The sequence below is a fragment of the Sphingomonas sp. SphC10 genome (assembly GCF_057004845.1).
On record NZ_CM168044.1, the window covers coordinates 1,005,515 to 1,060,847 of the forward strand.

Genomic DNA, 55,333 nt, shown 5'->3' on the forward strand with positions numbered 1-55,333 from the left:
GGTGGCGGCTCTATCACCCGCCGCACAGCCATCCGCGCATCACGCCCGAGGAACGCGCCTGGATCGAGGCCGAGCCGGTTGTGGCGACAGGCCGCGCGGGCTTCCTGACCGTGCTGCGCCACCGCGAGTCCTGGTCCTATATGACCGGGCGCTTCCTGATCGATCCGGTCTGGTGGACCTTCCTGTTCTGGCTGCCGGACTTCTTCCACAGCCGCTATGGTTATGACCTGAAGAATTTCGGGCCGCCGCTGGTCGCCATCTATATCATGGCCGATGTCGGGGCGATCGTCGGCGGCTGGTATTCGTCACGGCTGCTCAAGCGCGGCGTCGAGACGGGCCGGGCGCGCAAGCAGGCGATGTTCGCCTGTGCGCTGTTCGCGCTGCCCGTGATGTTCGCTGCGCAGGCGAGCAATATCTGGATCGCCGTGGCGATGATCGGCCTCGCCTGCGCCGCGCATCAGGGCTTTTCGACCAATCTCTTCGCGCTGCCCGGCGACCAGTTCCCGCGCTATGCGCAAGGAACGCTGATCGGTCTGGGCGGCTTTGCCGGGGCGACCGGCGGGTTCATCGCGTCCAAGGCGCTGGGCGCGTTGCTCGACCAAGTGGGGAGCTATCAGCCCTTCTTCATCGCATGCGGCGTCGCCTATCTGGTCGCGCTGCTGATCTTCCATATCCTCAATCCGCGCTATCGGGACGTAAGGATCGGCTCCATGTAACATTTCATGTCCTGATCGCAGCGCCGGATATATGGCCGGATCGGGTGGTTTCTCGCTCACACAGCCGGGAGCCAATATGAACAGGATCGCCTTCGCCCATCTTCTTCTCGCTTCGACGATGGTCGCAGGCGGGGCCTCTGCCCAATCGGCGTCGCAGGTCGTCGGACTGCCGCCCCAGCCCGAGCCCTATGCAACGGAGTCGGTGGTCAACCACCCCAAGACCATTGGCTGGCCGGAAGGGCGCAAGCCTGTCGCACCACGTGGCTATGAGGTGGTGAAGTTCGCAGGCGGGCTCGATTACCCGCGTCAGGCACTGTTGCTGCCCAATGGCGATGTGATCGTCGCGGAGGCGCGGACCAAGCCCAAGCTCGACGCCGATCCGGAAGTTCAGCGCGGGCAGGCGCTGTCCAAGACCACCGGCTTTAGCGCCAATCGCCTGACGCTGCTCCGCGATGCGGACCGGGACGGCGTGGCGGAGCAACGCTTCGTATTGCGCGAGGGGCTGAACCAGCCGTTCGGGATGCAATATGTCGGTGGGCGGCTCTATGTCGCGAACACCGACGGCGTGGTAAGCTTTCCCTTCCAGCCCGGCCAGACGACGATCGCCGCCGCGCCCAAGCCGCTGATCGCACTGCCCGCTGGTGGTTATAACAATCACTGGACCCGCAACCTGCTGCTCAGCCCCGATGGCCGCACGCTCTATGTCTCGGTCGGCTCGGCTTCGAATGTCGGCGAGTTCGGTATGGACGAGGAGAAGCGTCGCGCCGCCATCCTCGCGGTTGATCTGGCGAGCGGGCGCGAGCGTCTTTACGCTTCGGGCTTGCGCAACCCGGTCGGCATGGCCTGGGCGCCCGGCGGGGTGTTGTGGACGGCGGTCAACGAACGGGATGAGATCGGCGACGATATCTCGCCCGATTATCTGGTCGGCGTGAAGGAAGGCGGCTTCTATGGCTGGCCGTATAGCTATTACGGAAAGCAGGATCCCCGCCATGCCAATGAACGTCGTGATCTGCTCGCGACGACACTGATGCCCGACGTTGCAGTCGGCGCCCATGCCGCCGCGCTCGGCGTGGCGTTCGACAAGGGAAATGCGCGGCAAACCGCCTATGTCGCACGGCATGGTTCGTGGAACCGGTCCAGCTTCAGCGGCTATGACGTGCTGGCCGTGCCCTTTGCAAGCGGACGCCCGACCGCCGCGCCGCAGCCCTTCCTGACCGGCTTCGTGGCCGATGCCAAGAAGGGTGAGGTCTATGGCCGTCCGGTCAGCATCCAGACCCGTGAGGACGGCGCGATCTTCGTGCTGGATGATGCGGGCGATACGGTCTGGCTGGTCCGTCGGAGTTCGTGAGACGCGGACATGGTGCGGCGATGGCAGCTATCTTGTTCGCCATCGTCGCGGTCGCTGGCCCCGCCCGGGCACAGTCCATCCCGTTCGCCGATACCGAGGATGCCACGCTTTCCGAAATCGACGTGAAGGACCGGGGCAGGAATTGGCATCCGATCGTGACGCTCGACATCCGCAACGGGGATTATGCCCGGGGTGCACTGGATGACGACGATGCCGCGCTCGACCGGGTGCCGGTGCATGTCGCCTTCGGCGGTGCCTTGGTGCTTCGGCGCGGACGGGATGGCAGCGGCGACCTGTTCGTCATCGGGCAAAGCTCGAACGGCCTTCACGCGCCGCGAGCGGACGAGCGCGCCGCGCCGCGCGCCTGGTATGAGAGCAACAATCTGCTCGGACTGGCCTGGCGTCCGGCGGACGGGCTGACGACCGCCGCGACCTATACGATCAAGACCAGCCCCAATGGGGTCGCCTCCACCACGCATGAAGCGAGCTTGAGCATCCTCTATACGGCGGATCGAGGCCTCGGCCGGTTGAAGCCGCGCGCGGCGATCACTCGCCGGACGCAGGGGGAGGGCGGTCTCTATACGATCGCCGGGATCAGTCCGTCCTTTACGCTTTCAGGGCGCGAGGAAGGGCCGTCGCTCAGCGTGCCGGTACTGGTCGGCGTCGGCTGGAACGGCTTCTATGCGGACGGTAGCGGCACGCGCGTTTACGGCCGTGGGGGGCTGTCCATCGCCTATCCTATCAAACTCGGCGGCAGTGCCGCGACCTTGCAGGCCGATATCCTCGCACTGGTCCGAGATGACCGGCTGCGCCGACTCGACGCGCCGGGCGGTACGACGGCGGCGGTGGTCCCGCACGCCACCATCTCGCTGATGCTGGCGTGGTAAGCCATCCCAAACGAAGCGGGAGCCGACTTCATTTCGATGCGTTTACGATCCATAACGAGGGAGCGACGAACAGATATGCGGACGGGATCGGTATTGGCGCTGGGACTGCTGCTATCGGCATGCGGCGGTCAGGTCGCGACGGATCAGAATGCAACGTCTCCAACGAACGAGCAGGCCGGTCCCGCCCAATGGAGCGACCGCACACGTGGACAGCTGCGTCAGGCGATCGAAGGACGGGCGGCGCATGGCCTGGACCATATGACGTTCGACGTGTCGGGCAGCGATGAGGCAACGACCACCGAACAGGCTCTCCGCTTCGCCACGGCCCTGGCGCGGGGTGCGACCGATCCCACCAAGCTCTACGACGTCTATACCGTGCCCCGCCCATCGCCCGACCTGAAGGCCGGACTGGCAGCGGCGCTGCGCAGCGGCGACCTGACCAAATGGCTGAACAGCCTTGCGCCGCAGGACGGCAATTACAAGCGACTGTCCGACGCCTATCTGAAGCTGCGTCAGCAGCCCCAGGACGCCGACGTCAAGATCGCGGGCACCGGCGAGCCGATCAAGCCGGGGGCGACCGACCCGCGCCTGCCGGTCATCATGCGCGAGCTGGTCGTCCTCGACTATCTGGCGCCCGAAGCGGCGCAGGGGACCAGCTATGCCCCGACCGCCGTCGATGCGGTGCGACGGATGCAGGCCGATTACGGCATGAAGCCCGACGGCATCATCGGCAGCGAGGCGCTGGCGATCCTCAACATGTCCAACGCCGACCGGGCGCGGGCCATCGCGGTGGCGATGGAACGGCTGCGCTGGCTAGAACGGACGCCACCCGCCACGCGGATCGACGTCAACATCGCCGCTGCCCGCCTGACCTATTGGCGGGACGGCAAGATCGTCGACAGCCGCAAGGTCGTGGTCGGCGAGCCGGATACCGAGACGCCGCAGCTGGGGTCGCCCATCTATCGTCTCGTCGCCAACCCGACCTGGACCGTGCCGCGTTCGATCCAGCAGAAGGAGCTTGAAAAGAAAGGCGCCGGTTATCTGAAGGCCAACAACATGGTCTGGAAGGACGGCTGGATCGTCCAGCAGCCTGGGCCGAAAAACTCGCTCGGGCTGGTCAAGTTCGACATGCTGAACGACCATGCCATCTATCTGCACGATACGCCTGCCAAGGCGCTGTTCGGCATGGTCCAGCGCCAGCGGAGCCATGGTTGCGTCCGCGTGGACGACGCGCTGGGCTTCGCCGAGATGCTGGCCAAGGACGAGGGCGTGCTGGACGAGTGGCACAAGGCACGCGAGACGGGCGAGGAGAACTTCGTCAAGCTGCCGCGCCAGATCCCCGTCCGACTGCTCTACCAGACGGTGCTGTTCGACGATGGCGGGGAGCCGATCGTGCGCAACGATCCCTATGGCTGGGACGACCGGGTCGGTGCGGCCCTGGGCTTCAAGGCGGGCAAGGCGCTCCGGGTGGTGACGGGCGCAGCGGATGTCGGGCCGTAACGGCCCAGCAGCCTAGCCTCTCAGCTTCCTGAGTTGAGAGAGGAAGTTGGCGATTTCGCGACGGCGCAACCGTTCCTCCGCAAACTCTCCATCCACCCCCAGCCGCCAGCGAAGCGCCCGGTCTTCGGGCTCTTCGTGAAGAGCGTCGAGATCGCTGCTCCATGCTTCGACATCGCCTTCGGTATTCGCCAGCCCCGCCTCGACAAGGTCGCCGGCCTGTGCGGCGATGGCCAGGGCAATCTCGCGCAGCGCCAGTTCGGGGTGATATTGCACACCCCAGAAGACGCCCCCGTCGAAACGAATTTCCGCCGCCTGCACCCGTGTGACGGCATTGCTGGCAAGCAACGTCGCGCCGGGCGGTAGCTCCGCCACTTCGTCACCATGGATGGCGGGAGCATCCCAACTGAGCGGTCGACCTGCGAGCAGCGGATGGTCGCGCCCCGCCTCGGTCGGGGTGATGCGGCGGGCAATGCCTGCCTCCATCCGTTCGGGCATCTTGCGCACCCGTCCGCCCGCCGCCGCGACTGCGATCTGCAAACCGGCGCAGGAGCCGAAGGATGGCAGGCCCGCCGCGAACACGCAGCGCATAAAGTCGAGCTGACGCCGGACTTCGGGGCTGTCGTCATAGACGTGCATCGGCGAGCCCGTCAGGAACACCGCGTCGAACGCGGCCAAGCGGTCGGTGGAAAAGCCGGAGGCCGCGTCGTCGGCCGGGGAGACGATCGTCGTGGCGATGCCCGGCTGCATCTGTTCCAGCGTCGCGGCATAGGTCTCGCCCGAGCTTTTGCCGGCACGGCGGCGGCGGGCTTCGCGTTCCTCGGGCAATTCGCTTTGCGCGATCAGATAATGCGGCACAGAAAACTTTCGATCATGAGCCGCACCAACGCGTGCCCGCTCTGGATGGTCCGTCTCTAAGCCTCGAATTATTGGCCGGATATGCTCCTGGCTGGCGCGGGAAAGAGGGGCCTGTGTGGGGCGACGAACAGGATTGCCGCCATCCAGCTAATGCGACCGATTTGCAATCCCGCAACCTTTTGCCTAAGAGCCGCCCACCACAAAGGGGGTGGCGAATATGAATATCGGTTGGCGGCTTCTGGCGATGACCTCGGTCGCAATCTATCCGGCGATCGGTCACGCGCAGGATATGGCGCAGGTGGAGGAAGCGGGCGATGCGCCGACGCAGGATATCGTCGTCAGCGCGGCGCGCTCGATCCTGCCGCCCAACGCCTTGCCGCTGACCATCGACATCATCGACAAGCAAGCGCTGGATCAACAGATCGCCATTTCCGGCTCGGTGGTCGATGCGGTGGCGACGCTGACCCCATCCTTTTCGCCGACGCGCCAGAAGCTGTCGGGCGCGGGCGAGACCCTGCGCGGACGCTCGCCGCTCTACGCGATCAACGGCATTCCGCAGACGACGCCGCTGCGCGACGGCAGCCGGGACGGCTATACGATCGACGGCTTCTTCATCGACCGGGTCGAGCTGATCTATGGGTCGAACGCGCTGCAGGGCGTCGGCGGAACGGGCGGTATCGTCAACCAGGTCACGGTCGGCGCGCCGCGTCGCGAGGGTCTGAGCGGCCGCGCACTGGTTCAGGGCACCGCCGATACCGATTTTCACGGCGAAGGACTGGGCGGCAAGGTCGGCGGGCTGCTTCAATACAAGTCGGGCCGCTTCGATATCAGCGCAGGCGCTGTCTATGAAAAGCGCGGTGTTTTCTATGACGGAGAGGGGCGCAGGGTCGGCCTGAACCTGACCCAGGGCGAGACGCAGGATTCGCGGACGACCTCTCTGTTCGCGCGCGCGGGCTATGCCGTGACCGACACGATGCGGCTCGACCTGATCGCCAGCCGGTTCGAGCTGAAGGGCGACGGCGATTATGTCGCAGTGGCGGGCAACCGCCTGACCGGCCTGCCGACCAGCGCCCGGCGCGGCAATCCGCCGGGTCGCAGTGCCGCCAGCCGGACGGAGAGCGTTGCGTTGTCACTCACCGATCCCGACCTGGCCCAGGGCAATCTCGTCACCCAGATCTTCTGGAACCGCACCCGCGACACCTTCGGGGCGGAGATCAACCCGATCGCGACCTTCCAGGATCCGCTGATCGCGCCGGTGGGCACGCTGATCGACCAGTCGCAGAACCGCAGCCGCAAGATCGGCGGCAAGATCAGCTATGAGCGCGCGATACCCGGTTTCGAGGCGCTGACCGCGATCGTCGGTTTCGATGCCTTGTAGGACAAGACCGAGCAGCGGCTGATCCTGACGAACCGCGTCTGGGTGCCGCCCAGCGACTTTCGCAGCCTGGCGCCGTTCGGCCAGTTGAACCTCGCGCTGTTCGACAAGGCGGTGCGGCTGGCGGGTGGCGTGCGGTGGGAGAATGTCCGCATCCGCATCGACGACTATACCACCCTTGCCACCTCCAACCGCGTCGCGGTGAAGGGCGGCACGCCGACCTTCCAGGACGCCCTGTTCAACGGTGGCGTCATCGTCGAGCCGATCCGCGGCATCCGCGCCTATGCCAGCTATGCCGAGGGTTTCACCGTGCCCGATATCGGCCGCATCACCCGCGCGGTGAACCGGCCGGGCGTTTCGATCGACACCTTTCTCGACATCGCGCCCATCGTATCGAACAATCGTGAGATCGGCGTCGAGGTGAAACGCGGGCCGTTCGATGCCAGCACCGCCTATTTCTGGTCGTCGAGCGACAAGGGGCAGCTCCTGATCGCCAATCCGGGCGGCATCTTCGACGTGCAGCGGCTGCGGACCGAGATACAGGGGCTGGAGATCAATCTGGGCATGCGCCTGCCCCTGCCGGGGACGCGCCTGTCGATCGGCTATGCGCATCTGTCGGGCCGCTATGACAGCAAAACGCCGCCCGACGGGATCGTCGACACCGATCTGGACGGCGCCAACATCTCGCCCGACCGGCTCAACCTGGCGGCCAGCTATGATCGCGGGCCGTGGTCGGCGAGGTTGCAAAGCCAGTTCTTCCTGTCCCGCACCTTCAAGGGCCGCCTGCGTGACCCGCGCAACGACTTTGGCGGCTATACCGTCGTCGACGGGACCATCGCCTATAATATGGGCAAGGGGACCATCTACCTCGCGGCGCAGAACCTGCTCGATCGCTTCTATATCGACTATTCCAGCGACACCCGGTTGCCGACCGACAATTTCAGCTATTTTGCCGGGCGCGGGCGCACCGTTACGCTGGGCTGGGATGTAAGGTTCTGACAATGAAGTGGCTAGATCTGCTCCATCGCTGGACCGGCGGCGTCATTGGTCTGGTGCTGGGGCTGCTGGGGCTGACCGGATGCCTGCTCGTCTGGAAGACTGCGCTGATCATGGTGCCGGGTAAGGCGATGCCGCTGATCCGGGATCCGGCCTCCGTCGCAGCGGCGGTCCAGCGCCTGCTCCCCCAGCCCAAGGGCGGCGAGAGCGTGGTTTTCGCCGACAACGACTTCGCCCTGCACCAGCTTCGCCTTGCCCATGGGGCAGGGGCCTATGCCGATCAGGGTGGACGGATCGTTGATCGCTGGAGCAGTCAGTGGGAGCGGCCCGAGCTGTGGCTGTTCGATTTCCACCACCATCTGTTCGCCAGCGATATCGGCGAGACGGTGATCGGCATTGCCGGGCTGTGCGGACTGTTCTTCGTCGTGTCGGGCGCGATCCTGTGGTGGAGGACCCGCCGGACGTTCAAGTGGCGGCTGTTGCCAAAGCGGATGAGCCGTCCGGCGATCCTCATGCATCACCGCGATTTGGGGATCATCGTTGCGCCGCTGCTGCTGCTGTCGAGCATCACTGGCGCGGCGATGGTGTTTCGGCCGGTGGCGATGATCGTCGTCGCACCCTTCGGCTCTCCCGCCAAGGCGCTGGCGGCGCTGCGGCCGGGCAAGGTACATGGCGGACCGCTGGCGGCCAGCCCGCCCTGGCGCGCGATGCTGACGACAGCGAGCCAGCGATTCCCCGACGCCGTTCCCCGTATCCTGGCCATGCCGCGCAAGCCGGGGGACCCGATCACGCTGCGGATGCGCCGGGCGGACGAATGGTTGCCCAATGGGCGAACCACTTTGGTCTTCGACGCCGCCACCGGCCGTCTGTTGTCGAGCAACGACGCGATGGCGATGCCGCGAGCCGCCCGCGTCTATAACATGCTCTATCCGCTTCATGCCGGGCGTGTCGGCGGACTGGCCTGGAAGCTGCTGATGACCGTCAGCGGCCTGGCGCTGACCCTGCTGGGGTCGTTGGCAGTATGGACCTTCTGGTTCCGGCGACCACGCCGCCCCGTAAGGACATCCCGCCCATAGCGGGTTACTCGGGCTTTCGCAGGGCAGAGGCGAGGGCGATACCGGCCGCGAGTTGCAACAGGCCATAGGCTCGGCTGCGCCGGGGATGGCCTGCGAAGGGGCGGACGAGCAGATCGACCGCAGGGACGTCCGACCGCCAGAGTTCGACATGCCGTTTCGGCTGCAGCAGGCCGAGCAGCCCATCGCCGATCATGAAGACAGCGGCCATTTCGCCGCTGCGGCGCAGGCCGATCCGAAGGTTGGTCCTGTCGCTCATCACCACTCTCCCAAAACTCCCCAACGCGAAAGCGGGGCTATGGTCGCATGGCGGCGGGCTTGGTGCGCGACTCAGGCGGCGGCGCGTTCTTCTTCGATGATGGCCCGTGCCAGGACCGCGCACTGGCCGCATTTGGGCTGGCGACCGAGTGCCTGATACATTTGACAGGGGGTCATGGAACCGGCGCGAGCGGCGTCGCGGACCTGGGATTCCCGGATGGCATTGCAGACGCAGACGACCAAGGCGCTCTCCATCGATTACTTATCCCGTCTAGCGCTAATGAGAGTGGATCGCAAGCATATTGCGAGGCGTTTGCAGAAAATTATCCCGCTCTGCCAACTGCTCCCCGGCTCGCCAGCCGCCATAGGCGCTCGAGTGGTCCCTGCCCGAAACGGGCGAGCCAAGGCTGCGACCAAAGCATCATTAACCCCCACATCAGGGGTGCCAGCATATAGAGTTCGGCCCGGTTCCAGCGGGCGAACTGCCCCAGGCCGTGACCGTAGAACACCGCCGTCATCAGGAGACTGGTTGCGATATAGTTGGTGAAAGCCATCCGCCCCGCCGCCGCGACCCGGACCGTCCACCAGCCGCCCGGCCGCATCAGCAGCAGGATCAGCGCAGCATAGCCGATCGTCCCGATCAGCCGGAAGGGCACGTTCAAGAGCAGCTCGACCAATGTGACTGCGCGAACGTCGTATCCGCTCGCCATGATACCCAAAGCCATTGCGGCATAGACGGGAATGGTCAGTCCAAGGCCCATTGCCGCCCAGCAGCGATAGGCGGCGCGCGGCCAATCGCCCGTCAGGAAGCCCGACTTGAACGCGGCCATGCCCAGCAGCATGGCACTGAGCGTGTCCGGACCGATCTGGATGAGGTCGATCAACGGATTGCCGTTATTCTCCAGCCGAAAGGCGGTCGCCATGGCCCAGGGCCCGCGCATTGCGGCGATTTCCGGGGCGAGTCTGGCGGCCGGAGGGGTGCCGAACGCCAGTTGATAACTATCCCAAAGGCTCGCCATTTGCGGCGTGTTGCGCGCGGCGGCGACGAACAGCCCCAGACAATCCAGCGCACCGAATGCCATGGACAGTGCGGCAAAGCCAAGGGCGGTCCAGCACAAGGCCCGTGGCGTCAGGCCGACAAAGGCGAGGGCGACGATCCCGACCAGCGCATAATGGGCCAGGATATCGCCGGTCCAGATGAAGGTCAGGTGGACCAGGCCCAGGACAAACAGCACCGCCATCCGCCGCAGGTGGAAGGACGCTCCGTTCCACCCCGCCGCATCCGCCCGCTGAATGACCAGCAGCGTCGATGCCCCGAACAGCAGCGAGAACAGCCCCCGCATCCGCCCGTTGACGAAGCTTTCGGTCAGGAACCACATGGCGATGTCGATCGGCCGCCGACCACCCCAGGCGATCGGGTTGGAATAGGCCGGGTCGGGCAAGGCGAAACCGGGCAGATTGGCGAGCAGGATCGCCATCACCGCCACCCCGCGCAGCACGTCCAGCGACAACAGCCGCTCACCGGGGGCGGCCGACGTCAGGGTGGGGGCAGGGGCAGGACCATCGGCCAAGGAATAGCTCCGTCTCACTTGCCGGGGCTTAGCCTGCGTTGCCGGGGATGCAACCACCGTGCTGGCGAGGCATTGGAATCCCATGGGATTATCGCCTCGCCTGACCGGCCGCGCCACCGCGCGTGCGCATCACTCGCCCGCCGCGTCGGCGTTCCTGCATAAGATAGAGCCGCTTTTCGCAGGACGGGAGGTCACGGGCGGGCCGTTGCTGCTCGCGACGATTCTGGCGCTGGCGATGACCAACAGCCCCTGGGCGGGCGGCTTCGAGCGCTTCTGGGATACGCCCGTCACCATCGGGTTCGGAACGGGCGAGGTATCGCACCGGCTGGCCGAGTGGATCGACCACGCGCTTCTCCCGCTGTTCTTCGTGATCGTGGGGGCGGACGTGAAGCGGGAAATGGCGATAGGGCCATTGGCGCACTGGCGCAGCGCGGCGTTTCCCCTGTCGGGCGCGTTGGGCGGGATGCTGGTGCCGGTGGGGCTCTATCTGGCGGTCGCCGGGGGCACGCCCGCGCAACCCGGCTGGGGGGCGGTCATCACCACCGACACGGCTTTCGGGCTTGCGCTGATCGCGGTGTTTGCGAACCGGCTGCCCGCGGGCTTGCGCGCGACGATGCTGGCCTTTGCGGCGGTCGACGATGTCGGCGGACTGCTGGTCATCGCCTTCGCCTATAGTGGCGCGATCGATCCATGGGGGCTGGTTGTCGCGGCGGCTGGGCTGGCGGGCATCATCGGGCTACGCCGGATCGGCTGGGTGTCGTCGGTGCCCTATGTGCTGCTCGCATTGCTCGTGTGGGGCGGCGTTCTGGAGTCCGGCATCCATGCGACGATCGCCGGGGTTCTGATCGGCCTGACCGTTCCGGTCCAGCCTCGGCTGCAACAGCATGCCTTTGCGCAGCGGGTCCAGCGGCGGGTCGACGAATTCCGCGACGCGCATGATGCGGCCGAGGATGCCGATGATGACGAGGAAGAGCATCGGCATCGCGAGCGGGCCGAGGAACGATTGGGCTATCTGCATGAAATGGCGTCGGCCACGCGGGAGGCAAGCAGCCGGTTGATCGAGGTGCTGACCCCCTGGGTCAATTACGTCGTGCTGCCGCTGTTTGCGTTGTCGAACGTGCGTATCCACATTTCGGGGGATCTGCTGTCGATGATCGGCGGGCCGCTGGTGATGGGCGTGGTGCTGGGCCTCGTGATCGGCAAGCCGCTGGGCTTCCTGACCTTCACATGGGCGGCGAGCGCGCTGGGTCTGGCGCGGCGGCCCGACCAGGTGACATGGCCGATGGTGGCGGGCGTCGGCGCTTTGGCCGGGATCGGCTTTACGATCTCGCTGTTCATCGCGGGGCTGGCCTTCGGCGACGGCGAGATGCGCGAGGCGGCGTCGCTGGGCGTGCTGCTGGCCTCGGTGCTGGCGGCGGCGATCGGCTATGCGATCCTTCGCCACTGCGCGGAGCCCCGGCACGCCGCCGAGGCTCCGTCAGAGGGTTAGGGGCAGAGGGTTAGGCCAGGGCGGCGTCCGCGCCCATCAGCGCGGGGAAGAAGCCCTCATGCGCGCGACGCAGATCGTCCAGCGCCACGACGAAATCGCCGTCCTCGCGCTCGAAGATCAGGCGCGTGCCCGCCGTGCGGCCGATCCGCTCGACCTCGACGCCCGCCTGATGCGCGTTCGCCAGGAAGTCCATCAACGCGGTGTCCTCGACCGTGGCGATGTACAGGCCCTGATCCTCGGCGAAGAGCTGGCGGCAGGCCTCGCCCTGTTCCGGGAACTGGATCAGCGCGCCGATATTGCCCGCCAGCGCCATCTCGGCGACCGTCACCGCGATGCCGCCGTCCGAGACATCGTGCACGGCGGTCAGGTGGCCAGCGATAATTGCCTCGCGGACCAGATCGCCGGTACGACGTTCCGCATCCAGGTCGATCGACGGGGGAGGGCCAGCCTCGCGGCCTTCGATCCCGTGCACTTCGCGCAGCCAAAGCGACTGGCCGATTTCGCCCTTGGGGGTGCCGATCAGGACGATGACGTCGCCCGTGCCCTTGAAAGCCACCGTTGCCGACTTGGACCAGTCGGCCATCAGGCCGACGCCGCCGATCGCCGGGGTCGGCAGGATCGCCGAGCCCCCGCCGGTCGCCTTCGACTCGTTGTAGAGCGAGACGTTGCCCGACACGATCGGATAGTCGAGCGCACGGCACGCTTGGCTCATGCCCTCAAGGCAACCGACGATCTGGCCCATGATCTCGGGGCGCTGCGGATTGGCGAAGTTGAGGCAGTTGGTGATGGCAAGCGGCTTGGCGCCGACCGCCGTGATGTTGCGCCACGTCTCGACCACGGCCTGCATGCCGCCGGTCACCGGATCGGCATAGCAATAGCGTGGCGTGCAGTCGGTGCTCATCGCGAGCCCCTTTTGCGTGCCATGGACGCGGACCACGGCAGCATCGCCACCGGGGCGCTGCACCGTATCGCCGCCGACCATATGGTCATACTGCTCCCAGATCCACCGGCGCGAGGCGATGTCGGGTGAGCCCATCAGCTTCAGCAGATCGGCGGCCGGGTCCTGGCAACCGGGTGACGTGATCGCGGTAGGCACCTCGGTCGGCACATGCGGACGGTCGTAGAGCGGCGCGTCATCGGCCAGCGGGGCGAGCGGGATGTCGCACACCACCTCGCCCTTGTGGCGCAGGACCATGCGGCCGGTCTCGGTGACGTGGCCGATGACCGCGAAGTCCAGTTCCCATTTGCGGAAGATCGCCTCGGCGAAATCCTCGCGGCCGGGCTTCAGCACCATGAGCATCCGCTCCTGGCTCTCCGACAGCATCATCTCATAGGCTGTCATGCCCTCTTCGCGCTGGGGCACGTCGTCCATGATCAGTTCGATGCCGACGCCGCCCTTGGACGCCATCTCGACCGACGACGAAGTCAGGCCCGCCGCGCCCATGTCCTGGATCGCGACGATCGCGTCCGACGCCATGAGCTCGAGGCAAGCCTCTATCAGCAGCTTTTCGGTAAAGGGGTCGCCGACCTGCACGGTCGGGCGCTTCGCCTCCGCATCCTCGCCGAAGTCGGCCGAGGCCATGGTCGCGCCGTGAATACCGTCGCGGCCGGTCTTGGAGCCGACATAGACGATCGGATTGCCGACGCCGCTGGCGGCCGAATAGAAGATCTTGTCCTGATCGGCGACGCCGACGGTCATCGCGTTGACCAGGATGTTGCCGTCATAGGCCGGGTGGAAATTCACCTCGCCACCCACGGTCGGCACGCCGACGCAGTTGCCGTAACCGCCGATGCCATGGACGACGCCCGAGATCAGGTGGCGCATCTTGGGGTGATCGGGACGGCCGAAGCGCAGCGCGTTCAGGTTCGCGACCGGACGCGCGCCCATGGTGAATACGTCGCGCAGGATGCCGCCGACGCCCGTCGCCGCACCCTGATAGGGCTCGATGTACGAGGGATGGTTGTGGCTCTCCATCTTGAAGATGGCGGCCTGGCCGTCGCCGATGTCGATGACGCCCGCATTTTCACCGGGACCGCAAATGACCTGGGGCCCCTCGGTGGGCAGCTTCTTCAGGTGGATGCGGCTCGACTTGTAGCTGCAATGCTCGGACCACATGACCGAGAAGATGCCAAGCTCCACGAGGTTCGGCTCGCGGCCCAGCGCGGTCAGGACGCGCTGATATTCTTCTTCGGACAGGCCGTGGTCGGCGACGATCTGGGGCGTGATCTCGGTCATGGCCCGCGCCTTTAACGTGGTGTCGCGGGTTCGTCACTATCGGTCTTTCGCCAGATGCGTCATGATCGCCACGGGGCAACAGGCAAGGGGCGGGCGCAGTGATTTTGGCGTTGATGATGGGTGCCGCTATGGCGGGGGGCGAACTGCCGCCCAAGCGGGAGCGGGCGATGCTGGCCGATGTACAGCATATCTATCGAGGTGCTGGAAACCGTCTTTGGCCGGGCTTTGCCAAGGTGTCCCTGGACTTGGTGCTGATCGGGCCGAAGCGCGAGACTCTGTTTTGCCACCGGGCGATCAAGGGCTTTGCGTCAGCGGGGCGTGATCCACTGACGAAATGTTCGTTGCAGACCCGCCCTCGTGAACTGGATATTGACCTGTCAGCCGCTGCCGATTTCTTTGCGGGCGGGGAGACGATCGCAATCGGTTATCCCGAGGCTTTGGAAATGAGCGCCGCCTATTGGAAGGCCACGGCGCTCCACGAGGCATTCCATCTCTATCAGTCGCATATGCCCAACTATGCCCGAGCAGTGGAAGCATTGGGCTTAAGTACTGGATCGAGCGATGGCAGTTGGATGCTCAATTATCCATTCCCCTATGCCGACCCTGAAGTAGGGGCGGCCTTTTTGACTATGGGGAATGCGGCCTTGGCCTTTCTGGGCGCCAAGTCACCACAGGAGCGTCGTTCTGCGACCAATGCCTATGTGACGGCGCGTGAGGCGGCGCTGGCGAAGGTCAGTCCAGTGGACCGGCGCTATTATGAATTTCAGGTCGGTCAGGAGGGCGTTGCGCGCTGGACCGAACTGACCATGGCCCGGCAAGGCGATGCCGCCATGCGCAACGACTCGGCGGGACGCTGGAGGGGGCTTGCGACGAGCCTGCGCGCGGTTCGCGAACAAGGCTTGAAGGTCTGGAAACGAAGCGCATTATACGTCTATGGCGCGATCGAAGCAGAGATGCTGGAGCAAGCGGGCGTGAATTGGCGCGAGGAGTATCGCCGCCATCCCTTCGGTCTTGGTGATCAATTGAAGCGACTGAACTAACCCAGCCGCATCGCCACCGCGATGGCCACGCCGGAAAAGGCCAGTGCGGCCGCGATCCAGCCTGCGCCGGTGCGGATCGCCGTTTCGATGCCGCCGGTGGAAAGGCCAGCCTGTTCGCTCTCCAGCTTGCGGGTGGTCGCGCGGATCAGGCGGGGGAGGTCGTCGCCCAGCCGGTCGAGCTCCAGCGCCAGCGCTGCGGCCCGCCTGGTCCAGCGTTCGGGGGCGAGACGCGCCTCGACGATTCGTGCGCTGGCCCGCCGCAGCGCGGCCGACAGGTCGAAGTCGGGCTGGATGCCGCTCAGTACGCCGTCGATGGTGATGAGCGCCTTGAACAGCAGCAGCATGTCGGGCTGCAGGACGATGCGCTCTTCGCGCAGTACCGGGAATATGTCGCCGAGGATCGCCGCCAGCCGCAACGCGCCGCCACCATGCCGGGCCACGAGCCGGTCGGCGACCGCCTGAAAGCGTTCGGGTGCAATGTCATCGGTTTGCGACCATTGCTTCAGTGTCTCTGCCAGCAAGGCCGGTTCGCTGTTCGTGATCGACTGGGTAAAGGCGATCACTTCTTCGCGCCGACGCGGGGAAACATGGCCGATCAGGCCTAGGTCGAGCAAGGCGATCCGGTTGCCGGGCAGACAGAGCAGGTTGCCCGGATGCGGGTCGCCATGGAAACGCCCGTTGATGAGCGTCATGTCGAGCACGATGTCCGCCCCGGCCGAAGCGATGGCCGACGGATCGATCCCCGCCTGTTGCAGGATCGCGGCGTTGCGCGGCGGCACGCCTTCGATGAAGTCCATCACCAACAGCGTTTCGGACGTCTGCGCCCAGTGGATCGTCGGGACGACCACCCGTGTGTCGCCTGCGAAATCCTCACGCATGCGGTCGGCGTTACGGCCTTCGTTGGTGAAGTCGAGTTCTTCCAGGATGTCGCGACCAAGCTCGCGCACCATTCGTACCGCGCCATAGCGCCGGGCTTCGGCATTGGTCGCCTCGACCATCACGGCGAATTGGGTCAGCAGGCGGAGGTCGGCTTCCATCACGGGGCGGATGCCGGGGCGGCGGATCTTGAGAACGACCTCCGTGCCATCCGCCAGCGCCGCGCGGTGAACCTGCGCGATCGAAGCGGCGGCCAGCGGCTCGGGATCGAACCGGGCGAAGGCGGTCTCGGGCGGCTCGCCCAGCGCCGCTTCCACCTGTTCGCGCAAATCGGCGAAGGGCAGGCGCGGAGCGGCGCTATGGAGTTGTTCGAGCTCGGCAATCCATTCGGGCGGCAGCAGGTCGGCGCGGGTGGCCAGGATCTGGCCGAGCTTGACCCAGACCGGGCCGAGGGCCTCCATCGCCTGTCGGGTGCGGGCGGGAAGGTCGAAGGGCAGGGCATCCGGGTCCCGCCGCGCCGGATCGAGCCCGAGCCGCGCCAGCAGCACGTCCAACCCGAAGCGCGAAGTGGTAGCGATCACCTCGGCCAGTCGGGTGCGGTCGCGTGCCGCAACCCGGATCGCACCCAGCATCATGGCCTTAGATATAGGGCGGCTGGGTATAGCCCGCCGGGCTGAGCGTGAAGATTTCGCAGCCCTGTTCGGTGATGCCGATCGAATGCTCGAACTGTGCCGACAGCGAGCGGTCGCGTGTCACCGCCGTCCAGCCGTCATCGAGCAGCTTCACGTCGGGGCGGCCGATATTGATCATCGGTTCGATGGTGAAGATCATGCCGGGCTTCAGCTCGGGGCCGGTGCCGGGGCGGCCGACATGGACGACTTCGGGCGCGTCGTGGAACAACAGGCCCAGACCATGGCCGCAAAAATCGCGGACCACGCCGTAACGATGCTTCTCGGCATGCTGCTGAATGGCATGGGCGACATCGCCCATATGATTGCCGGGCCTGGCCTGCTCGATGCCCAGCATCAGGCACTCATAGGTCACCTCGACCAGCTTGCGCGCCTTGAGCGGCACGTCGCCGATCAGGTACATGCGGCTCGTATCGCCATGCCAGCCATCGACGATCGGGGTGACGTCGACATTGACGATATCGCCCGACTTCAACGTCTTTTCGGACGGAATGCCGTGGCAGACGACATGGTTGATCGAGATGCAGGTAGAATGGGTGTAACCGCGATAGCCCAGGGTCGCGGGCACGCCGCCGCGCTCGAGGATGAACTGGTGGATCAGGCGGTCGATCTCAGCGGTGCTGACCCCCGGCACCATATGCGGGACCAGCATGTCCAGCGTCTCGGCGGCCAAGCGGCCCGCCTTGTGCATCCCGTCGAACGCCTCGCGGCCCCAAAGCTTGATCGCGCCGGTCCGCCCCTGGGGCGCGTCGGCGGAAACGGTCACATAATCGGTCATGACGGCGATATAGCGTGGCGCGACCGTTTTTGCGAGGCTATGTCGGGCGCATGGAAACCGCGACCCTACCTGAGCGTATCTGGACCGCCGCGCTGATCGTCATCGGTGATGAAATCCTCTCGGGCCGGACACAGGATCGCAACATCGCGCAGCTCGCCACCTGGCTGAACGTACAGGGAATAAGGCTGGCCGAGGTGCGGGTCGTCGCCGACCGGCCGGAGGCGATCGGCGAAGCGGTGAACACGCTGCGTGTACGTAACGACTATCTGTTCACCACCGGCGGCATCGGGCCGACGCATGACGACATTACGGTCGACGCGATCGCTGCGGCGCTGGGCGTGCCGGTGATCGAGCATCCCGAAGCCCGTGCGATCCTGGAGGATTATTATACGACACGCGGCGGGGTGACTGCCGCCCGCGCCCGGATGGCGCGCGCGCCGGAAGGGGCGTCGTTGATCCCCAATCGGGTGTCGGGCGCGCCGGGCATCCGCATCGGCAACATCTTCATCATGGCGGGTGTGCCGCACATTACGGCTGGCATGCTCGACGCGTTGACCGGCACGCTGGAGGGCGGCCGCCCGGTCGTGTCGGGAACCATCGGCTGCTGGGTCGGCGAGAGCGAGGTCGCCGAGCTGCTGCGTCAGACCGAAAAGACGCATGAGGGCGTGGCCATCGGCAGCTATCCCTTTTTCCGCGAGGGCCGGACGGGGGCGAATTTCGTCGTGCGAAGCCCCGATGCGGCGCAGGTCGATGCCTGTCTGCGGGATCTGACCCTCGCGCTGGAAGCCGATGGTCGCGACGTCATCGCGGGCGGCATCTGAGCCGCCGATCCTTTTGCATTTTCGTACTTTTTCAAGACTGACGCCCTAAAGGCGGGTCATCGGGCGGCGTGTGCCTGTCCCGGGTGGTCGATGATATGGAGTGGTTACGGATGCGGATTGCGGTGAGTGGAACGGGGCGGATCGTTCGCCCCGATGCGGTTCTGGGACTTTAATCAATGGCCGCCCCCATCCTCGTTACCGGTGTGGCAGGGTTTATCGGTCACGCCACCGCCCATCGCCTGCTCGCACGTGGTGAGACGGTCATCGGGATCGATAATCTCAACGACTATTACGAACCGGCATTGAAGCAGGCGCGGCTTGCCAGTTTGCAGGGCGTTCCCGGATTTTCCTTCCATGCGATGGATGTTGCGGATGCCGAAGCCGTCGCCGCGCTGTTGCGAGAGTATGGCGCCGACCGCGTCGTCCATCTCGCGGCGCAGGCGGGCGTACGCCACAGCATCGACCACCCCTTCGCCTATGAACGCTCCAATATCGGCGGGCAACTCGCGGTGCTGGAGGCCTGTCGCCACCAGCCGGGCTTCGTTCACCTCGTCTATGCCTCGTCCAGCTCGGTCTATGGCGACAAGCCGATGGGCGGGCAGGGGTTCAGCGAGGACGAGCCGTCCGTTTCCCCCGTGTCACTCTATGCCGCTACCAAGCGCTCCTGCGAATTGATGAGCCAGTCTTATGCGGCGCTCTATGGCTTTCCGCAGACGGGGCTGCGCTTCTTCACCGTCTATGGCCCATGGGGTCGGCCAGACATGGCCTATTTCTCGTTCACCCGGAAAATCCTGAACGGCGAGCCGATCGAGATTTTCGGCGAGGGCCGGATGGCGCGCGACTTCACCTATATCGCAGACATTGTCGACGGCATCGTGGGTGCGCTGGACCACCCGCCCGAGCGCGGTGGCCACCGCATCCTGAACATCGGCGACAGCCAGCCTGTCGGATTGATGGACATGATCTCCACGCTCGAGCGGACGCTGGGCCGAGACGCGATCAAGATCATGAAGCCGATGCAGCCGGGCGACGTGACCGCCACCTATGCCGATGTGTCGAAGCTCAACGCGCTGACCGGCTATGCGCCCAAGGTCGCACTGGCCAAGGGGTTGGAGCGTTTTGTCGCCTGGTATCGGGATTATTACCGGGTTTAGGACGACCCGAGACCATTGAGGGGATGGAGCGGGTGAAGGGAATCGAACCCTCGTATTCAGCTTGGGAAGCTGCTGCTCTACCATTGAGCTACACCCGCGTCGTGGTGCTGCCTATTCAAGCCATGGGAATTTGGCAAGCGGGTGGGGCCAAATTTCTTCGGGGTCGTCAGCCCAGGATCGACTGGCCCAGCGCCATGGTCTTGCCGTTGGTTACGATCACCCGGTCGCCCAGTTTCGTCGCGGCGAACAGCTTTTTGGCAAAGCCGGTGGGTACGCCGATACAGCCATGGGTGGCGTTGCCGTAGCGCACATCGCTGGCGTGGATGGCGACGCCGTCATTGGTCAGCCGCAGCATATAAGGCATGGGCGCGTCGTACAGATTGGAGACGTGGTCCGCGTCCTTTTGCAGGATGGGAAACTCGCCGAGCGGCGTCGGCATATTGTCCGCGCCATAGATGATCGCAGCCGTCCCGATCTCATAGCCGTCGCGGAAGATCGAGACGACCTGCGCGGCCAGATCCACCGTGATGACGATGGGACCGCCGGGCGCGCCGCTTTCGTCCCATATGAAGTCGCCGTGCTTCAATGGCCCCTTCAGGTCCAGGATACGGCGCACGACGAAGGGCGCGGACGTCGGAGTAGGCGAGGGGGCCGCGATCGGCGGCCGGGAAAGGATGCGGGGTGCTGTCGTCTTGGCGGGCCGGGGCGCGTCATCGCGAGCGGCATGGCGGGCCAGCATCACGCCGCCGCCCGCTACGCCCAGAAGTATGGCTCCCGCCAGAATTTGCAGCGCTCTCATCCCGCGCCTTCTACCATCCCTTCTTCAACAAGGGATTAGCGGATTTCGACCGTGACATGGCCGAGCGCGGCCATCCCCTCCAGCCGCCGATGGATCGTCGCGCTGGTCAGCGCCGTGTCGATGCCCTCGACCGAAAGGACCACGGCATGGGCGGTGGGTCCGATCCGCCAGATGTGGAAGTCGTGGATGCGCAGGTCGCCGGGTGCCTCCACCCGATCGCGGACCTGACCGGCGAGCTTGGGATCGGCCGCGTCGAGCAATACGGTCGAGGCCTGGCGCATCAGTCCGACCGACCAGTTGGCGATGACCGCCGCACCGAGCAGTCCGACCGCCGGGTCGAGCCAGACCCAGCCCAGATAGCGCCCCGCCACCAAAGCCAAGATGGCCATGACCGAGGTCAGCGCATCCGCCAGGACATGGATATAGGCCGCCCGCATGTTGGTATCGCCGCCATAGCGATCATGCGAACGCCCGTGGTCATGGTCGTGATCGTGGTCATGATGATCATGCGAATGACCATGGCCATGGGAGTGGCCGTGGCTATGCCCATGATCATGTCCGTGACCATGGCCGAGCAGCCAGGCGCTGGCGATGTTGACCAGCAGGCCCAGTACCGCGACGAAGATCGCATCCCCGAACGCAACCGCATGCGGATCGGCCAACCGCATGACCGACTCATAGGCGATGCCCAACGACACCAGCCCCAGCACCATTGCCGATCCGAAGCCCGCCAGTTCGCCGACTTTGCCGGTGCCCCAGCTATAGCGCGGGTTGGCGACGTGGCGCTTGGCATAGGAATAGGCGATCGCCGCGATCCCCAGCGCTCCGACATGGGTCGCCATGTGGAAACCATCCGCCAGCAGCGCCATCGATCCGGTGACATAGCCCGCGACGATCTCGCCGACCATCATCCCCGTCGACAGCCACACCACCAGGCGGGTGCGGCGCGCATTCTCGTCATGGGCATGGCCCAGATAGTCATGGCTATGCGTATTCATAGGGGCGTTCACGGGGCTGTTCACGGCAAGACAATCCTCGATCGGCAATCAGCGGAAATGGCGGCGGAGCAACTTGGCCAGCTCGGTGGCGGCGGCCTTGCGTTCCTCGTCGGACAGGTCGGGGGCTGCGACATGGGCGTGGAGGTGGTCCTCGACCAGTTCGTCCATCAATCCCGCCACCGCGCCGCGAACGGCCGCGACGAGATGCAGCGTCTCGGCGCAATCGGCATCGGCCGTCACCGACCGCTCGATCGCGGCAACCTGTCCCGCGATCCTCCGGACGCGCGCGATGATCTTTTCCTTGCTGGTGGTGACATGCGCCATAATGGATAGGGGTATAGGGTATAGTGGAATTTCGATCAACGGGGTTGCGTACCGGCTTCGGCATCCGTCAGTAGGGTTGCCATGAAAGGGAGAGGTATGGGCATGATGGGAAAAATTCGGCGTGGGGGTTTGATAGCGGTGGCATTGACCGCTTCCGGCCCGGCGACGGCGGAGTCGATCCTGTTCGTCGGCAACAGCTTCACCTTCGGCGCGCATTCGCCGGTCATGCGCTATCGCCCCGATCTGGTCCGCGACCTGAACCGGGAAGGCATTGGCGGCGTGCCCGCGCTGTTCAAGACGTTCGCGAAGGAAGCGGGCCAGGACTGGCAGGTCAGCCTGGAAACCGCGCCCGGTCGCGACCTCGCCTATCATTACGAGCAGAAGCGCAAGGAGATCGACCGGCGCTGGGATGTCGTCGTGCTACAGGGCTATAGCGCCCTCGATGCGCAGCGGCCGGGCGATCCGACGCGTCATGCCGAGGCCGCGGGGCTGTTGACCGCCATGCTGCGCCGGGCCAATCCGCGCGTTCGGGTTGAGCTGGTGTCCACCTGGAGCCGCGCGGACCTGACCTATCGTACCGCCAGTCCCTGGCGTGGCAAGCCGATCACGGCGATGGCGGACGATCTGGCGGTCGGAAATGCCTATGCCGTGCGACGCTATCCCGAAATCTCGGGCACGATCCCGGTCGGGCAGGCATGGAACAGGGCCTGGGCGGAGCGGGTCGCCGATCCGAACCCTTACGACGGCATCGCCTTCGGACAAGTCGATCTGTGGAGTTGGGACCAGTATCACGCCAGCGCGGCGGGTTATTATCTGGAGGCGCTGGTCGTCTTCGGAAAGATCACCGGGTTCGACGTCCGGCGGCTGGGCGAACAGGAGCGGGCGGGGATCGATCTCGGGCTGGAGCCGCGTCTCATCGGCCGGTTGCAGGCGATCGCCCATGCCGAGCTCACGGCCGTCACGCCGTAACGATTGCTCCATCACGCACCGTGACCGGCCAAGGCGTCAGACGCTGCCCCATACAGGGGCCGCCCACACATTGGCCGTCCGCCACGTCGAAGATTGCACCGTGCCAGGAACAGACGATCCGTTCCCCATTCGGGGTCAGATAGGCGTCCAGTTCCTGCGCCAGCGGCAAGCCCATATGCGGGCAGCGGTCGACATAGCCTTGGACCACCTCGCCGCGCCGCACGATGAAGCCGTGAAAACGGCCCGCCCGCATCTGGAGCACGAAATTGCGCGCCGCGCCATCGGCGATGGTATCGAGCGGGCCGAGCGTGATCCCGGCGGGCGTGGCGGTCAGGCGTTCGTCGCTCATGCCGCGTCGCCCTGAACCTCGGGTGATGCCTCGGGCACCCGTTCGCGCAGGCGCTGGGCCGTCGCGACGAGCAGGGGAAAGGGCGACAGGTCGACCGCGAACCGCTGGGCATTATAGACTTGCGGGAGGATATGGCAGTCGGCCAGCGTCGGCATATCGCCATAGGCATAGCCCGCGCCGTGCCGTTCGATCAGCGTTTCCAGTGCGGCGAAACCCTCCGTCACCCAATGGCCGATCCAGCGGGTTATGGCGGCTTCGTCGGCACCCATATCCTGCCGCAGCATCGTCAGGACGCGCAGGTTGTTGATCGGGTGGATATCGCATGCCACGATCGCCGCCATCGCCCGCACCACCGCCCGCCCGGCACTGTCGCCGGGAAGGAGTGGCGGATCGGGATAGCGTTCTTCCACCCATTCTAGAATGGCGGGGCTCTGGATCAGCGGCCCATCCGGGCCCTCCAGCACCGGCACAAGGCCCTGCGGCTGGAGCGCGCGATAATCGGCGGCACGCTGCGCCCCCGTACGCAGATCATGCGCGACGCTGGTATAGGACAAGCCTTTCAGTGCCAGTGCCAGCCGTACCCGATAGGCGGCGCTCGACCGCCAATAGCCGTGGAGCGTCAGGCTCATAGGGGCAGCTTGGCCTTGGGGAAATCCTTCCACACGGCGTCGTAATCGAGTTGCGCATGCGACAGCGCATGGGTCGTCGGGCGATAGGGCCAGCAACTTTCGACCATGAAGGCCATGGTGCCCTCAATCCGATGCGGCTTCAGTTCCGCGTTGCTCGCCCCCTGCCAGCTGGCGAGGTCGGGGCCGTGGCCCGCCATCAGATTGTGGAGTGACAGGCCGCCGGGTTGGAAACCTTCCGCCTTGGCGTCATAGGCGCCGGTGATCAGGCCCATCGCCTCGGACATGACGTTGCGATGGAACCAGGGCGGACGGAACGTGTCCTCCGCCACCATCCAGCGCGGCGGGAACAGGACCAGATCGGCATTGGCGCGGCCAGGCACGTCGCTGGGTGAGGTTAGCAGGGTGAAGATCGAGGGATCGGGATGATCGAAGCTGACCGTGTTGATCGTGTTGAAATGCGACAGGTCGTAGCGCCAGGGCGCGAGATTGCCGTGCCACGCCACCACGTCGAGCGGGCTGTGGTCGAGCGTCATCGTCCAGAGCGAGCCTAGGAATTTCTGGACCACCTGGGTCGGCTCGTCGCGATCCTCGAACCAGGCAATGGGTGTCTCGAAATCGCGCGGATTGCCCAGCCCGTTCGCGCCGATGGGGCCCAGATCGGGCAGGCGGAACAGGCTGCCATGGTTTTCCGCGACATAGCCCGCCGCCTCGCCATCGGGCAGCTCGACGCGGAAGCGGACGCCGCGCGGGACCAGCGCGATCTGGCCCGGAGCGATGTCGATCCGGCCCAGCTCGGTCAGGATGACCAAGCGACCCGATTGCGGCAGGAAGACAAGTTCGCCGTCCGCATCGACGAAGACGCGATCCATGCTGCGGTTGCAGGCATAGATATGGACGGCGACGCCCTCCAGATCCGCCGGATCGCGGTTGGCGAGCATCGTCGTCATCCCGTCAATCCAGTCGGTGCCCGGCGGCGTCATCGGCGCCGGATCCCAGCGCAGGCGATTGGGGGGCAGGGGGCTGTCGCCGGTGCCGGGGGCAAAGCGCGGCGCGCTGTCATAGGGTTCGTAGGGTGGATGCTCGGCGGTCGGACGCAGGCGATAGAGCCAGGAGCGACGATTTTCGTGACGCGGCGCGGTGAAGGCGGTGCCCGACAGTTGCTCGGCATAGAGGCCGTAAGCCGGGCGCTGTGGCGAGTTGCGGCCGATGGGGAGGGCGCCGGGAACCGCCTCGGTCGCGACGTGGTTGCCGAAGCCGGGGATATAGGATGTCGTCATCTCTTTTCCTCTCCACAACACGCCAGCGCGTCAGACGCGGCCGAGCCGCGCCTTATGCGCTGGCTCGGCCGCGCTGGCCGGGCTCGCTCGCGCACCTTCGTGCGCGCATCGGCGGATGCTTATGCATCCACCGTGATGACGCCGCGCCGGATCTGGTCCAGCTCGATGCTCTCGAACAAGGCCTGAAAATTGCCGTTGCCGAAGCCTTCATTGCCCTTGCGCTGGATGATCTCGAAGAAGATCGGCCCGACCATATTCTCGGTAAAAATCTGGAGCAGGATGCCCTCTTCGCCGACATTGCCGTCGATCAGGATACGGTTCTTGCGCAGCCGCTCCAGATCCTCGCCATGGTTGGGCACGCGCTTGTCGACCAGTTCGTAATAGGTCTCGATCGTGTCCTGCAACCGGACGCCGCGCGCCCGCAGCTTTTCCACAGTTTCGTAGATATTGTCGGTCGTCAGCGCGAGATGCTGGATGCCTTCGCCATTATATTCGCGGATGAATTCCTCGATCTGGCTCTTCTCGTCCTGGCTCTCGTTCAGCGGGATGCGGATCGCCTTGTCGGGGGCGATCATCGCCTGGCTGAACAGGCCAGTCGCCTTGCCCTTGATGTCGAAATACTTCTGTTCCTCAAAGCCGAACAGCTTGGAGTAGAAACCCGACCAGGTGCGCATCTCGCCACGGCGTACATTATGGGTCAGGTGGTCGAGCAGGTCGAGCCCGACATTGTTCTCCGCCTCGGCCTGCTGCCAGCCTTCGATCTCGGTCCAGTCGGCGAACAGGTCGCTGCCCGCCTTGACCAGGTAAAGATAGCTGCCGCCGATCCCTTCGATCGCCTTGGCATCCGGGGTCAGGCACCCGCGCGTCGTGTCGACCGGGGTGGCACCGCCCTTGACCGCGTGGTCGAACGTGTCGGCCGGATCGGCGACATAGAAGCCCATGCCGCTGGCCGAGGGGCCGTGTTCAGCGCGGAAGTCCGCCGCCTGGCCCTGCTCCTCTGCGTTGAGCAACAGGGTGATGCGGCCCTGCTTGTAGCGGGTGATCGCCTTTTCGGGATGACGGTGCGTCGGCACGAAGCCCATCGCGTCGAACTGGCGCGCCAGCGTATCGGGCTCGGGCGTCGTGAATTCGCAGAATGCGAAGCCGTCCAGGCCCAGCGGATTGTTCGGGGTGGTTGCCATGACGTCCAACTCCTGATCCAGTATCTTCCGTTACCAGATCGCAGAATGGGGAATTGGTGTCAAATGTTACGATCTCGCGAATTGCGGCTGGATGGCTTCCTTCCCTATCGCCTGTCGATCACGTCCAATCTGGTCAGCGACCATATCGCCAGCGCCTATCAGCAGCTGTTCGGGCTCACGATTCCCGAATGGCGGCTGATCGCGATCGTCGCGGAGGAGGGCGCGGTCGCCCAATCGGCGGTGTGCGAGCGCAGCCGGATGGACAAGGTGACGGTCTCGCGCGCGGCCATCGCTATGGTTGGGCGCGGCCTTCTGGCCCGCAACGCGCATGACGGCGACCGCCGGTCGCACCTGCTGGTCCTGACCGAAGCGGGGCGTGAGCTTTACGCCGATGTCGCACCCAAGGCGCTGGAACTGGAGGCGCAGCTATTCGCCGGGTTCACGCCGGACGAACTGGAGGCGTTCGTGACCATGCTCCACCGGATCGATGCCGTCGCGCTGGCGCAGCGGGATCAGCCCAGGATCGTGCGGTAAAGCTGAAGATAGCGATCGGCCATGCGGTCGACAGAGAAGCGGTCGGCCGCTACCTTTCGGCAGGTCGCCCGGTCGATCTCGCCGATCCGGCCGACCGCTTCGATCGCCTGTTCGACGTTCTCCACGAGAAAGCCGTTCACCCCGTCCTCGACCAGTTCCGGCATCGATCCGCGCCGGATCGCGATGACCGGCGTACCGCAGGCCATCGCCTCGACGACGGACAGGCCGAACGGCTCATCGAAGTTGATGAGATGGAGCAGTGCCTTGGCCTGTCCGAGGGTGGCAGTGCGATCCGCGCCACCGACCGGACCGCGATAGACGATGCGGTCGTCATCGACATGGGGACGGACCTCGCGCTCCCAATAGCCTTGATCCTGCACGATGCCCGCCATAATCAGGCGGCGGCTGGCCGCCTGGGCGACGGCGATCGCTTCGACTGCCCCCTTGTCCGGGTGGATGCGACCGAAGAAGAGAAGATCGTCACTACCCACTGGATCGAAAGGAAAATCGTCCATCGGAATGCCGTGATGGATGGTGTCGGCATAGTGCAGGCGGGGGTCGCGATCCGCGTCCGAGATCGCGACATAGTGCACGCGTTCCTGATACGGCTCGTACATCGGCATGATGCGCTCCGACGAGAAGCCATGGATGGTCGTCACCATCGGCGTGTCGACCAGTCCGGCAAAGGCATGCGCCGGGAAATCGGCCTGATTGTGGATCAGGTCGAATTCGCCCGCCCGCTCGAACACGGCGGCGAGATGGCGCATTTCCCACACCTTGGCATCGACGCTCGGGTCTTCGGAATAGGGGGCGGGGACGGGGCCCGCCAGCGTGGCGGCGGTGATGCTGTCCTGCGTCGCGAACAGGGTGACGTCGACGCCGCGCGCGACCAGTGCTTCGGTCAGCAGGCTCGTCACCAGCTCCCAGGGGCCATAGGCGCGCGGCGGAGTGCGCCACGCGATCGGGGCAATCATCGCGATCTTCATGCGGGCGTGTCGACTTTCAGGATCAGGCCCTCATCGGGGCGCAAATGGGAAGGCGTATCGCTCGGCAGATCACCGAGCGTCGAGAGAATGGGGCGGCCGGTCAGGCTTAGACGCGCCGGCTCCGTACCGAGGTTGAGCGCGACGACGAAGCGTTCACCATCCTGTTCGCGCTCATAGGCGAGCACAGAACCCTCCGCCTCGATCAACCGGATCGCTCCGATGGCCAGCGCCGGGCTGCTCCGCCGGAGCGCCAGCAAGGCGCGGTGAAGGGCCAGCATAGAGTCGGAATCGGCCAGTTCGTTGGCGACGTTGCGCGCTTGCCAACCGGCTCCCAATGGAAGCCATGGCTCACGGGCCGTGAAGCCGCCCTGCGGGCTGTCATCCCATGGCATGGGCGTGCGGACGGGATCGCGACCGAGTCCCAGGCCCGGCTCGCGCAACTCGCGCGGATCGCGGACACGGTCGGGCGGAATGACGCCATTCTCCATGCCCAACTCGTCGCCATAATAGAGCGTCGGCGTTCCGCGCAGCGTCAGCAGCAGCATCGCCGCCACCCGCGCCTGGGCCGCCCCGCGCTTTGTCGCACTGCGCGGGCGGTCATGGTTGCCGAGCACCCAATTGGGCCAGCCTCCGGGGGGCAGGGCGGCTTCATATTCCGCGATCATCCGCGCCAGATGGCGGGCATCCCAGGGGGCGTCGATCAACTGGAAATTGAAGGGCAGGTGCACGCCCTCGCCATGCTGCCCATAATAGCGCATCAGTCGCTCGACCGGCAGATAGATCTCGCCGATCAGCACGCGCTCGTCACCCTCGCGCCCGAATGCATCGGCGATGGCCCGCATGTCGGCGGCGATGTCGTGGACCTCGGGCTGGTCGGTCGAATGGAGCTGGAACACCCGGTGCATCTCGCCCGTCGCCGGGTCCCAGTCCGGATTGAGCGGATTGTCCGGGAAGCCCGCATGTTTGACGATGTGCCACAACACGTCGATCCGAAACCCGTCGACCCCGCGCGCGAACCAGAAGCGCAGCACGTCGAGCATCGCCGCGCGAACCTCCGGGTTGCGCCAGTTGAGGTCGGGCTGTTCCTTCAGAAAGGCGTGGTAATAATATTGACCGGTCGTCTCGTCCCAGGTCCAGGCGGGGCCGCCGAAGTCACTGATCCAATTGTTGGGCGGTCCGCCGTCCGGGGCTGCATCGCGCCAGATATACCAGTCGCGCTTGGGATTGTCGCGGCTCGACCGGCTTTCGACAAACCAGGGATGCTGGTCCGAGCTGTGATTGGGCACGAAGTCGAGCAGCAGCTTCAGCCCGCGCGCATGGGCCGAGGCCAGTAGCGAGTCGAAATCGGCCAGTGTTCCGAACCGGCTGTCGACACCGCAATAGTCCGCCACATCATAACCGAAGTCCGCCATAGGTGACGGAAATATAGGGGAAAGCCATATCGCATCGATGCCCAGATCGACGAGATAATCGAGCCGCTGCTCGATCCCACGGAGGTCGCCGATGCCGTCTCCATTGCTGTCCTGAAACGACCAGGGATAGATTTGATAGAGCACCGCCGACTGCCACCAGGGTCGCACGCTCATACGAACAAGCCCTTGGACAGGCGGGTCATGCGGCAGGCCAGATCGGCTTCGCCGCTCGCCACCAGATAATGGTCGCCCATGTCGATGATGCCGGTGGAAAAGACGACCGGCGTCGGCAGATACATCTGATGCGCGATCGAGGCGGTCAGTTCGGGCGCGGCCTCCATGATCGGCCGATCGTCGGCGAGGCGCAGGATGCGGGTGGGTTCGTCCTTGTCGAGCAATGCCCAGAAGCTGCGATAGATGCCGACCGACTCGCGCCGCTCGACACCGTGATAGAGGGTCAGCCAGCCATGTTCGGTCAGGATCGGCGGCGTACCTCCGCCGACCTTCATCGCCGACACCGAGTCCTTGCGCGCCCGAATGCCAGGCGCCTCCAGCGGTTTCCAGTGCAGCGCATCGGGCGAGGTCGCAAAATTGATCGACGGTCCGCCGACAAAGGGGCTGTCGTCGGGATAGGCGAAATACACATCACCCAGCGGCCGGGTCAGCGCCATGAACCGGCCGTCGACCAGCCCCTCGAAAAACAGCATGTCCTTGTTCTGATGGTCGAGGATGATCCCCGCCAGCCGGTAATCCAGGCCGTTGTCCGAGATATGGAGCGTCGTCGAATGCCGCTCGGCCGACACCGAGCAGGTCGTCATGTACCATCGGTCGCCGACCCGGCTGATCCGGGCGTCTTCCACGCCATAGTCCTGCCAGGTCGCGGCCGGTTCGATCGCCTTGTCATAGTGGACCGCGACAATCGTCGAGCCGTCCGCCGATAGCTCGACCGGCAACAGCCATGACAGGGAGGTCAGGGCGAGTATCCGGTGCGCGCTGCCGCGAATGGCGAACTGGCGGGGATCGGTCATGTCGACCGCCGAGAGCGGGTAGCGGTCGAGGACATAACCCGCGGTCGTCCAGCGGATCGCACGGACATGATCGCCATCGACCGGCTGGCTCAACGCCTCGGCCACGCGAACCATCAGAAGGATGTTGCCATTGGCCAGCCGGGTCATGCCCGGGTTGAACGCCCCCAGCACATAGGTCGGCTCTGATATGCCGCGCCGAAGCGGGGAGCGGGACAGATCGACATCATCGGGGCGGAAGATCAGCAGGTCGTCGGACATGGCCCGCCAACGCCTGCTATACCCTCGCGTTCCCGATGAAGATCGCGCCCCGTCGCTCAACCCGCCGTCGCGACCTTCAGGAACACCGACCAGCGATGCTCGAAAAAGGCGTCCGGCGTCATGCCGTTGAAGGGGTCGGGAAGATCGAACTGCATCCGGCGGCTCGGTCCGTCGAGAATGTCGGCAAGTAAACTGAACAGCGCCAGCGCGCTGTCGTCACGCCGCAACAGCCCGGCATCCTGCGACGCCTGGATGCAGGCGATGATCGGATCGGCCAGCACGCGGTCCCAGGTCGCGAATCGCTGACGCAATTCCTCGGAGAAAATCGCCTCCGATGTCAGAAAAGCCATGAACCGGACCGAGTCCGGCTGGACACAGAAAAAGAAGAAGCGGCGGGCGGAATTCTTCAATCGCTCCAACGGATTGGCTCCGCTGCTGTCGTCCAGCATGGTCTGGTTCAGCCGGTCGAGGTCGCGCGTCACCGCCGCGTCGAGCAGCGCCATTTTGCCTGCGTAGCGGCGATAGATAGTATGCTTGCTAACCCCCACGGATAAGGCGATTTCTTCCATCGAGGTGCCCTCGATTCCGCGGCTGCAGAACGCCTCTCGCGCGCCGGAAAGAATGATATCGTCAATATGCTGCGCCTGCTCGCGGGTCGGGCGTCCGGCGGTCCGTTTCGTGACTGTCATATTCCCCTCTTGCGTCCTCCCACGGCATTGGTCAAATTTAATTGCACCTGGTCGTTGCTTTTTCGCAGGTGCGAAGTACAGGGGAACTTAATGACCGAAACGTCATGTGCTTCAGGGAGTTTCACGGGATGTCCAAATTTACCGTCCTGGGGTCGTCGCTCGCGATGGCATTGGCGCTGGTGGCGTGCGGGCAGGAAGCGTCGCAGCAGCAACAGGCTGCTCCGCCACCGCCCCTCGTCACCGCAATCACCGTTCAGTCTGCTGCCGTTCCCAACATCATCGAGCTGCCCGGCCGGATCGAGGCGATCCGCACCGCCGAGGTCCGGGCCCGGACCGATGGTATCGTCGAGGCGCGGCTGTACCGCGAAGGCACCGACGTTACCGAGGGGCAGCCTCTGTTCCGTATCGACCAGCGCGACTATCGCGCGCAGGTGCAACAGGCCCAGGCTGCGCTCGCACGGGCCGAGGCGGCACGGGTGAACGCCGCATCTATCGTCCGCCGTTACCAGCCGCTGGTGTCGGAACGCGCGGTCAGCGCGCAGGAGTTCGACGCGGCCCAGTCGACGCTGCGCCAGGCGGATGCCAGCGTCGCCGATGCTCGCGCCGCCTTGTCGCGTGCGCAGTTGCAGCTGAGCTACACCATCGTCCGCGCGCCCATCGCCGGTCGCGTCGGTCGCGCGCAGGTGACCGAGGGCGCACTGGTCAGCGCGACCCAGGCGACGCCGCTGACCCAGGTCGACCAGCTCTCGCCGATCTACGCCGTCTTCACCCAGTCGAGCGCGGCGCTGAGCGAGTTGATCCAGCAGGCGCGTTCGGGTGGTCTGGCGCTGCCCGACCTGTCGCACATCACCGTGCGCCTGACGCTGGAGGACGGATCGGAATATGGTCCGACCGGCCAGCTCGACTTTGCCGGGCAGACGGTGGATCCGACGACCGGCAGCCAGCAACTGCGTGCACGCTTCCCCAATCCGACCCGCGCCCTGCTGCCCGGACAATTCGTCCGCGCCCATGTGAATGCAGGCACGATCCGCAACGGCATCTCGGTGCCGCAGCGCGCAGTCCAGCTGAGCAACCAGGCAGCCTCGGTGATGGTGGTCGATGCTTCGGGCACAGTCCAGTCGCGCCCGGTCACGCTGGGCGGTCAGGTCGGCAGCAACTGGGTGATCCTGTCCGGTCTGAAGCCGGGCGAGAAGGTCATCACCGAGGGGTGGCAGAAGGTACAGCCGGGCCAGAAGGTCCGCATTGGGCAACCTGGGCAAGCCGGTGGCGCGCAGGCACAGGGGCAGGCAGGCGGTCAGCCCGCCACAGGCCGCTGATCGCCGGAGTAGAGCATCATGAACCGCTTCTTCGTCTATCACCCGGTATTCGCCTGGGTGATCGCGCTCTTCATCGCGCTGTTCGGTGTGATTTCGCTGCGGCTGCTGCCGATAGAAAGCTATCCCTCGGTCGCGCCGCCCGCGCTGAACCTCGCCGTCAGCTATAACGGTGCCGATGCCGAGGTGATGGACCGTTCGGTGACCGCGGTCATCGAAAAGGAACTGAACGGCGTCGACAATTTCCTCTACATGGCGTCGACCAGCCGTTCCAACGGCACCGCGCAGATCACGGTCACCTTCAAGCCGGGCACCGACCTGGACGTGGCGCGCACCCAGATCCAGGATCGCCTGAGCCGCGCCGAACCGCGCCTGCCGCAGGAGGTCCGCGCGCTGGGCATCCAGGTGACCGAGGGCTCGGCGGGCTTCCTCGAAGTCATCACGCTCAGCTCCAAATCGGGCAAGACCAGCCCGGTGGAGATGGGCAACTTCGCCGAGAATAATATCCGCAACGAGCTTCGCCGTATCGACGGCGTGGGTGACGTGCAGCTGTTCGGCTCGCCCTATGCGATGCGTATCTGGCTCGATCCGCAGAAGCTGGCGGGCTATAGCCTGTCGGCGTCGGAAGCGCTGGCCGCCGTGCAGGAACAGAACAGCCAGACGGCGGGCGGTTCGATCGGTGCGCAGCCGCTGAACCGTACCGCCGAGTTCACCGCGCAGATCATCACCCAGAACCGCTTCGCCACGCCGGAGCAGTTCCGCCAGATCATCATCCGCGCGAACCCCGACGGTTCGGCCGTACGCCTGGGTGATGTGGCGCGCGTCGAGCTGGGCAAGGACAATTACGGTTTCCGCCTGACCCTGAACGGCAAGGAGACCGTGGGTCTGGCGGTCCAGCTGGCCAGCGGCGCGAATGCACTGGCGACGGCGGACGCGGTCACGGCCAAGATGAAGCAGCTTCAGGCAAGCTTTCCGGCCGATGTGACGTGGAGCGTGCCCTTCACCACGACGCCGTTCATCACCGCCTCGGTCGACAGCGTGATCCATACGCTGGTCGAGGCGATGATCCTCGTCTTCCTGGTGATGTTCCTGTTCCTCCAGAACTGGCGCGCCACGCTGATCCCGGCGATCGTCGTGCCGATCGCGCTGGGCGGTGCCTGTATCGGCCTGCTGGCCTTCGGCTTCTCGATCAACACGCTGTCGCTGTTCGGCATGGTGGTGGCGATCGGCATCCTGGTCGACGACGCGATCGTGGTCGTCGAGAATGTCGAGCGTATCATGTCGGAGGAGGGGCTGAGCCCCCGCCGCGCGACCGTGAAGGCGATGGGCCAGATCACGGGTGCGATCATCGGCATCACGCTGGTGCTGGTGGCGGTGTTCATCCCGATGGCGTTCTTCCCGGGCTCGACCGGCGGTATCTATCGCCAGTTCTCGGTGACGCTGGCCGTGTCGATCTTCTTCTCGGCCGTGCTCGCGCTGACGCTGACGCCCGCGCTGTGCGCCACCCTGTTGAAGCATGAGGATGCGCATCAGGAGGACCGACGCGAGCCCAAGCCGGGCGTGCGCGGCCTGCCGCAGCGTTTCTTCAACTGGTTCAACGACAAGTTCGGCCAAGGTACGGAGAAATATACGAGCGGCGTGAAGCGGATGATGTCGCGGCCGGTTCGCTGGCTGGCGGTGTTCGCCGTCGTCGTCGTCATCACCGGCCTGATGTTCACCCGCATCCCCGGCGGCTTCCTGCCGACCGAGGACCAGGGCTATATCTTCGTATCCTATGACGCGGCACCCGGCGCGACGCTGGAGCGGACGGGCGAGGCGATCACCAAGGTCGAGAAGTTCCTGCACGACCAGCCGCAGGTGTCGGACATCGTGTCGGTCGCGGGCTTCAACTTCTTCGGCCAGGGTCAGGCGGCGGGTATCTCGTTCGTCAACCTGAAGCCCTGGCACGACCGCAAGGGGACCGAGAACAACTCGACCACGCTGGTCGGCAAGACGATGGGCTTTGTCCAGTCGATCCCGGAGGCGACCATCTTCGCGCTCGACCCGCCGCCGATCCAGGCGCTGGGCAATGCGACGGGCTTCTCGATGAAGATCGAGGATCGGTCCGGCTTGGGCGCAGCGGCGTTGCAGCAGGCGCAGGGCGCGATCCTGGCCAAGGCGTCGCAGAACAAGGCACTGATGGGCGTCCGCCCAGAAGGCCTGGGACCGGCACCGCAGCTCTACGTCGATATCGACCGTATCCAGGCGCGCGCGCTGGGGCTTCAGATTGCGGATGTGAACCAGACGCTTTCGATCGCCTTCGGCTCGGCCTACGCCAACGATTTCGTTCGCGATGGCAATGTGTTGCGCGTCTATCTTCAGGCCGATGCACCGCAGCGCATGTCGCCCGAGGACGTGCTGGCGCTCCGCGTCCGCAATGCGCAGGGCAATATGGTGCCCTTCTCGGCCTTTACGAAGGTGCGGTGGCAGAACGGGCCGCAGCAGCTGGAACGCTATAACGGCTATCCGTCGCTGACCGTCTCGGGCATGGCCGCGCCGGGCCAGTCGACCGGCACCGCGTTGAAGCAGATGGAGCAGATCGCACGCGAGGTGATGCCGGCCGGCATGAGCTTCGAGTGGACCGGCACGGCCTATGAAGAGCAACAGGCGGGTGGCCAGATCGGCCTTCTGCTCGGCCTGTCGCTGGTCGTGGTCTTCCTTCTGCTCGCCGCGCTCTACGAAAGCTGGGCGATCCCGCTGGCGGTGTTGCTGGTGGTGCCGTTCGGCGTGCTGGGCGCGGTGTTGATGACCATCTTCCGGGGCTTCTCGGCGGACGTGTATTTCAACGTGGGTCTCATCACGATCATCGGTCTGGCCGCCAAGAATGCGATCCTGATCGTCGAATTCGCGATCGAGGACGAAGAGGGCGGCCGTTCACCCTTTGAGGCGACGCTGGAGGCGGCGCGCCAGCGTCTGCGTCCCATTTTGATGACCAGCCTTGCCTTCATCCTGGGCATGGTGCCGCTGTTCATCGCGACGGGGGCGGGTGCGGCCAGCCGTCGCGCGGTGGGCACGGGCGTGATGGGTGGCATGATCGCGGCAACGGCGTTCGGCATCTTCTTCACGCCGGTATTCTACATCGCAGCCAAGAAATGGCTGGCACGCGAGCATGACCATGAGGCGGCGGATGCCGAGGAGGAAGCGCGCGAGCGTGAGGCACGAACCGGCGAAGAGGAGGGCCCGGCCCATGCGTAAAGGGATTTCCCGTGCCGCCGCCATGTTGGCGCTGACCAGCGCGCTGGCGGGCTGCAATCTGGCACCTCAATATCGTCAGCCCATCGCGCCCGTCTCCGCCACCTATCCCGAGGCGGCAAGCGGTACCCGGACGGCGGCCGAGATCGGCTGGCGCGAGTTCTTCGCCGACGAACAGCTCAAGGCCTATATCGCCGCCGCCCTCGCCAATAATCGCGACCTCGCCCAGGCGGTGGCGCGGGTGGCGCAGGCGCGGGCGCAATATCGCATCCAGGATGCGCAGCGTCTGCCCGCGCTGGACGCCACGGCGGGGGCAGCGCGGACGCGGGTGCCGCTCAACTCGCTGGGCTTCGGCAACGCGATCCCCGGCGCGGGGGATGCGCAGAACCCGACCTCGATCACCTATAATCAGTTCTCGCTGGGCGCGCGGGTGTCGAGTTTCGAGCTGGATTTCTGGGGCCGGGTTCGCAACCTGGCCGAGGCGCAGCGGCGGCAATATCTGGCGACCGTCGAGGCGGAGCGCGCTTTCCGCCTGTCGCTGGTCGGACAGGTCGCCGCGACCTATCTTCAGATCCGCGCCGCCGAAGAACAGATTGCGCTTGCAGAGCAGACTGTCACCAGCCGCCGTGAGGGGCTGGGCATCGCCAAGCGACGGATGGATGCGGGCGTGACGTCCAGTGTCGATTACGACCAGGCGGCAGCCCTGCTGACCCAGGCCGAGACGCAGTTAGCCGAGCTTCGCCGTACCGTGGCGCAGTCGCAGAATTTGTTGACCGTGCTCGTCGGCGGCCCGATCACCGCGCCTCTGCCCGCCGGACGGCGGCTGGGTGACCAGAACCAGTTCGCCGCGATCGAGCCGGGCCTGCCCTCCGCACTGCTGGTCAACCGGCCTGACGTTCTTCAGGCCGAGCAGCAACTGCTCGCCGCCAACGCCAATATCGGCGCGGCCCGCGCGGCGTTCCTGCCCAGCATTTCGCTGACCGGGCTGGCAGGCTTCGTCTCGCCCGCGCTCAGCAGCCTGATCGACGGCAATTCGACCCAATATCAGGTGCAGGGTGCAGCCCTGTTGCCGATCTTCGACTGGGGCCGCCGCAACGCGCAGTTGAAGCTCAGCCGGGCGCAGGCGGACGAGCTGACCGCCGCCTATCAGCGCACCGCGCAGGGCGCATTCCGCGAGGTGGCCGACGCGCTGGTCGCCCGCCGCCGCTATGCGGAGCAGATCGAGGCGCAGACTCGCGCCGTCGACGCACAGCGGCGGCTCGCCCGGACGGCGCGGCTTCGCTACACTAACGGCATCGCCATCTATCTCGAAGTGCTGGATGCCGAGCGCAACCTGTTCTCCGCCGAGCAGCAATTGCTGACCCTGCGCAGCGCGGCGCTCCAGAACGACGTCACCCTCTATGTCGCGTTGGGCGGTGGCCTGCGCGAAGGCGGAGTGGCGACCACGGTTCCCGCGTCCGGCTAAATCCCCGAACCCCCGGCCGGCGCGGTCGAGCGAGGGGCGTACGGGTCCTCCCCCCGTGCGCCCCTTTGCTTTGTCTGACGGAGCGCCTAACCGGCGCAGGATGCAACGGGAGAGCACTATGACGGGCTGGACGATCGGGATCATTGGCGGCTCTGGCCTCTACGCGATCGATGCGCTGGAGAATGTCGAGACGCTGGTGCTCGACACGCCCTGGGGCGCACCGTCCGACACGCTGGTGCGCGGGCGCATCGGGGGCGTGCGTTTCGTCTTCCTGCCGCGCCATGGCCGGGGGCATCGCCTGTCGCCGACCGAGGTCAATGCGCGCGCCAATATCCATGCGCTGAAGCTGGCGGGATGCACCGACGTGCTCGCCATCTCCGCCATCGGCTCGCTGCGGGAGGAATTGCCGCCCGGCCATTTCGTCGCGGTTGACCAGTTCATCGACCGGACCGTCCACCGCGATACCAGTTTCTTTGGCGAAGGGTTGGTCGCCCATGTCTCGATGGCCGATCCGGTCTGTCCGCGCCTGTCGACCCTGGCGGCGCAGGCGGGCGAGCGGGTAGGAGCCAGCATGGTCCATGGCGGCACCTATCTCGCAATGGAGGGGCCGCAATTCTCGACCCGCGCGGAAAGCCATCTGTATCGGCAATGGGGCGCGGACGTGATCGGCATGACCGCGATGCCCGAGGCGAAACTGGCTCGCGAGGCGGAGCTTCCCTATGCGCTGATCGGCATGGTCACAGACTATGACTGCTGGCGCGAGGACGAGGCGCATGTCGAGGTCGATACGATCCTCGCACAGCTCAGCCGAAACGCGGCAACCGCGCGGGCGCTGGTCGAGGAACTGGCCGCCATGCTGCCCGAAGAGCGGACCGCCTCGCCGATCGATACCGTGCTCGATCAGGCTCTGATCACCCATATCTCGCATGTGGATCGGGCCAAGGCGGATAGCCTCGGCCCGATCGTGTCGCGTGTCCTCGCCAAGCGAGGCGGTTGAGGATCAGTCCTCGACGATCTGGCTGTTCTTGCGGGTGTCGCGCATCCGCAGGTACACGATCAGCGAGATGCCGATCATCGCGGTGACATACCAGTAGAAGCCCTGTTCGAAGCCCGCCTTCTTGAACAGCAGCGCGACCGATTCCGCCGTGCCGCCGAAAATGGTATTGGCTAGCGCATAGGGCAGGGCGACGCCGAGGGCCCGGATATGCGCCGGGAACAGCTCGGCCTTCACCACGGCGTTGATCGACGTATAGCCGGTGACGATGATCAGCGCGCCCATGACCAGCGCCCCCGCGACGATCGGATCGCGCGTCGTCTCCAGCGTCGAGAAGATCGGATAGGTCAGCAGCACGCCTGCGATGCCGAATGCGACCATCAATGGCTTGCGTCCGATCCGGTCCGACAGGCCGCCCGCCACCGGCTGGAGCAGCATGAAGACGAAGAGGGTGACGGCGTTGATCTGGCTGGCGACCTCACGGCTGAAGCCGCTGGTGTTGACCAGGAACTTCTGCATGTAGATCGAATAGGCATAGAAGGCGAGGGTGCCGCCCGCGGTCAGCAGCATGACCGTCAGCGTTTCCTTGGGATGCTTGGTGAACAGCTGAACCAGGCCCGACTTGGGCGCGCCGTCCTTCTTGGCGTTCTTGAAGCTGTTGGTCTCGGCCAGGCCACGCCGCATATAGAAGACGACGACCGCCAGCACCGCGCCCACGGCGAACGGGATGCGCCAGCCCCATTCGTCCAGCGCCGCCTCGGACATGGTCGATTGCAGGATCAGCAGGACGCAGATGGCGAGCAGCTGGCCCGAGATCAGCGTGACATATTGGAAGGACGAGAAGAAACCGCGCCGGTCCTTGCCCGCCATTTCCGAAAGATAGGTCGCACTGGCGCCATATTCGCCGCCGACCGACAGCCCTTGCATCAGGCGCGCCAGCACCAGCAACGCCGGGGCGGCCAGGCCGATCGTCTGGTAGCCCGGCGTGACGGCAATGATCAGCGAACCCGCACACATCAGCGTGACCGACAGGCTGAGCCCCGCCTTGCGGCCCCGGCTATCGGCATAGATGCCCATGACCCATGCCCCAATCGGCCGCATGATGAAGCCGACCGCGAACACGGCCGCCGCGCTCAGCAACTGCGCTGTGCGATCCTCCGACGGGAAGAAATGCGGGGCGAAATACAGGGTGAAGGCGGAGTAGACATACCAGTCGAACCATTCGACGAGATTGCCGGTCGAGCCACCTATGATGGCCTTCAACCGCTCGCGCCCGGGATCGGCGGTGATACTGGTCATGTCATACTCCCCTTTACAATTTTCGGCGTTGTCGCCTTGTTAGAAGCGGAAGCTCAACCATCCTGCCCAGAAATCCGAGCTTTTCAAGTTGGCGCGTTGCAGCACCGTGTCCGCCTTGAAATGTTCGTAACGGCCAACGAACGAAAGACGCGGCGTTATGGTCCATGTCGCCTGAAGACGGGCGACCTCGGCCACCTTCTTGCCGCGGACATTCTGCGTGCCCGGCAGCGCCGAGCCGTTGGCGCGGTACACTGCGTCGAACTCGTCGGGCCGCCAGGCAAAGCCATATTCGGTCGCCAGACGCACGCCCTTGATCGGCGAGAAGGTGAAGTTCGGTGCGGTGTACAGCAGGTTGGTCGGCGTCAGGAACAGCCCATAGCTATAATAGATGTTGTTGCCGAACAGGCCGTTGGTCGTGTTCAGCTCGCCCGTCCGCTGATAGGCACCGCCGCCCGAGCCATAGTCGAAATGCACGCCGACCCGCGGCGCGTCCGGCTTGTTACCCAGGCGATAGGTCTGGGCGATGAACGCCTGCCACGCCTCGATCGGACGGTTGTTGAAGGTGCCGCGCTGGTTGTTGACGGTCCAGTCGATATTGACCGGCCCGGCATCGCCATAAGCGTGGAGGCCGAGGAAGTAGCGTTCCTCCAGCCCGGTCGTTGGACCCCAGACTGCCCGGCGGTTGCGGAGGCGCCAGATGAACGGGTCGAGGTACAGCTTGGACCCGCCGAACAGCTTGGGCGACAGGCGGAAGCCGAAGGTCGCGCCCGAGAAGCGCACGTCCGGGTTGGTCTTGTCGTCGCTTATGCCCTGAAAGCCATAGGTGACGTAGTTCAGGTCGAAAATATCGACCCGGGCATCCTTGCCGCGCGCATAGGCGCGAACGCCGTCCAGCACGAAGAACAGCGTGTTATTGTCACGACCGACCGTCAGCAACTGCGGCCCGTCGAAGAATTCCTGGCGACCGGCGCGCACGCCGACGTCCAGACCCAGCGCCTTGCCCTTCACCTCGGCGAAGAGCTGCTGCACCGCCAGCTGGTTGCGCAGATTGCCGCCCGGTGCGCCAAGGTTGATGCCCTGGAGTTCGGCGCGGCCGAGCTCCCCGAAGACACGGAAATGATCGCCGAGGTGGACATCCGCGCCGCCGACGATGCGGGCGATATCCTGACGCTGCTGCTGCACTTCGCGGAGGTTGGGATTGGTGGTGATGTTGACGCGGGTGCGAAGCTCGCCCGAGAAGGTGACATAGGACTTGCCGTCCTCGGTCAGCTTCACGCATTTCAGGGCGTCGATAAAGTCGTCGCGCTTGGACGGATCGCAATATTTGCGCCAGTCCTCGGCCCAGCGGGACTGATTATAACCTGCCACGGTGTTGCCATCGCCCGCCGCGCTCGTGGGATAGGCGGTGCTGGCAGGGCTGGCGGGTTCGGCAGCGGCCTTCGGGGTGACGGTCTGTGCCATAGCCGGGGAAACGGCAACCCCAATCGCCGACACCATGGCGGTGCCGACAAGCCATAGAAACTTCATGGAAAATCCCCCTCAATCAAACCAATATGTCGTCGCGTCGGTTGCCTTATAGCATCCCGGTAAACAAATGACCCGGCCGATGCGGTCGGCCGGGTCGTGCCGGGATAGGGATCAGGCGATGGCCGGCTGGACAGTGGCAGGGGTGGAGAGCATCGGTTTGCCGCTGAGTGCGGCGTCGAGGGCGTCCTTGTCGAGGGCGCCTTCCCAACGGGCGACCACGACGGTGGCCACGGCGTTGCCGATGAAGTTGGTCAGGCTGCGGCATTCCGACATGAAGCGGTCGACACCCAGGATCAGCGCCATGCCCGCGACCGGCACGTCCGGCACGATCGACAGGGTGGCCGCCAGGGTGATGAAGCCCGCACCGGTGACGCCAGCAGCACCCTTGGACGAGAGCATCGCGACAAGGAGCAGCGCCAGCTGCTGGCCGAGCGACAGGTCGACGCCGCAGGCCTGGGCGATGAACAACGCGGCCAGCGTCATGTAGATGTTGGTGCCGTCGAGGTTGAACGAATAGCCGGTCGGGACGACCAGACCGACGACCGACTTTTCACAACCGGCCTTTTCCATCTTCACGAGAAGATTGGGCAGGGCGGCTTCGGACGACGAGGTGCCGAGGACGAGCAGCAGTTCGGCCTTCAGGTAGCGGATCAGCTTCAGGACCGAGAAGCCGTTGGCGCGGGCGATGGTGCCCAGCACGACGACGACGAACAGGATCGAGGTGAGATAGAAGGTCGCGACCAGCGCGCCGAGATTGACCAGGCTGCCGACACCATATTTGCCGATAGTGAAGGCGATGGCGCCAAAGGCACCGATCGGGGCGGCCCGCATCAGGATGCCGACCATGCGGAAGATGACGACGCTGATCCGCTCCAGGCTGTTCAGCAGCGGGCGGGCGGGCTCGCCGACCAGCGCCATCGAGATGCCGAACAGGATGGCGACCATCAGCACCTGCAGGATGTTACCCTGCGTGAACGCGCTGATCAGCGTATCGGGAATGATGCCCAGCAGGAAGCCGGTGACCGTCGTGTCATGCGCCTTGGCGGTATATTCGGCGATCGACCCGACCTTCAGCGTGCTGGGATCGATGTTCATGCCCGCGCCCGGCTGAACGACATTGGCGACGACCAGACCGACGATCAGCGCGAAGGTCGAAACGGTGACGAAGTAGAAGAACGCCTTGCCGGCGACGCGGCCGACCGAACCCAGTTCGCGCATGCCGGCGATACCGGTGACGACGGTCAGGAAGATGACGGGGGCGATGATCATCTTCACCAGCTTGATGAAGGCGTCGCCGATCGGCTTCAGGGATTCGCCGAAGCTCGGCCAGAAATGACCGATGATCGCGCCCAGCGCGATCGCGAACAGAACCTGCACATACAGGTGAGACCAGATACGCGCCCGACGGGGCGCCTCTGCCACGGCATAATCTTGAGCGATCATGACTTTTCAGCATCCTCTACAAAAAGTGGGCCGGACGCGGTAGGCCGCGCTTCCGAATTGCCGTCAGTGTGCGGAATGCCGCAGGGGAATTCAATTTTATCGAAAATGCAGCTAAGAATTTGAAATACCACGATAGATGACGTGGCGTTGCCCTATGTCGCGCGAAAATCCGCATGGCGCTCGGGCACGGGTTGCGATATTTCGCACATATGTCGTTGCCGTCCTATCGCGGCCGAGCCTTGGTTCGGCGCCATGCCCTGCCGCTGTTGGCGGTCGTACTGCTGACGGTCGTCGCAGGTTCGCTGCTGCGTCTCTACGCCCATCGGCAGGCGCTGTCCGATCTCAAGGGCGAGACCCTGCGCATCGCCCGGCAGGAAGAAAGGCTGCTGAGCAGCGAGTTGCAGCGCTTCCGGCTGCTGCCCATCGTCCTGGTCGAATATCCCGATGTCGGTGACGCCCTGCGCAACGGGTCGGTGCAGGCCGCCGCGCGGCTGAACGAAAAGCTGCGCGGCTTGGCGGAGCGGACCGGGGCGCCGGTCATCTACGCCATCGACAGGCGCGGGCGCACGGTCGCTGCCTCCAATGCCGGGCGTGCGGACAGCTTTGTCGGGCGGGATTATGGGTTTCGTCCCTATTTCCGGCAGGCGATGCGAACCGGCACGTCCGAATATTTCGCCTTGGGCAATACGAGCCACCGGCCCGGCCTGTTTCTTGCCCGAAGGATCGGTCCTGCGACTGCCCCGGACGGTGTGGTCGTGGTGAAGGTCGAATTCGCGCATATGGTACAGGCCTGGGCGAGCGATGCGGGCCAGACGCTGCTGCTCGACGATCACGGCGTGGTCGTGGTCACCACCGATCCCGCCGCGGAGTTCACGCTGACCCGTCCGCTGACCCCTTCGGCGAAGCTGGCGATCCGCGAAAGCCAGCAATTCGGCACGATCGCTCTTCGCCCCGGCCCCTACAGAATCGCGGGCGGTGATGCGACCGACCGGGAGGGGACTCGCTACATCGTCGGCGTCACGCCCGCGCCGCTGCCCCGGTGGCAACTGGTTCATGTCCTTCCCTCGAAGCCCGCACTGAAGGAGGCGGACGGCTGGGTCCGTTCGGTCACCGCCCTGATCGCGGTCGGGCTGATCGGGCTGACGCTGCTGGCGATCTGGCGACGGACACGCGCCGAACGCGCGGCGATGGCGCGCGAGGCGTTGGAGGAGGAGGTCGCCCGGCGCACGGCGGAACTGCGCGCGACCAACGACCAGCTGACCGTCGAGATTTCCGAGCGTATCCGCGCCGACCAGCGGTTCCGCGCGGCGAGAGAGGAACTGGCCCAGGCCAATCGGCTGGGCTCGCTGGGCTCGATCACGGCGGGCGTGGCGCATGAGATCAACCAGCCGGTGGCGGCGATCCGCACGCTGGCGGACAATGCCCGCACCTTCCTGTCGCGCGACAAGCCGGACAAGGCCGCGGGCAATCTGGCAACGATCGTCGAGCTGACCGAACGGATCGGCTCGATCGTCCAGGAGATGCGGCGTTTCGTCCGGCGCGGTACGCATGGACTGGGCCCGGTGTCGCTGGAGGCGGTGCTGGACGGCACGATGCTGCTGATCGGCGACCGGTTCCGCACCGCCGGGGTCGCGCTGGAGCGGCCGAGGGGCGGGGCACTGCCCCGGGTTGTGGCGGGGCGCGTGCGGCTGGAGCAGGTGCTGGTCAATCTGCTGCAGAACGCACTGGACGCCGTGGCGGAGACCCCTTCGCCGCGCGTGCGACTGACGGTCGTCGAGCATCCCGATGGGGTCGAACTGACCGTGGAGGATAACGGCCCCGGTCTGGACCCGGCCATCGCGACCGAGATTTTCACCCCCTTCGTGACCGGCAAGCCCGATGGACTGGGCCTGGGACTGGGGATTGCGCGGGATATCATGACGGAGTTTGGCGGCGTGTTGGAAACCATCCCCTCAAGTCTGGGCGGTGCAGGCTTTCGTCTGAGGATGCGCCGCGCATGAGCGAGACGTTGCGGGTCCTTCTGGTCGATGACGACACGGTGCTGCGTCAGGCATTGGCCCAGTCGTTCGAGCTGGCCGGGATCGATGTCGAGGCGCATGGCGATCCGCTGGCGGCGCTGGCGACGATCACCGCCGACTTTCCCGGCATGGTCGTGTCCGACATACGCATGCCGGGCCTGGACGGGATCGAATTGTCGAAGCGGGTGGCCGCGATCGACGCCGAAATCCCGGTGATCCTGATGACCGGTCATGGCGACGTACCGATGGCGGTCGCCGCCCTGAAGCAGGGCGTCCATGACTTTGTCGCCAAGCCCTTTGCCGCCGATCACCTGATCTCCAGCGCCGAACGCGCGTTGGAGATGCGGCGACTGGTCCTCGACAACCGGCGGTTGCGACAGGCGGCGGAGGAGGCACAGGGCGCCTATCCGCTGATCGGGGAGACCCCGGTCATGATGCGGCTTCGCGATACGGTGCGACAGGTGGCGCAGGCCGATGTCGACGTGCTGGTCGAGGGAGAGACGGGGACGGGCAAGGAACTGGTCGCGCTGCTGCTCCACCGCTGGAGCGCCAGGCGTACGCGGCCCTTCATCGCGGTCGACTGCGCCGCCTTGCCCGAGGCGATTGCCGAGGACGAGCTGTTCGGCCAGGCGCATGGCCGGACGCCGGGGCGGATCGCGGCGGCGCATCGCGGCACGCTGTTCCTCGACGAGGTGGACAGCATGGCCCCGGCGCTCCAGGGCCGGATGCTCCGCGTGGTCGAGGAGCGGGAGGTCCGCGCGATCGGGGCGGAGGATCCGCAACTGCTCGACCTGCGCATCGTGGCCGCCGCCAAATCCGATCTGGCCCGTGCCGTGGAGGAGGGGCGTTTCCGCGCCGACCTGCTCTACCGGCTCGACGCGGTGCGGCTACGCGTGCCGCCGTTGCGCGAGCGGCGGGCCGACGTGCCGTTGCTCTTTGCTCATTTCCTGCGCGAGGCGGCGGAGCGCTTCGGGCGGCCAGTGCCGATGATCGACGGCAGTATCCAGGCGCGGCTGCTGTCGCACGACTGGCCGGGCAATGTGCGCGAGGTGCGCAACTATGCGAACCGCGTCGCGCTGGGCCTGTTCGGCGAAGCGCGCGAGGCGGGGGATCCGCTACCCCTGCCCGAACGGGTCGAGCAATTCGAGGGCGCGACGATCCGCGCCGTGCTCGAGGAAGTGGCGGGCGACGTCCGCGCGGCGCTCGCCGTGCTGGGCATCCCGCGCAAGACCTTTTACGACAAGGTCGCACGGCACGGCATCGACCTGAACGCCTATCGCCCCAATCGCGCTTGACGTTACGGCGGGGGCGGGGGAGCATGGCGGCCACGACACCGATGTACGGTGCGGGGGTTAGGAGATTGCCATGGAGGATGCCGCAGCCCGTCTGGCCAGCGATCCGCGCTACATCGCGCTGGTTCGCAAGCGAGGGCGCTTCACGACTGTCCTGACGGTCATCATGCTGATCGTCTATTTCGGGTTTGTCCTGACCATCGCCTTCGACAAGGCGTTGCTCGCCCATTCGGTCAGCGGGGGCGCGACGAGCTGGGGCATACCAATCGGGCTGGGGGTGATCGCCCTCGCGATCGTGCTGACCGGCCTGTACGTATGGCGGGCCAATCGCGATTTCGATCCGGTCATCGACGCGCTTCGGGCGGAGTATGGTGCATGATGCGCGGAGGGATCTCGCTCGCCGCCGCCCTGACGCTTCTGCCCGTCTCGGCAGCCGAGGCTCATGCCATCGGCCCTGCCGTCCAGCAGGCGACGAACTGGACCGCGATCGGCATGTTCGCGGCCTTTGTCGCGCTAACGCTGGCCATCACCCGCTGGGCCGCGCGGCGAACCCGGACGGCCTCCGATTTCTATACGGCCGGGGGCGGGATTACCGGCTTTCAGAACGGCCTGGCGATTGCGGGTGACTTCATGTCCGCCGCATCCTTCCTGGGGATTTCGGCGCAGATCTATGCCGATGGCTATGACGGGCTGATCTATTCGATCGGCTTTCTCGTCGGCTGGCCGATCCTGTTGTTTCTGATGGCCGAACGCCTGCGCAATCTGGGGCGGTTCACCTTCGCCGATGTCGCGTCCTTCCGGTTCGCCCAGACGCCGGTGCGGATGGTAGCGGCCTGTTCGACGCTGCTCGTCGTCCTATTCTATCTGATCGCGCAGATGGTCGGGGCGGGGCAGTTGATCCGCCTGCTGTTCGGCTTGCCCTATGGCTATGCGGTGATCATCGTCGGCGTGCTGATGACGATGTACGTCCTGTTCGGCGGCATGACCGCGACGACCTGGGTCCAGATCGTCAAGGCGATGATGCTGCTGGGTGCTGCCAGCTTCATGGCGATCGCCGTGCTGGCGCGGTTCGGGTTCAGCCCCGAGGCGCTGTTCGCCCGCGCGGTCGAGGTGAAGACGGCGCTGGCCACCCTGGCGGGCGCAGGGCCGGACGAAGCGGTGACGAAGGGCCGGGCAATCATGGGGCCGGGCGGGTTCATCAAGGATCCGATCTCCGCCATCTCGATCGGCGCTGCGCTGATGTTCGGCACGGCAGGCCTGCCGCATATTCTGATGCGCTTCTTCACGGTGCCCAATGCCAAGGCGGCGCGCAGCTCGGTGCTGTGGGCGACGGGCTGGATCGGTTATTTCTACATCCTGACCTTCGTCATCGGCTTCGGCGCGATCGTGCTGGTCGCGACCGACCCTGGCTTCCTCGATGCGGATGGCGCACTGCGTGGCGGCAGCAACATGGCGGCGATCCACCTGGCGCAGGCGGTCGGCGGCAACCTGTTCCTGGGCTTCATCTCGGCGGTGGCGTTCGCGACCATCCTGGCGGTGGTGGCCGGTCTGACCCTGTCGGGAGCCTCGGCGGTCAGTCATGACCTCTATGCGACCGTCATCAAGAAGGGGAAGGCGGACTCCGCTTCCGAGCTTCGGGTGTCGCGGATCACCGTGCTGGTGCTGGCGGTCATCGCGATCCTGCTGGGCATCCTGTTCGAGAAGCAGAATGTCGCCTTCATGGTCAGCCTGGCCTTCGCGCTGGCGGCGTCGGCCAACTTCCCTGTGCTGTTCCTGTCGCTGCTCTGGTCGGGCTGCACGACGCGGGGCGTGGTGGCGGGCGGCCTGGTCGGCTTGTTGACCGCGCTCGTGCTGACCATCCTGTCACCTGCCATCTGGGTGAACGTCCTGGGCCATGCCGCGCCCATCTTCCCCTATGGCTCGCCGACCATCTTCTCGATGCCGCTGGCGTTCCTGACCATCTGGCTGGTGTCGATCACCGATAGCAGCGGTCGTGCGGCGGTCGACAAGGCGGGCTATCCGGCGCAGCGTATCCGCTCGGAGACGGGCATCGGCGCGTCGGGCGCACACGACCATTAAGTCTCGATCCCCGCTGTCTCGATACGGGGCAGCGGGGACAGACGGTCCGATATCGAGCCGCTGCCGAAACGGTAAACGAGACGTTAACAGGGGGCTATGAGACGCCGCCTAGTCCTGACCAACGAAGCCGCCCGCCACCCTTTTCGGCGCACGCTGCCGCCCCCCGTCAAAGCGCGGAGGCGACAGGACGACGATCAGGATATCCGGCTGTTCGTCCTCAGCTTCACGGCCTTCTTCATCAGCATCTACACGTTTCTGTTTTAAGCCGGTTCGGCGGAAACCTCGTCGCAGGCACGATGCAGCAGCAGTGCGAGCCATGCCGATACGAGGCACATGCCCGCGACGACGAACAGCATGTCGGCCGATGATACGCCCGCCGCGCTGATCGCAAAGGCCAGGACCGAGCCGATCGTCATGGCGAAGCAGTTTACGATGTTGTTCGCCGCTACCGTTCGCGCGGTCTGATCCTTTTCGACCGTGGTGGTCAGGAAGGCATAGAGCGGCACGACGAACATGCCCCCGGTCGTGGCGATCGCCAGAAGCGTGGCGAGGATACCGATGGCTCGCGGTTCCGCCAGGAACGCCTGCCAGCTATACAGGCCGCCGCCAACCGCCGGGGTCCAGTTGCGGCAAAGGAACGAGAACAGCACGACGAAGGCGCCCATGGCGATGACCGACATCGGCGAATAGCGCGCCGAAATCTCACCTTTCAGCATCGTGTTGATGACCACCGATCCGATGGCGACCCCGATCGAGAAGATGGCGATAGCCAGGCTGGCGACTTCCTTGTCCGCCGTCAGGACATTCTTCACCAGCGGCGGGAAGATGATGATGAGGACCGCGCCGATCGTCCAGAAGAAGCTGATCGCGATGATCGCCAGGAACAGGCGGCGGATATGCAGCGTCGCCGAGATCAGCCGCCACGAAGCGGTAAAGGGGTTGTAGTTAAGCTTCAGCGGCGGGCCTTCGCGCGGGGCCGGGGGCACCTGACGCCCCAGGAACCAGCCGATCACCGCGACGACCAGCACGCCGATGGCGGCCGCCTCGATCGGGATCCACCCCGCCGCGACCGTGCCGAGCAGGATCGCCAGATAGGTCCCCGCCTCGACCAGGCCGGTGCCGCCCAATATGTCTTCGGCCTCCAGATGCTGGGGCAGGATGGCGTATTTGATCGGCCCGAAAAAAGTCGAATGGACGCCCAGCGCCAGCACCGTACCCAGCATCAGCGCCAGTCCGGCGGTCGTGTACCCCGCCTTGGCGATCAGCAGGCCACCCGCACCGACCAGCATGATGCCGATCTCGACCGTCTTCACGATGCGGATGATCTTGGCCTTGTCGTGGCTGTCGGCCAATTGCCCCGACAGCGCCGACAGGAAGACGAAGGGCAGGATGGCGGCGCCGGTCGCGGCGCAGTTGAAATAGAACTCGGAATGGGGGTCGGTGAAGATCGCATAGGTGGCGAACAACACCATCGACGTCTTGAACAGGTTGTCGTTGAACGCGCCGAGAAACTGGGTGGCAAACAGCGGCAGGAAGCGACGCTGTTTGAGAAGCCCGAGGGCATTGAGCATAACGAAAAATGGCCCGATCGTGGCAACAGGATGACAGCAACATAGCTATGCGCACCCATATCGCCAACCGCTTAAAGCGGTTTGTCATGGGCGAACGAGCGGTTAGAAGGCGGCATGCTGACGCTGCCCAACCTGTTGACGCTCTCGCGAATCCTGGCCGTGCCGCTGCTCGCGGGGCTGTTGTGGCAACCCGATTGGGCACTGGGCTACGGCATCGCCTTTGCCCTCTACTGCCTGATGGGCATCACCGATTACTTCGACGGCTATCTCGCGCGTGCGCAGGGGGCGGTGTCGAAGCTGGGCGTCTTTCTCGATCCGATCGCCGACAAGATCATGGTCGCCTCGGTCATCCTGGTGCTGGTCGCGGTACAGGTGCTGAGTGGGGTGAGCGTGGTCGCGGGCCTCGTCATTCTGCTGCGCGAGATCGCGGTGTCGGGACTGCGCGAGTTTCTGGCGCAGTTGCAAGTGTCGGTGCCCGTGTCGCGACTGGCCAAGTGGAAGACGACACTGCAACTGATCGCGCTCGGTGGTCTGATCCTGGGCGGCGCGCTGCCCGGTTGGCCGTGGATGCATGTGGCGGCCCTGGCGGCGCTCTGGGCCGCGGCGGTGCTGACGCTCGTCACCGGCTGGGATTATCTCCGCGTCGGCCTTAAGCATATGGATAGCTGATGACGCTGACGATCCTGTATTTCGCCTGGGTCCGGGAACGGATCGGACAGGCCGAGGAGACGGTGACGCCGCCCGAGCACGTTGTGACGGTCGGCGACCTGGTCGCATGGCTGACGACGCGCGGCGGCGGCTATGCCGAGGCGATGGCCGAACCGGAGCGGTTGCGCGCCGCGGTCGATCAGACTTTCGTTGGCCTCGATGCGGCCATCGGCAATGCCCGCGAGGTCGCGATCTTCCCGCCGGTGACGGGCGGATGATCCGTATCCTGGTATCGGTCGCCCCGATCGATCTCGCCGAGGAAATGGCGCGGATCGAGGGGCAGGATGTCGGCGCGGTGGCGAGCTTTTGCGGGCTGGTCCGCGCCGATGACGGGGTCGATAGCCTTGAACTCGAACATTATCCCGGCGCGACCGAGGCGGCGTTGAAGCGGATCGCACAGGAGGCGGCGGAACGCTGGTCGCTCCAAGCTGCAACGATCGTCCACCGCGTCGGCCCGATGCGGCCGGGCGAGCGGATCGTGCTCGTCCTGGCGGCGGCCCCGCATCGCCGCGACGCGCTCGACGCCTGCGCCTATCTGATCGACCGGCTGAAGACCGACGCGCCCTTCTGGAAGCGCGAGACGCGGGGACAAGATGCCCGCTGGGTCGAGGCGCGAGACAGCGACACGGCGGCCGCCGAACGCTGGACTTCATAAAAAAAAGGCGAGGCCGAAGCCCCGCCTTTTCCTGTTTCGACGATCCGCCGACTTAGCCGATCTTCGGCACGTTGATGCCGTTGGTCAGATGCACGACGCCGTTGGTCGCCTGCACATCGGCCTTGTCGACATAGGCCTTCTGGCCGTTCACATCGGTCAGCATGATATTGCCGTTAGGGCCGAGCTGCGCCGTCAGCGGCTGACCGGCGAGCGTCGTTAGCGTGGCGGTGCCGTTGCCCGCCGCGATCTGCGCCTTGAGCTGGTCGGCGGTTACCTTGCCCGACACGACATGGTATTTCAGGATCGTCGCCAGCGTGGCCTTGTTCTCCGGCTTGCTCAGCGTGTCGAGCGCGCCCGGGGGCATACGGCTGAACGCCTCGTTGCTCGGCGCGAAGACGGTGAAGGGGCCGGGGCCGGACAGATCGGCAGTCAAGCCCGCCGTCGTGACGAGGCCCGCCAGCGTGCTGCGATCCGGCGTCGCGGCCAGGATCTGGACGATGGTACCGGTTGCGGCGGGCGTCGCGGTGGTCGGGGCTGCCGGAGCAGTCTTGGCCGGGGTCGCCGGGGCCGTCTGGGCAGGCACAGGCTGGATCGGTGCGGTCTGGGGCGCCGTCTGGGCCATGGCGGCACCCGCGCCGGTCAGGGCCGTGGCGGACACGAGAATGGCAAGGGTCTTCAACATGAATAGCATACTCCCGTTCTTCTGGCGGCGGAGCGGGGTCGCATCGCGCCGCATGGTGAAGGGCAGGCCAGCCGTTCCTCAAGCGAAACGGCCGTCCTGATGGGAGTAACGCACTCAATCCAGTTTTGGCACCAAAACGCCGTTGACGATGTGGATGACCCCGTTTGCCTGGGTCATGTCACCCGCCTCGATATAGCTCTTGTTGCCGCCGCTGTCGGTCAGGGTGATGACCGACTGGGTCATGCTGACGGTCAGCCATTCGCCCTGGACGGTCATCAGCTTGGCGGTCCCGCCACCGGCCGCGATCTGCTGTTGCAGGTCGGCGATACCGACGACGCCGGGCACCATATGAAAGCGGATCAGCTTGACCAGCGAGTCCCGGTTGGCCGGCTGCAACAACTGCTCCTGCACACCCGGCGCCAGTCGGGCAAAAGCCTCGTTCGACGGTGCGAACAGAGTATAGGGGCCAGGGCCTGCGAGCGTCGTCGCGAGCCCGGAGGCGCGGATCGCGGCAACCAGCGACGATAGCGAAGGCGTGGCCGTCGCATTGTCGAGGATGGTGCGGGTCGGCACCATCGGCTGGTCCGGCTGCGGAGCCGCCGGGGTCGCGACGACCGGCGCGCTGGACGGAGCCGCAGGGGCTTCCCGCTGATCCCGCCCGCGTCCGCAGCCGCCCAGTCCGATCATGGCGATGAGCGGCAGAACGGCCACCAGCCGCCGTGCATTATGGGTCATGGGCGAAATCTCCTGTAGATGGGATGATATCGAAGGGGACGCGCAAGGCGCGGCCCCAAGTTGCGCTTCACGCTGCTTCAGCGAGCACCTGTGCCAACAGACGAAAGTCCTTCTCGCGCGGGCTGGCGCGACGCCAGACCAGCGCGATCTTGCGCACCGCATTCTCGGCGTCGAGCGGACGCGCGGTGATCTGGGTATTGTCCAGAATGCCCGAGCGCAGCGCCATTTCCGGCAGCATCGTCATGCCCAGGCCATTGTCGACCATCTGGACGATGGTGTGGAGCGACGTGCCGAGCATCGTCGCCTCCGCGCGCAGTTCGGGACGGTTGCAGGCGGCCAGCGCATGGTCCTTCAGGCAATGCCCGTCTTCCAGCAGCAACAGCCGCGCCTCGTCGATCGCAGAGGCCGGGAAGGCGGCAGGCGGCGTTACATCCTCGTCGGTCGGGAAGGCGACGAACAGCCGGTCGTCGAACAAGGGCTCGGCCGTCACCTCGCCACAGGCATAGGGGAGGGCGAGCAACACGCAATCGGTGCGACCGTTGTGCAGACGCTCGCAGGCCGGGCCGCTCGGCTCCTCGCGCAGGAACAGCTTCAGGTCGGGAAAGTCGCGCCGCAGCCGAGGCAGGATGCGCGGCAGCATGAAGGGTGCGATGGTCGGGATCACCGACATGCGCATCTCGCCCGACAAAGGCCGTCCGGCAGCGCGGGCCATGTCGCCCAGTTCGTCCGCCTCACGCAGGACGCGGCGCGCCTTGTCGGCGATCCGCTCGCCCAGCGGCGTGAAGCGCACGACACGTCGCGTCCGCTCGACCAGCGTCACGCCGATCAGCGTTTCCAGTTCGCGCAGGCCCGCCGACAGGGTGGATTGCGTGACGAAACACGCATCTGCCGCCCGGCCGAAATGGCCATGGTCCTGCAGGGCCACGAGATATTGTAACTGTTTCAGGGTCGGTAGATAGGTCGCGGCCATTGATCGTCTCAGTCGATTGCGATGTGACAAATAGCTTGTTGGATCAAAGGCGCCAGTCCCCATATCTGTCGCGGCAACGAATACAGGCGGGCCAACCGCCGATCGTACGAGAGGATGGCTGAAGCCGAATTTTGTTGAAGAATGGAGGCTATTGCCATGTTGACCGTTGGAGACAAGCTCCCCGCATTCACCGTTCCCGTCCAGCAGGGCACCAACGCGCTGCCCGCCGGCGAGACGATCAGCGACACCTCCTATGAGGGCAAGTGGAAGGTTCTGTTCTACTGGCCGAAGGACTTCACCTTCGTCTGCCCGACCGAGATCGTGGGCTATTCCGAGCTGAAGGGCGATTTCGAGGATCGCGACGCCGTGCTGATCGGCGCGTCGACCGACACCGCGCATGTCCACCTGGCATGGCGCAAGTCGGACCCGGATCTGGCCGCGGCCGACTTCCCCTGGATCGCGGACAATGGCCGCGTCCTGGCCGATGCGCTGGGCATCGTCGACAAGAATGAGCATGTCGCCTACCGCGCGACCTTCATCATCGACCCCGACAATGTCATCCAGCACGTTACGATCAACGGCCTGAATGTCGGCCGCAACCCGGCCGAGACGCTGCGTGTCCTCGACGCGCTGCAGACCGACGAGCTGTGCCCGTGCAACTGGAACAAGGGCGACGACGTCCTCCAGCTCGCCGCCGAGTAATTCTGTCGTCCGGGGGCGGTGACGTCCCCGGACCCAACATTTCCGACGCCCCGGCGAGGGTCGCTGGTCCATCGCGGATCGGCGGCCCGGACTGGGGCGTCGTTTATCCGGAGCAATCCCTTTCATGTCGCTCAAGGAATTTGCCGGGCAGCTGCCCGACTTCGCCAAGGACATCCGCCTGAACGTCGGCTCGCTGCTCAACGAGCCGGTGCTGAACGATCAACGCAAGTACGGCCTGCTGCTCGCCTGCGCACATGGCACCGGCCACAAGCCACTGGTCGAGGCCGCCGAGGCGGAATGCGCCCCCAAGCTCTCGCCCGAAGCCGCCAATGCGGCGCGCGCGGCGGCGGCGGTGATGGCGATGAACAACGTCTATTATCGCTTCACCCACCTGGCCGGGAACCAGGAATATCGCAACATGCCTGCCAAGCTGCGCATGAACGTGATCGGCGCGCCGGGCATCGACAAGATCGATTTCGAGCTGTTCAGCCTGGCGGTATCGGCGATCAACGGCTGCGGCATGTGCATCGACGCGCATGAGGCGGTGCTGAAGAAGGCCGGTGCGTCGGCCGAGGTCATCCAGACCGCCGTCCGCATCGCGGCGGTGATGCAGGCCGTAGCCACCGTCCACTCGGCCATCGCGTAAAAATATCCTCCCCGGCACGGGGAGGGGGACCATGCGTAGCATGGTGGAGGGGGCTCTCCGCCAAGGACGGACTCTGCGGAAGCCCCCCTCCGTCAGGCCCTTGGCCTGCCACCTCCCCGTGCCGGGGAGGATTTATCCTTTAACCGCCTGATACAGCCCCCAGAGGCTGGTGAGCGTCAGGATCACCCCGACAAGCGTCAACAGGGTTCGTGCCGGAACCCGCTTCGCCAGCATCGCCCCGAACGGCGCGGCACAGATGCCGCCGATCAGCAGCCCGACCGTCGCCATGGTGAAGGCGCCCCAGCCGAGCTGCGTGATGAACGTCGCCGAGATGGTCGCCGTCAGAAAGAATTCGGCCGTGTTGACCGTGCCGATGGTGGTTCGCGGCGCAGCCCCCTGGGCCAGCAGGTTCGACGTCACCACCGGCCCCCAGCCGCCGCCACCCGCCGCGTCCAGAAAGCCGCCGAGGAACCCAAGAGGCCCGACGATCTTGGGCTCACGCGTTGCCGCCTTGTGTCGCCAGGCGCGGATCAGCAGATAGATGCCGATGCCGGTCAGATAGGCCAGAATGAAGGGCTTCACCACGGCTGCATCGATGTTGGACAGCACATAGGCGCCCAGCGCACCGCCGATCACGCCGGGGATCATCAGCCGCAAGAACAGTCGCCAGTTGACGTTGCGATGCACCGCATGGCTGATCCCCGAGACGGCGGTGGTGAAGGTCTCGACACTGTGCACGCCCGCCGAGGCGGCGGCAGGCGGAACGCCCAGACTGATGAGCAGCGTGTTGGAGATCACCCCGAAGGCCATGCCCAGGGCACCGTCGACCACCTGCGCGGCAAACCCCACGGCCACGAACGGCAGGATGTGGATCAGTTCGGTGCTGGTCGGGTCCATCATGTCTCCTG

51 protein-coding genes, 1 tRNA gene and 1 pseudogene (1 of these 53 only partly in view) are annotated in these 55,333 nt (G+C 65.5%); 26 read left to right on the top strand and 27 right to left on the bottom strand.

Annotated features, from left to right (window positions below; genetic code table 11):
* The 4 genes from ACWKSV_RS04375 to ACWKSV_RS04390 all read left to right on the top strand — a co-directional run.
* Positions 1–716, top strand: the 3' portion of a protein-coding gene (locus ACWKSV_RS04375; RefSeq protein WP_076716133.1) for an MFS transporter. It extends 604 nt beyond the left edge of the window; only the last 716 of its 1,320 coding nucleotides appear in the window; the start codon falls outside the window, past its left edge; the stop codon is at positions 714–716.
* 76 nt (positions 717–792) lie between these two features.
* Positions 793–2,064, top strand: coding sequence for a PQQ-dependent sugar dehydrogenase (locus ACWKSV_RS04380; RefSeq protein WP_076716135.1), 1,272 nt, complete (start codon positions 793–795; stop codon positions 2,062–2,064).
* Positions 2,065–2,084: 20 nt separating this feature from the next.
* On the top strand, positions 2,085–2,951 hold the full coding sequence (locus ACWKSV_RS04385) for a hypothetical protein (RefSeq protein ID WP_076716136.1): 867 nt from the start codon (positions 2,085–2,087) through the stop codon (positions 2,949–2,951).
* A 75-nt stretch (positions 2,952–3,026) separates the two neighbouring features.
* Entirely contained in the window at positions 3,027–4,451 is a 1,425-nt protein-coding gene (locus ACWKSV_RS04390; RefSeq protein ID WP_076716138.1) for a L,D-transpeptidase family protein, read from the top strand.
* A 12-nt stretch (positions 4,452–4,463) separates the two neighbouring features.
* Here ACWKSV_RS04390 and ACWKSV_RS04395 read toward each other — a convergent pair whose 3' ends face one another.
* The gene (locus ACWKSV_RS04395) at positions 4,464–5,306 is read right to left on the bottom strand and encodes a type 1 glutamine amidotransferase (protein WP_076716139.1); all 843 of its coding nucleotides are present in this window, start codon (positions 5,304–5,306) and stop codon (positions 4,464–4,466) included.
* Between the two features lie 289 nt (positions 5,307–5,595).
* Here ACWKSV_RS04395 and ACWKSV_RS04400 point away from each other — a divergent pair.
* Both ACWKSV_RS04400 and ACWKSV_RS04405 read left to right on the top strand, forming a co-directional pair.
* A pseudogene (locus tag ACWKSV_RS04400) lies at positions 5,596–7,680 on the top strand (TonB-dependent receptor).
* 2 nt (positions 7,681–7,682) lie between these two features.
* Positions 7,683–8,753 (top strand): PepSY-associated TM helix domain-containing protein, encoded by a 1,071-nt coding sequence (locus ACWKSV_RS04405; protein WP_191864518.1) that lies wholly within the window; start codon positions 7,683–7,685, stop codon positions 8,751–8,753.
* Positions 8,754–8,757: 4 nt separating this feature from the next.
* On the opposite strand, the gene ACWKSV_RS04410 is transcribed toward ACWKSV_RS04405, so the two are convergent.
* The 3 genes from ACWKSV_RS04410 to ACWKSV_RS04420 form a co-directional block, all read right to left on the bottom strand.
* Positions 8,758–9,009, bottom strand: coding sequence for a hypothetical protein (locus ACWKSV_RS04410; RefSeq protein WP_483666903.1), 252 nt, complete (start codon positions 9,007–9,009; stop codon positions 8,758–8,760).
* A 71-nt stretch (positions 9,010–9,080) separates the two neighbouring features.
* Complete coding sequence (locus ACWKSV_RS04415) at positions 9,081–9,251, bottom strand: (2Fe-2S)-binding protein (RefSeq protein WP_042489390.1); 171 nt, start codon at positions 9,249–9,251, stop codon at positions 9,081–9,083.
* Positions 9,252–9,331: 80 nt separating this feature from the next.
* Positions 9,332–10,579, bottom strand: coding sequence for a DUF418 domain-containing protein (locus ACWKSV_RS04420; RefSeq protein ID WP_237243350.1), 1,248 nt, complete (start codon positions 10,577–10,579; stop codon positions 9,332–9,334).
* Between the two features lie 82 nt (positions 10,580–10,661).
* On the opposite strand from ACWKSV_RS04420, the gene nhaA reads away from it, so the two are divergent.
* Positions 10,662–12,068: a Na+/H+ antiporter NhaA gene (nhaA, locus tag ACWKSV_RS04425; RefSeq protein ID WP_076716144.1), complete on the top strand. Its 1,407-nt coding sequence runs from the start codon at positions 10,662–10,664 to the stop codon at positions 12,066–12,068.
* A 10-nt stretch (positions 12,069–12,078) separates the two neighbouring features.
* On the opposite strand, the gene purL is transcribed toward nhaA, so the two are convergent.
* Positions 12,079–14,304: a phosphoribosylformylglycinamidine synthase subunit PurL gene (gene purL / locus ACWKSV_RS04430; protein ID WP_076716146.1), complete on the bottom strand. Its 2,226-nt coding sequence runs from the start codon at positions 14,302–14,304 to the stop codon at positions 12,079–12,081.
* A 98-nt stretch (positions 14,305–14,402) separates the two neighbouring features.
* Here purL and ACWKSV_RS04435 point away from each other — a divergent pair, with 98 nt between their 5' ends.
* Positions 14,403–15,344 (top strand): hypothetical protein, encoded by a 942-nt coding sequence (locus tag ACWKSV_RS04435; protein WP_156884268.1) that lies wholly within the window; start codon positions 14,403–14,405, stop codon positions 15,342–15,344.
* Here the strand turns inward: ACWKSV_RS04435 and ACWKSV_RS04440 are convergent.
* A complete protein-coding gene (locus ACWKSV_RS04440) occupies positions 15,341–16,852 on the bottom strand; it encodes an ABC1 kinase family protein (RefSeq protein ID WP_076716149.1) in 1,512 nt (503 codons plus the stop codon). The genes ACWKSV_RS04435 and ACWKSV_RS04440 overlap by 4 nt on opposite strands.
* Positions 16,853–16,859: 7 nt before the next feature.
* Positions 16,860–17,687, bottom strand: a complete 828-nt coding sequence (map, locus tag ACWKSV_RS04445; RefSeq protein WP_076716151.1) for a type I methionyl aminopeptidase — start codon at positions 17,685–17,687, stop codon at positions 16,860–16,862.
* A 50-nt stretch (positions 17,688–17,737) separates the two neighbouring features.
* Between map and ACWKSV_RS04450 the strand changes: the two genes are divergently transcribed.
* Together ACWKSV_RS04450 and ACWKSV_RS04455 are read left to right on the top strand one after the other, a co-directional pair.
* Complete coding sequence (locus tag ACWKSV_RS04450) at positions 17,738–18,508, top strand: competence/damage-inducible protein A (protein ID WP_076716152.1); 771 nt, start codon at positions 17,738–17,740, stop codon at positions 18,506–18,508.
* Positions 18,509–18,684: 176 nt separating this feature from the next.
* Positions 18,685–19,662 carry an SDR family NAD(P)-dependent oxidoreductase gene (locus tag ACWKSV_RS04455; RefSeq protein WP_076716154.1) on the top strand — a complete coding sequence of 326 codons (978 nt, stop codon included), beginning with the start codon at positions 18,685–18,687 and terminating at the stop codon, positions 19,660–19,662.
* A gap of 24 nt (positions 19,663–19,686) precedes the next feature.
* Here ACWKSV_RS04455 and ACWKSV_RS04460 read toward each other — a convergent pair.
* The 4 genes from ACWKSV_RS04460 to ACWKSV_RS04475 form a co-directional block, all read right to left on the bottom strand.
* Positions 19,687–19,760, bottom strand: a tRNA-Gly gene (locus ACWKSV_RS04460).
* Positions 19,761–19,828: 68 nt separating this feature from the next.
* Positions 19,829–20,461, bottom strand: coding sequence for a L,D-transpeptidase family protein (locus ACWKSV_RS04465; RefSeq protein ID WP_237243351.1), 633 nt, complete (start codon positions 20,459–20,461; stop codon positions 19,829–19,831).
* Positions 20,462–20,496: 35 nt separating this feature from the next.
* On the bottom strand, positions 20,497–21,459 hold the full coding sequence (gene dmeF / locus ACWKSV_RS04470; RefSeq protein WP_076716156.1) for a CDF family Co(II)/Ni(II) efflux transporter DmeF: 963 nt from the start codon (positions 21,457–21,459) through the stop codon (positions 20,497–20,499).
* A gap of 48 nt (positions 21,460–21,507) precedes the next feature.
* Entirely contained in the window at positions 21,508–21,783 is a 276-nt protein-coding gene (locus ACWKSV_RS04475; RefSeq protein WP_056435008.1) for a metal/formaldehyde-sensitive transcriptional repressor, read from the bottom strand.
* A 138-nt stretch (positions 21,784–21,921) separates the two neighbouring features.
* Here ACWKSV_RS04475 and ACWKSV_RS04480 point away from each other — a divergent pair, with 138 nt between their 5' ends.
* Positions 21,922–22,752 (top strand): PEP-CTERM sorting domain-containing protein, encoded by an 831-nt coding sequence (locus tag ACWKSV_RS04480; protein WP_237243352.1) that lies wholly within the window; start codon positions 21,922–21,924, stop codon positions 22,750–22,752.
* Here ACWKSV_RS04480 and ACWKSV_RS04485 read toward each other — a convergent pair.
* The 4 genes from ACWKSV_RS04485 to hppD form a co-directional block, all read right to left on the bottom strand.
* Complete coding sequence (locus ACWKSV_RS04485; RefSeq protein ID WP_076716157.1) at positions 22,742–23,101, bottom strand: Rieske (2Fe-2S) protein; 360 nt, start codon at positions 23,099–23,101, stop codon at positions 22,742–22,744. The two genes, ACWKSV_RS04480 and ACWKSV_RS04485, sit on opposite strands and share 11 nt — an antisense overlap.
* Positions 23,098–23,730 (bottom strand): maleylacetoacetate isomerase, encoded by a 633-nt coding sequence (gene maiA, locus ACWKSV_RS04490; protein WP_076716159.1) that lies wholly within the window; start codon positions 23,728–23,730, stop codon positions 23,098–23,100. Before maiA ends, ACWKSV_RS04485 begins: the two co-directional genes overlap by 4 nt.
* Positions 23,727–25,007: a homogentisate 1,2-dioxygenase gene (gene hmgA / locus ACWKSV_RS04495; protein ID WP_076716161.1), complete on the bottom strand. Its 1,281-nt coding sequence runs from the start codon at positions 25,005–25,007 to the stop codon at positions 23,727–23,729. The genes maiA and hmgA overlap by 4 nt, the downstream gene beginning before the upstream one ends.
* Before the next feature lie 119 nt (positions 25,008–25,126).
* Complete coding sequence (gene hppD / locus ACWKSV_RS04500) at positions 25,127–26,188, bottom strand: 4-hydroxyphenylpyruvate dioxygenase (RefSeq protein WP_076718150.1); 1,062 nt, start codon at positions 26,186–26,188, stop codon at positions 25,127–25,129.
* A 63-nt stretch (positions 26,189–26,251) separates the two neighbouring features.
* On the opposite strand from hppD, the gene ACWKSV_RS04505 reads away from it, so the two are divergent.
* Positions 26,252–26,722, top strand: coding sequence for a MarR family winged helix-turn-helix transcriptional regulator (locus ACWKSV_RS04505; protein ID WP_076716162.1), 471 nt, complete (start codon positions 26,252–26,254; stop codon positions 26,720–26,722).
* Here the strand turns inward: ACWKSV_RS04505 and ACWKSV_RS04510 are convergent.
* From ACWKSV_RS04510 to ACWKSV_RS04525, 4 genes are read right to left on the bottom strand one after another with little or no spacing between them, the layout of a single operon-like run.
* Positions 26,701–27,708: a glycosyltransferase family 4 protein gene (locus tag ACWKSV_RS04510; RefSeq protein WP_076716164.1), complete on the bottom strand. Its 1,008-nt coding sequence runs from the start codon at positions 27,706–27,708 to the stop codon at positions 26,701–26,703. The genes ACWKSV_RS04505 and ACWKSV_RS04510 overlap by 22 nt on opposite strands.
* Positions 27,705–29,294, bottom strand: coding sequence for an alpha-amylase family glycosyl hydrolase (locus ACWKSV_RS04515; RefSeq protein ID WP_191864517.1), 1,590 nt, complete (start codon positions 29,292–29,294; stop codon positions 27,705–27,707). The genes ACWKSV_RS04510 and ACWKSV_RS04515 overlap by 4 nt, the downstream gene beginning before the upstream one ends.
* Positions 29,291–30,406: a glycoside hydrolase family 130 protein gene (locus ACWKSV_RS04520; protein WP_076716166.1), complete on the bottom strand. Its 1,116-nt coding sequence runs from the start codon at positions 30,404–30,406 to the stop codon at positions 29,291–29,293. Before ACWKSV_RS04520 ends, ACWKSV_RS04515 begins: the two co-directional genes overlap by 4 nt.
* A 56-nt stretch (positions 30,407–30,462) precedes the next feature.
* Positions 30,463–31,095 carry a TetR/AcrR family transcriptional regulator gene (locus ACWKSV_RS04525; RefSeq protein ID WP_483666904.1) on the bottom strand — a complete coding sequence of 211 codons (633 nt, stop codon included), beginning with the start codon at positions 31,093–31,095 and terminating at the stop codon, positions 30,463–30,465.
* A gap of 128 nt (positions 31,096–31,223) precedes the next feature.
* Here ACWKSV_RS04525 and ACWKSV_RS04530 point away from each other — a divergent pair, with 128 nt between their 5' ends.
* The 4 genes from ACWKSV_RS04530 to mtnP all read left to right on the top strand — a co-directional run bounded on the left by ACWKSV_RS04530 (position 31,224) and on the right by mtnP (position 38,101).
* Positions 31,224–32,411: an efflux RND transporter periplasmic adaptor subunit gene (locus ACWKSV_RS04530; protein WP_076716167.1), complete on the top strand. Its 1,188-nt coding sequence runs from the start codon at positions 31,224–31,226 to the stop codon at positions 32,409–32,411.
* Positions 32,412–32,429: 18 nt separating this feature from the next.
* Entirely contained in the window at positions 32,430–35,642 is a 3,213-nt protein-coding gene (locus ACWKSV_RS04535) for a multidrug efflux RND transporter permease subunit (protein ID WP_076716169.1), read from the top strand.
* The gene (locus tag ACWKSV_RS04540; protein WP_076716171.1) at positions 35,635–37,104 is read left to right on the top strand and encodes an efflux transporter outer membrane subunit; all 1,470 of its coding nucleotides are present in this window, start codon (positions 35,635–35,637) and stop codon (positions 37,102–37,104) included. The genes ACWKSV_RS04535 and ACWKSV_RS04540 overlap by 8 nt, the downstream gene beginning before the upstream one ends.
* Positions 37,105–37,222: 118 nt before the next feature.
* Positions 37,223–38,101: an S-methyl-5'-thioadenosine phosphorylase gene (gene mtnP, locus ACWKSV_RS04545; RefSeq protein ID WP_076716172.1), complete on the top strand. Its 879-nt coding sequence runs from the start codon at positions 37,223–37,225 to the stop codon at positions 38,099–38,101.
* Positions 38,102–38,104: 3 nt separating this feature from the next.
* Here mtnP and ACWKSV_RS04550 read toward each other — a convergent pair whose 3' ends face one another.
* The 3 genes from ACWKSV_RS04550 to ACWKSV_RS04560 form a co-directional block, all read right to left on the bottom strand.
* The gene (locus ACWKSV_RS04550) at positions 38,105–39,397 is read right to left on the bottom strand and encodes an MFS transporter (RefSeq protein ID WP_076716174.1); all 1,293 of its coding nucleotides are present in this window, start codon (positions 39,395–39,397) and stop codon (positions 38,105–38,107) included.
* A gap of 39 nt (positions 39,398–39,436) precedes the next feature.
* Positions 39,437–40,924 (bottom strand): alginate export family protein, encoded by a 1,488-nt coding sequence (locus ACWKSV_RS04555; RefSeq protein WP_083706651.1) that lies wholly within the window; start codon positions 40,922–40,924, stop codon positions 39,437–39,439.
* A 111-nt stretch (positions 40,925–41,035) separates the two neighbouring features.
* The gene (locus ACWKSV_RS04560) at positions 41,036–42,367 is read right to left on the bottom strand and encodes a dicarboxylate/amino acid:cation symporter (protein ID WP_076716175.1); all 1,332 of its coding nucleotides are present in this window, start codon (positions 42,365–42,367) and stop codon (positions 41,036–41,038) included.
* Positions 42,368–42,576: 209 nt separating this feature from the next.
* On the opposite strand from ACWKSV_RS04560, the gene ACWKSV_RS04565 reads away from it, so the two are divergent.
* The 5 genes from ACWKSV_RS04565 to ACWKSV_RS04585 all read left to right on the top strand — a co-directional run bounded on the left by ACWKSV_RS04565 (position 42,577) and on the right by ACWKSV_RS04585 (position 48,020).
* A complete protein-coding gene (locus ACWKSV_RS04565) occupies positions 42,577–44,367 on the top strand; it encodes a sensor histidine kinase (protein ID WP_076718153.1) in 1,791 nt (596 codons plus the stop codon).
* Positions 44,364–45,680 carry a sigma-54-dependent transcriptional regulator gene (locus ACWKSV_RS04570; RefSeq protein ID WP_076716177.1) on the top strand — a complete coding sequence of 439 codons (1,317 nt, stop codon included), beginning with the start codon at positions 44,364–44,366 and terminating at the stop codon, positions 45,678–45,680. The genes ACWKSV_RS04565 and ACWKSV_RS04570 overlap by 4 nt, the downstream gene beginning before the upstream one ends.
* A gap of 70 nt (positions 45,681–45,750) precedes the next feature.
* Entirely contained in the window at positions 45,751–46,056 is a 306-nt protein-coding gene (locus ACWKSV_RS04575) for a DUF485 domain-containing protein (RefSeq protein ID WP_056434975.1), read from the top strand.
* Entirely contained in the window at positions 46,053–47,756 is a 1,704-nt protein-coding gene (locus tag ACWKSV_RS04580) for a cation acetate symporter (RefSeq protein WP_249024811.1), read from the top strand. Before ACWKSV_RS04575 ends, ACWKSV_RS04580 begins: the two co-directional genes overlap by 4 nt.
* Before the next feature lie 96 nt (positions 47,757–47,852).
* Positions 47,853–48,020, top strand: coding sequence for a hypothetical protein (locus ACWKSV_RS04585; RefSeq protein WP_167345429.1), 168 nt, complete (start codon positions 47,853–47,855; stop codon positions 48,018–48,020).
* Here ACWKSV_RS04585 and ACWKSV_RS04590 read toward each other — a convergent pair.
* On the bottom strand, positions 48,017–49,327 hold the full coding sequence (locus tag ACWKSV_RS04590) for an MFS transporter (RefSeq protein ID WP_191864514.1): 1,311 nt from the start codon (positions 49,325–49,327) through the stop codon (positions 48,017–48,019). The genes ACWKSV_RS04585 and ACWKSV_RS04590 overlap by 4 nt on opposite strands.
* A 114-nt stretch (positions 49,328–49,441) precedes the next feature.
* Here ACWKSV_RS04590 and pgsA point away from each other — a divergent pair, with 114 nt between their 5' ends.
* Genes pgsA through ACWKSV_RS04605 form a run of 3 tightly spaced genes read left to right on the top strand, consistent with a single transcriptional unit; the run spans position 49,442 to position 50,690 of the window.
* Positions 49,442–49,996: a CDP-diacylglycerol--glycerol-3-phosphate 3-phosphatidyltransferase gene (gene pgsA / locus ACWKSV_RS04595; RefSeq protein WP_076716178.1), complete on the top strand. Its 555-nt coding sequence runs from the start codon at positions 49,442–49,444 to the stop codon at positions 49,994–49,996.
* Positions 49,996–50,253 carry a molybdopterin converting factor subunit 1 gene (gene moaD, locus ACWKSV_RS04600; RefSeq protein ID WP_172839660.1) on the top strand — a complete coding sequence of 86 codons (258 nt, stop codon included), beginning with the start codon at positions 49,996–49,998 and terminating at the stop codon, positions 50,251–50,253. Before pgsA ends, moaD begins: the two co-directional genes overlap by 1 nt.
* A complete protein-coding gene (locus ACWKSV_RS04605) occupies positions 50,250–50,690 on the top strand; it encodes a molybdenum cofactor biosynthesis protein MoaE (protein WP_076716180.1) in 441 nt (146 codons plus the stop codon). The genes moaD and ACWKSV_RS04605 overlap by 4 nt, the downstream gene beginning before the upstream one ends.
* 52 nt (positions 50,691–50,742) lie before the next feature.
* Here the strand turns inward: ACWKSV_RS04605 and ACWKSV_RS04610 are convergent, their stop codons facing one another.
* From ACWKSV_RS04610 to ACWKSV_RS04620, 3 genes are all read right to left on the bottom strand, one after another.
* Positions 50,743–51,372, bottom strand: a complete 630-nt coding sequence (locus tag ACWKSV_RS04610) for a fasciclin domain-containing protein (protein WP_076718158.1) — start codon at positions 51,370–51,372, stop codon at positions 50,743–50,745.
* A 114-nt stretch (positions 51,373–51,486) separates the two neighbouring features.
* A complete protein-coding gene (locus ACWKSV_RS04615; protein ID WP_076716182.1) occupies positions 51,487–52,107 on the bottom strand; it encodes a fasciclin domain-containing protein in 621 nt (206 codons plus the stop codon).
* Between the two features lie 67 nt (positions 52,108–52,174).
* Positions 52,175–53,077 (bottom strand): hydrogen peroxide-inducible genes activator, encoded by a 903-nt coding sequence (locus tag ACWKSV_RS04620; RefSeq protein ID WP_056434969.1) that lies wholly within the window; start codon positions 53,075–53,077, stop codon positions 52,175–52,177.
* Positions 53,078–53,233: 156 nt separating this feature from the next.
* Here ACWKSV_RS04620 and ACWKSV_RS04625 point away from each other — a divergent pair, with 156 nt between their 5' ends.
* Together ACWKSV_RS04625 and ahpD are read left to right on the top strand one after the other, a co-directional pair.
* Positions 53,234–53,779, top strand: a complete 546-nt coding sequence (locus ACWKSV_RS04625) for a peroxiredoxin (protein ID WP_042488670.1) — start codon at positions 53,234–53,236, stop codon at positions 53,777–53,779.
* Positions 53,780–53,903: 124 nt separating this feature from the next.
* Complete coding sequence (gene ahpD / locus ACWKSV_RS04630) at positions 53,904–54,425, top strand: alkylhydroperoxidase, AhpD family (protein WP_056434968.1); 522 nt, start codon at positions 53,904–53,906, stop codon at positions 54,423–54,425.
* A 132-nt stretch (positions 54,426–54,557) separates the two neighbouring features.
* On the opposite strand, the gene ACWKSV_RS04635 is transcribed toward ahpD, so the two are convergent.
* Positions 54,558–55,322 (bottom strand): sulfite exporter TauE/SafE family protein, encoded by a 765-nt coding sequence (locus ACWKSV_RS04635; RefSeq protein ID WP_156884372.1) that lies wholly within the window; start codon positions 55,320–55,322, stop codon positions 54,558–54,560.
* Positions 55,323–55,333: the final 11 nt, after the last annotated feature.

Excerpts from the sequence above, each read along its gene's own strand:
- ACWKSV_RS04635 (WP_156884372.1), bottom strand. The coding sequence starts at position 55,322 with ATGGACCCGACCAGCACCGAACTGATCCACATCCTGCCGTTCGTGGCC.
- hmgA (WP_076716161.1), bottom strand. The coding sequence starts at position 25,007 with ATGACGACATCCTATATCCCCGGCTTCGGCAACCACGTCGCGACCGAG.
- ACWKSV_RS04385 (WP_076716136.1), top strand. The coding sequence starts at position 2,085 with ATGGCAGCTATCTTGTTCGCCATCGTCGCGGTCGCTGGCCCCGCCCGG.
- ACWKSV_RS04590 (WP_191864514.1), bottom strand. The coding sequence starts at position 49,327 with ATGCTCAATGCCCTCGGGCTTCTCAAACAGCGTCGCTTCCTGCCGCTG.
- maiA (WP_076716159.1), bottom strand. The coding sequence starts at position 23,730 with ATGAGCCTGACGCTCCACGGCTATTGGCGGTCGAGCGCCGCCTATCGG.
- ACWKSV_RS04535 (WP_076716169.1), top strand. The coding sequence starts at position 32,430 with ATGAACCGCTTCTTCGTCTATCACCCGGTATTCGCCTGGGTGATCGCG.
- ACWKSV_RS04605 (WP_076716180.1), top strand. The coding sequence starts at position 50,250 with ATGATCCGTATCCTGGTATCGGTCGCCCCGATCGATCTCGCCGAGGAA.
- ACWKSV_RS04410 (WP_483666903.1), bottom strand. The coding sequence starts at position 9,009 with ATGAGCGACAGGACCAACCTTCGGATCGGCCTGCGCCGCAGCGGCGAA.
- ACWKSV_RS04510 (WP_076716164.1), bottom strand. The coding sequence starts at position 27,708 with ATGAAGATCGCGATGATTGCCCCGATCGCGTGGCGCACTCCGCCGCGC.
- ACWKSV_RS04565 (WP_076718153.1), top strand. The coding sequence starts at position 42,577 with ATGTCGTTGCCGTCCTATCGCGGCCGAGCCTTGGTTCGGCGCCATGCC.
- ACWKSV_RS04620 (WP_056434969.1), bottom strand. The coding sequence starts at position 53,077 with ATGGCCGCGACCTATCTACCGACCCTGAAACAGTTACAATATCTCGTG.
- ACWKSV_RS04450 (WP_076716152.1), top strand. The coding sequence starts at position 17,738 with ATGGAAACCGCGACCCTACCTGAGCGTATCTGGACCGCCGCGCTGATC.
- ACWKSV_RS04570 (WP_076716177.1), top strand. The coding sequence starts at position 44,364 with ATGAGCGAGACGTTGCGGGTCCTTCTGGTCGATGACGACACGGTGCTG.
- ACWKSV_RS04540 (WP_076716171.1), top strand. The coding sequence starts at position 35,635 with ATGCGTAAAGGGATTTCCCGTGCCGCCGCCATGTTGGCGCTGACCAGC.
- ACWKSV_RS04465 (WP_237243351.1), bottom strand. The coding sequence starts at position 20,461 with ATGAGAGCGCTGCAAATTCTGGCGGGAGCCATACTTCTGGGCGTAGCG.
- ACWKSV_RS04475 (WP_056435008.1), bottom strand. The coding sequence starts at position 21,783 with ATGGCGCATGTCACCACCAGCAAGGAAAAGATCATCGCGCGCGTCCGG.
- ACWKSV_RS04555 (WP_083706651.1), bottom strand. The coding sequence starts at position 40,924 with ATGAAGTTTCTATGGCTTGTCGGCACCGCCATGGTGTCGGCGATTGGG.
- moaD (WP_172839660.1), top strand. The coding sequence starts at position 49,996 with ATGACGCTGACGATCCTGTATTTCGCCTGGGTCCGGGAACGGATCGGA.
- dmeF (WP_076716156.1), bottom strand. The coding sequence starts at position 21,459 with ATGAATACGCATAGCCATGACTATCTGGGCCATGCCCATGACGAGAAT.
- ACWKSV_RS04515 (WP_191864517.1), bottom strand. The coding sequence starts at position 29,294 with ATGAGCGTGCGACCCTGGTGGCAGTCGGCGGTGCTCTATCAAATCTAT.
- ACWKSV_RS04575 (WP_056434975.1), top strand. The coding sequence starts at position 45,751 with ATGGAGGATGCCGCAGCCCGTCTGGCCAGCGATCCGCGCTACATCGCG.
- nhaA (WP_076716144.1), top strand. The coding sequence starts at position 10,662 with ATGGGATTATCGCCTCGCCTGACCGGCCGCGCCACCGCGCGTGCGCAT.
- ACWKSV_RS04610 (WP_076718158.1), bottom strand. The coding sequence starts at position 51,372 with ATGTTGAAGACCCTTGCCATTCTCGTGTCCGCCACGGCCCTGACCGGC.
- ACWKSV_RS04520 (WP_076716166.1), bottom strand. The coding sequence starts at position 30,406 with ATGTCCGACGACCTGCTGATCTTCCGCCCCGATGATGTCGATCTGTCC.
- ACWKSV_RS04440 (WP_076716149.1), bottom strand. The coding sequence starts at position 16,852 with ATGCTGGGTGCGATCCGGGTTGCGGCACGCGACCGCACCCGACTGGCC.
- ACWKSV_RS04550 (WP_076716174.1), bottom strand. The coding sequence starts at position 39,397 with ATGACCAGTATCACCGCCGATCCCGGGCGCGAGCGGTTGAAGGCCATC.
- ACWKSV_RS04625 (WP_042488670.1), top strand. The coding sequence starts at position 53,234 with ATGTTGACCGTTGGAGACAAGCTCCCCGCATTCACCGTTCCCGTCCAG.
- ahpD (WP_056434968.1), top strand. The coding sequence starts at position 53,904 with ATGTCGCTCAAGGAATTTGCCGGGCAGCTGCCCGACTTCGCCAAGGAC.
- ACWKSV_RS04615 (WP_076716182.1), bottom strand. The coding sequence starts at position 52,107 with ATGACCCATAATGCACGGCGGCTGGTGGCCGTTCTGCCGCTCATCGCC.
- ACWKSV_RS04505 (WP_076716162.1), top strand. The coding sequence starts at position 26,252 with ATGTTACGATCTCGCGAATTGCGGCTGGATGGCTTCCTTCCCTATCGC.
- ACWKSV_RS04485 (WP_076716157.1), bottom strand. The coding sequence starts at position 23,101 with ATGAGCGACGAACGCCTGACCGCCACGCCCGCCGGGATCACGCTCGGC.
- map (WP_076716151.1), bottom strand. The coding sequence starts at position 17,687 with ATGACCGATTATGTGACCGTTTCCGCCGACGCGCCCCAGGGGCGGACC.
- ACWKSV_RS04405 (WP_191864518.1), top strand. The coding sequence starts at position 7,683 with ATGAAGTGGCTAGATCTGCTCCATCGCTGGACCGGCGGCGTCATTGGT.
- pgsA (WP_076716178.1), top strand. The coding sequence starts at position 49,442 with ATGCTGACGCTGCCCAACCTGTTGACGCTCTCGCGAATCCTGGCCGTG.
- purL (WP_076716146.1), bottom strand. The coding sequence starts at position 14,304 with ATGACCGAGATCACGCCCCAGATCGTCGCCGACCACGGCCTGTCCGAA.
- ACWKSV_RS04530 (WP_076716167.1), top strand. The coding sequence starts at position 31,224 with ATGTCCAAATTTACCGTCCTGGGGTCGTCGCTCGCGATGGCATTGGCG.
- ACWKSV_RS04525 (WP_483666904.1), bottom strand. The coding sequence starts at position 31,095 with ATGACAGTCACGAAACGGACCGCCGGACGCCCGACCCGCGAGCAGGCG.
- ACWKSV_RS04380 (WP_076716135.1), top strand. The coding sequence starts at position 793 with ATGAACAGGATCGCCTTCGCCCATCTTCTTCTCGCTTCGACGATGGTC.
- ACWKSV_RS04560 (WP_076716175.1), bottom strand. The coding sequence starts at position 42,367 with ATGATCGCTCAAGATTATGCCGTGGCAGAGGCGCCCCGTCGGGCGCGT.
- ACWKSV_RS04455 (WP_076716154.1), top strand. The coding sequence starts at position 18,685 with ATGGCCGCCCCCATCCTCGTTACCGGTGTGGCAGGGTTTATCGGTCAC.
- ACWKSV_RS04390 (WP_076716138.1), top strand. The coding sequence starts at position 3,027 with ATGCGGACGGGATCGGTATTGGCGCTGGGACTGCTGCTATCGGCATGC.
- ACWKSV_RS04585 (WP_167345429.1), top strand. The coding sequence starts at position 47,853 with ATGAGACGCCGCCTAGTCCTGACCAACGAAGCCGCCCGCCACCCTTTT.
- ACWKSV_RS04580 (WP_249024811.1), top strand. The coding sequence starts at position 46,053 with ATGATGCGCGGAGGGATCTCGCTCGCCGCCGCCCTGACGCTTCTGCCC.
- hppD (WP_076718150.1), bottom strand. The coding sequence starts at position 26,188 with ATGGCAACCACCCCGAACAATCCGCTGGGCCTGGACGGCTTCGCATTC.
- mtnP (WP_076716172.1), top strand. The coding sequence starts at position 37,223 with ATGACGGGCTGGACGATCGGGATCATTGGCGGCTCTGGCCTCTACGCG.